The sequence below is a fragment of the Serratia marcescens genome (assembly GCF_029846115.1).
Classification (GTDB): Bacteria; Pseudomonadota; Gammaproteobacteria; order Enterobacterales; family Enterobacteriaceae; genus Serratia; species Serratia marcescens_L.
This window is the reverse complement of record NZ_JARVZZ010000001.1, coordinates 3,886,073-3,941,548: the sequence shown is the minus strand read 5'-3', so window position 1 is coordinate 3,941,548 and position 55,476 is coordinate 3,886,073. Positions and strand designations below refer to the sequence as shown.

Sequence of the window (55,476 nt, the reverse complement as noted above, 5' to 3'; positions counted from 1 at the left end):
ACGGCTGGCGCTGGTGAGCGCCGCGCTGCCGCTGGTGTGGTTCGCGGTACCCTACATCCTCAGCAGCGCCGTACCTTACCTGGCGCGCCTCTGGTTATTCCGTGGGGAAGCTGCGGCCTCGCCGCGGGTTACGCCGCGCCAGGCCGGGCGCTACGGCCGTTATTTGCTCAAGGTGGGCCTGCCGTTGGCCATCTCCAGCCTGTCGATAGTGATCTATACCCGCATCGATCAAATCATGCTGGGCAATCTGATCGGCGAGCAGGCGGTAGGCTGGTTCAGTGCCGCCACCACCCTCAGCCAAGGCTGGGTTTTCGTGCCGATGGCGCTGATCACTTCGTTGATGCCGGGCATTGCCAGCTGTCGCGATCCGTTGGAGCAGGAGTACCGTATCCGGGTGCTTTATCTGGTGGTTCTGGGCCTGTCGTTGCCGGTGTTGCTGGGCCTGTGGTGGTTTGCCCACCCGGCCATTGCGCTGCTGTACGGTGCCGCTTTCCAACCGGCCGCCAGCATCCTGGCTATTTGTACGTTGACCTCGCTGTTCTCGGTCATGGGGACGGTTTCGTACCGCAGCATCGTGCTGTTCGCCGGCTATCGCTTTATCGCCATCAAGATGCCGTTGGTGGCTGTGGCGAACGTGGTGATGAATCTGCTGCTGATCCCGCGCTACGGCCTGATCGGTGCGGCGGTATCTACGCTGCTGGCGGAATTCATTTCGTTCTTCGTGCTGAACAGTTTATTCCGTGGCGGAAAAATTACCCGACTGCAGCTGACCTGTTTTTACTGCTTGCCGCGTCTTGTCAGCAAATTAAGGAGAGAGCATGTTAAACATCCTGGTTAAAAACATTTCCAAGCGCCTGCCCGATGCCTGGCACCATCAGGTTAAATACGCGCTCTATTTCAAGAAGCTGCCGCACCTGTCAAAACCGACCGGCTTCAGCGAAAAGATCATGCGCCGCAAAATTTATCCGCGCAGCATCTACACCACCTTGTCGGACAAGTTCAAAGTCCGTGAATTTATCGCCGGTCTGTGGGGCGAGGAGTATCTGGTGGAGCTGTATGCGCATGGCACTGAACTCAGTTACGAGATGTTCAGGCAATTGCCCAATGCCTTTGTGCTGAAGGCCAACCACGGCAGCGGTTATAACCGGTTGGTGTTCGACAAGCGGCAGGTTAGCTACGCGGAGTTGTACGATCTCAGCAACGCGTGGATGCGCAGCAACTTTTACGAGCAGAGTCGCGAAAAGCATTATCTGGATATCGAACCCTGCATCATGGTGGAGCGCATGTTGCTGGATGGCGAACAGGTGCCGAATGATATCAAGTTTCATTGTTTCAACGACAATCATGAAATTCGTATGTTCATCCAGGTGGATTACCAGCGTTTCGGCACCCATCGGCGCGATATTTTTGATATCGACTGGAACCGCACTGAAATCCGTATCAGCTTGCCGAATGCCGACGAACCGATGCCGCGCCCTACGCGGCTGGATGAAATGATACGTTTGGCTCGCCAGACCGCGCAGCAGTTCTCTTATGTCCGTGTGGATTTCTACCAGGTCGGCGAGAAGGTGTATTTCGGTGAGCTGACGTTTACGCCTGGCGCGGGGTTAAGCAAGCTGAAGCCGAAAAACATTGAGCAGGAATGGGGCAGTTATTTTACTGAGTAAACGCTTATGCTAAGAGTCGCCTCCAATTTTCAAATGCATGCCAATGCGGGTTATCATCAGTCTCGAGATTTAGTCAATCAATCAATCGTATTGACCTTCTTGCTGATGTTTTTCGTGAAAACGTTCCTGACCTCGGGATCGTTCAACAGCGAGCTGATTAATAAAGCCGTGCTGGGGCTTAATGGCCTGATGTTGCTCTATGTCGGCTATGCATTTTTTATCGCTACGCTGGCGGAAAAAGCGGTTGCGGGTTTTTTGGTTCTGCTGTTTCTTCTTAATATTGCCACCGGGCATGGTGATTATCTGTTTGGTGCGGTATTCAGCACGGCGGTGATAATTTTATTTCGTCGCATCGAAATGGGGCGTGGTGCTGAAATGTTTGCCATCGCCTTTGTGGTGGCAGGGTTGCTGGTGGTTATTCCTTATACCTTTTACACCGAGGGATTTGTTTACCTTGATGAACGTTACGGCAACCGATTAACGCTGGGGTTCGATAATCCGAATACCCTGGCGTATTATTCTTTTGCCCTGTTCGCCACACTGCTGTGCCTGATCGACCATGCGAAATTAACGCGTGGAATGAAAAATATCGCTTCGTTGGCAGTATCGGCGATCATTCTCCCGGTGCTGATGTATTCCTATTCACGCACCTGTTTTATGCTGGCGTTGTTGATGTTGCTGCTGTTTTGGCTGGCGCCGCTGCTGCGTGTCGCGCCCAATAGAAAAGTCTGCATCGCGCTGACGTTGGTCATTGTCGGCTTTCAATTCGCCAGCGTTATACGCTGGGGGAGTAATCCGGCGCTGGACGTCCTCTTGAACCAGGCGTTGACCGGGCGGATCTGGTTCTCCTGGCAGATGTTTCAGGCGGTGGGGCTACCCAATCCGCTGTTCGGCATGAATATAGAGCCTTATAAGCCAGTCGATTTCTTCTTCATCGCCATGTTTTATTCGGCCGGTGGCATCGCTTCTGTCGTCATGCTTTTTTGTTATTTTCACTTGTTGGGCAATATGCGCAGGCTGAGTCGATTCATGCGCTGGGTGGTGGTTGTTTTCCTGCTGACAACCTTTACGGAAACCTATTTTTTGGTCCCGGTATTTAACGTGTCATTATTGTTGCTTTGCCGTGGAAAAGAAATGATAAATTCTAATTTGGAGGGTTAAGAAATGGATTTCTCGATCGTGATCCCTATTTATAATAGTGCGCGCTACCTGCCGAAAACGCTGAAGCGGATTTTCAACGCTTGCCAAGGGTTCGACTATCAGGTGATTTTGGTTGATGATTGCTCTGACGAGGATGACATCAAATATATTCGCCAGATAGCGGCAACTAATAGCAACGTGATGCTGCATGAGAAAAAACAGAAGAGCAATGCGGCGGTATCGCGCAACTTAGGTACCAAGTTAGCGCAATCGGAGATCGTGTTTTTTCTCGATTCGGATGATTATTTCACGACCAACTATATTATTCGCCGCATGAAGAAGCATGAAGATCGCCATATTGATATTATCTTCGGTAACTATGCAGAGGTGAGCGGCGATTCGGTACGCGACTTCAACTTCCACTACAAATCCGGTTCTTCCGGCGAGGATTTTCTTTTTCTGGAAATGGGCGATATTCGGTCATCCACCATCAGCATGCGTAAAAAAAGCGATCGGCGCTTTTTATTTCCCGAGTTTCTCAACAAGCATCAGGATTGGGGCTTTCTGGTCAACGCCACCAATTTGGGCGCGCAAGTGGCGCATGACGCCGGCGGCGGGGTGTTTCTCGACGTGGGGCGCTACGGACGCATGACGGCGAAGCTTAATCTGGAGGCCAGCGACCGCTTTATCAATACCTTCCTCAGCCCCAGCGATCGCCATATCAGCGGATTCGCCTGCAAGCACCTGCTGGCCTCGCTGTATTCGGAAAATGCCCAGGCGTTCAATTATTACTCGTCGCGCATCGTGCGGCACAGCCTGAGCGGCAAGTTCAAGGTGATCAAATGGTATGGCGATTGTCTGGCGCGACTGGGGTTGTTCTCGGTTGGCGGCCGGCTGCTGCGCAATGTGCGCCAGGGATTCAGGAGATGATATGCAACCACGCAAGGTAATCATCGTTATCGAAAATATGGCGGGCAAGGGCGGCACTGAACGGGTCGCCAGCGGTTTGGCCAATGCGCTGGCGCATCTGCCGGGTTACGAGGTGGCGGTATTTTCGCTGTTTGGCGAGCGGAGTTTCTTTCCGCTGGCGAGCGACGTCCGGCTGCGCTGCGGCGGCGGCGATTCGCTGTTCTGGCCATGGCGGTTGGCGTTGGCGCTGCGGCGTGAACGCGCGGACGTGATCATTACCGTTTCCATGGGGAAACTGTCGGTGGTGATGACGCCTTTTCTGCGTTTGTTCTGTGCCCGCAGCCGGCTGCTGTTGAGTGAGCACGTCAGCTTTCACCAGTATCCGCGCGTATTTAAGTGGTTGAAGTTGCTGGTTTACCGGCTGGGCGATCGCGTGATTTTCCTGACGCGGCAAGATAGCGACGCCATCGCTCGCTGGGTGGGGACCGGGAAGTGTCGGGTGATCGAGAACGTTTCGCCGTTCGGCGCGCAGGCGCCGACGCCGGCGCTGCAGAAAAAGGTGGCGCTGGCGGTGGGGCGATTGAGCAATCAGAAAGGCTTCGATCGTCTGATCGCGTTGTGGCGAGGCGTGGTGGCGCAGGTGCCGGATTGGCGACTGCTGATTATTGGCGACGGTCCGGAGCGCGACGCATTGCAGCGACAGATTGAAGACGCCGGGTTGGAGCGGCAGGTGAGCCTGCTGCCGGCCACCGCCGACGTGGCGGCCTATTATCGCCAGGCCAGCCTGTATCTGATGACTTCTCGCTATGAGGGACTACCGATGGTGCTGATCGAAGCCATGAGTTTTGGCCTGCCGCTGGTGGCCTACGACTGCAAGACCGGCCCGGCCGAGTTGATAGACGATGGCGTCAACGGCTATCTGGTGCCCGATGACGACGCCGCCGCCTTCAGCGAAGGGGTGATCAAACTGATGCTCGATCCGGGTTTGCGTGAGCACTTTTCTATCGCCGCGTTAGAAAAGTCTCGTCGTTTTTCTCCCGAACGTATTTATCCCCAGTGGCAACAGCTCACCGAGTGAGGACAAAATGGAAAAGATATCCGTAATCATGCCGGCCTACAATGCGGCGAACTCTATTAAAGAGTCGATTCTAGGCGTGCTGAACCAGCGATTTACCGATTATCACCTGTATGTGATCGATGATGCGTCCACCGACGATACTGCCGAGGTGGTGCGGCCGTTTATCCACGATCGTCTCACCTACATACGCAATGAGCACAACCAGGGCGTGGCGGAAACGCGCAACATCGGCATTGAGGCGGCGAGCGGCGACTATATCGCCTTCTGCGACAGCGATGACGTATGGCTGCCCAACAAGCTGTCGCGCCAGGCGAGCATTTTGCAAACCCGCCGCTACGACGTGGTGTGTTCCCATTATTACACCTTCGAAGACGATCTGAAATTGATCAAAAACACCCGTGGCGCGGATGAGCTTATCGGCTATCAGGACATGTTGAAAAGCAACTGGATCGGCAATCTCACCGGTATCTACAACCAAAAGCGCATCGGTAAGGTGTATCAGCAAAAAGTGGGCCATGAGGACTATTTGATGTGGCTGGCGGTGCTGCAGAAGGCGCGTAACGGCCTGGCCTACTGCATTCCCGAACCGCTGGCCTGTTACCGATTGTCTACCCATTCGCTGTCGGGCAACAAAATCCGCGCCGCGGACTGGCAATGGCGGATTTACCGTCAGCATTTGGGGCTGTCTTACCAGAAATCCTGCTATCTGTTCGCCACCTATCTGTTCAATGCCGTGGTGAAAAGGAAATGACCATGAGGGGAATGTATCAGAGGGTGGCTCTGGGCTGTTGCGCCTTGTGGGGCGTTTCGGCTCTGGCGCAGAGCTGCCAACCCAATCTGTTGACCAACCCCGGCTTTGAGCAGGGTCTCAGCGGCTGGCGAGCGCAGGGCGCGCAGGCCGACGGCGATGCGCACAGCGGCAGTGGCAGTCTGCGTTATGACAATGCAGATGCCGCGCAGTACCGTACCTTCAACCAGGCGCTGCAGGTTGTGCCTGGGCAGACGATCGATTTCGGCGTCTGGCTCAAGACCCAGGACGTACGCGGGCAAAGCCGCGACGGCGGCGCCGGGGTCTATTTGCAGAGCTTTGATGCGCAGGGGCGCTTTCTGGAAGGCAGCTATCCGGCTGGGGTGACCGGCGACAGCGGCTGGCGGCAGGTGAGCGCCAGCTATACCGTACCGCCGCAGGCGGCGCGAATCACTTTTGGCGTTTATCTGCGTAAGGGGAGCACCGGTACCGTCTGGTTTGACGACGCCTATGCGTGTGCTCGAGCGCCTACGCCGGCGTTGTATCAGCTCGGCGCGTCGGCGCAGGGGAGGGTCGACACGCTGGTCGTCACTTCGCAGCCGCAGCGTTTGCAGGTCGACAGCGAATTGCTCAATGCCGAGGGGCAGGTTGTTCACCGTAGCCGCGACCGTTATCAGGTTGAAGGGCAGCGCCGTATCGAATACCCACTGCCGACCGGCCTGGCCCAGGGGGAATACCGCCTGCGTCAGCAGGTCACCGGGCAGCAATCCCAGCCGGCACAGGGCAGCGAGCTGTCTTTTCGCGTCGGGCAGCCTGCGGCCAAAGTGGCGATCGACAGCGAAGGCTTTACCCTGCGCGACGGTCAACGGCTTTTCCCGTTGGGCATTTACGCCAACGTGGCGACCGATGAGCATTTGGCGCGCATCGCATCGGCGGGATTCAACACGGTGCTGAACTATGATTACGGGGAAAAGAAAGATCCTTACGCCTTTTTCCGCAACGCACGCAAGCGCGGGCTGCTGGTCATTTACTCCGTCAAAGATCAGTACCGCGGCAGCCGTTTCGCGCCGGCCGTCCGCGGTGGCGACTACGCGGCGATGACGGCCTGGTACGTGCAGCGCTTGCGCGCTCAGCCCAACCTGCTCGCCTGGTACATCAACGATGAGCTGGGGCCGGAATATCTCGATAAGATCGAGGAAAAAAACCTGCAAATAAAGCGGCTTGATGGCGATCATCCCACCTTCCAGGTGTTGAACAAAACCGGGGAGTTGGACGCCTACTTTAACAGCAGCGACATTTTGGCGACCGATCCTTACCCGGTGGGGAACGATAGCGATCTGACGCGCACCACGCGTTATACCGAACTCACGGTGCAGGCCGCCCGCCAGGCGCGCGGGGCCTGGGTGGTGATGCAAATCATGGATCACGCCGCTTATGACGCCCGCCGCAGGCCACATCCGCCGTCAGAGGCAGAAATCCGCAATCAGGCCTGGCAGGCGTTGATCGGCGGCGCCAAGGGGCTGCTGTTTTATTCTTATACCGATCTGTTTTACAAGCGCAAAACCGGCCGCTTCGACCAACGGGAGTTTGACGCCGCCTGGCGTGGTGTGGCTGCCGTGTCTCAGCAAATCGCCGCTTTCACCCCGTATCTGCTGACGGGAAAATCGATGCCGCTGGCGGGAAGCGATCCGCAAATGTCGGCGCGGATGTTTATTCTGGGCGATCGCGCCTTGCTGCTGGTAGCCAATCCTTACTATCGAAAGGGAAGCACCCGATTGCGCCTTCCGGCGGGCTGGCGGCAGCAGGAAGGGGGGGCGGAGATCACGCTGGCGTTGCCCGCCGTGGGCACCGCGACGCTGTGGCTCCAACGCTGAAAGCGCCGAGTTATCGTCACGCGGGAGGTTTCTCCCGCGTCCTACCCCCAAATACCCCGTCTTGTCTCCTACCTGCCCGCTCTCCTCTTGATTTCCTTTTTTATTCGATATAATTCAATAGATTAAATTAATTTTCCGCACCTATACTTTGGTGGTATTTCTCACCCGGCGCGCGCGTCGCCTCCCGCTTTCTCTTGATCGCAATCAATTTGCCGCCGGTTGGCCGTCAGTAGGCTGGCGGCAGATTGAGCATGTCTTCTTATAACGACAAGAGCCTTCAGGAGCATTCCGGATGAGCAAATTTTTAGACCGTTTCCGCTATTTCAAGCAGTTGGCGGAGCCTTTTTCTGGCGAGCACGGCCAGACCTTGAACACCAACCGCGACTGGGAAGACGGCTACCGCAGCCGTTGGCAGCACGACAAAGTGGTGCGTTCCACCCACGGCGTAAACTGTACCGGTTCCTGCAGTTGGAAGATTTACGTGAAGAATGGTCTGGTGACCTGGGAAACCCAGCAAACCGACTACCCGCGCACCCGGCCCGATCTGCCCAACCATGAACCGCGCGGCTGCCCGCGCGGCGCCAGCTACTCCTGGTACCTGTACAGCGCCAACCGGCTGAAATACCCGCTGATGCGCAAGCGTCTGCTCAAGCTGTGGCGCGAGGCGAAAGCGCAGCACAGCGATCCGGTCGCGGCCTGGGGTTCTATCGTCGGCGATGCGGAAAAAGCCAAAAGCTACAAGGTGGCGCGCGGCCGCGGCGGCTTCGTCCGATCCAGCTGGCAGGAGGTCAATGAACTGATCGCCGCCGCCAACGTCTATACCGCCAAAACCTTCGGCCCGGACCGTATCATCGGCTTCTCGCCGATCCCGGCAATGTCGATGGTGTCCTACGCCGCCGGCGCCCGCTATCTGTCGCTGATCGGCGGCGCCTGCCTGAGCTTCTACGACTGGTATTGCGATCTGCCGCCGGCCTCGCCGATGACCTGGGGCGAGCAGACCGACGTGCCGGAATCCGCCGACTGGTACAACTCCTCCTACATTATCGCCTGGGGCTCCAACGTGCCGCAGACGCGCACTCCGGACGCCCACTTCTTTACCGAAGTGCGTTACAAGGGCACCAAAACCGTGGCGGTGACGCCGGACTATGCCGAAGTCGCCAAGCTGTGTGACCACTGGCTGAATCCGAAGCAGGGCACCGACAGCGCGATGGCGCTGGCGATGGGCCACGTGATGCTGAAAGAGTTCCATCTCGATCGCGAAGTCGGCTACTTCCGCGACTATGTGCGCCGCTATACCGATATGCCGATGCTGGTGCTGCTGGAAGCGCGTGAAGGCGGCCATTACGCCGCCGGCCGCCTGCTGCGCGCCGCCGATCTGGTGGACGGACTGGGCCAGGAAAACAACCCCGAGTGGAAAACCGTCGCTATCGACAGCCGCAGCGGCGATCTGGTGGCGCCGCAGGGCTCCATCGGCTTCCGCTGGGGCGAGAAGGGCAAGTGGAACCTGGAACAGCGCGAGGGCAAGTCGCAACAGGAAGTCGAGCTGCAGCTCAGCCTGTTGGGCATGCATGACGACGTTGCCGAGGTGGGCTTCCCGTACTTCGGCGGCGCCGACAGTGAGCATTTCAACAGCGTGGCGCTGGACGAGATCCTGCTGCACAAACTGCCGGTGAAACGCCTGCAGCTGGCGGATGGCAGCGAAGCGCTGGTGACCAGCGTGTACGACCTGACGCTGGCTAATTACGGCCTCGAGCGCGGGCTGGGCGACGCCAACTGCGCCGCCGACTATGACGAGGTCAAGGCCTACAGCCCGGCCTGGGCCGAGCAGATCACCGGTGTGTCGCGCCACAACATCATCCGCATTGCCCGCGAGTTCGCGGAAAACGCCGAGAAGACTCACGGCCGTTCGATGATCATCGTCGGCGCCGGCGTCAACCACTGGTATCACATGGACATGACCTACCGCGGCTTGATCAACATGCTGATCTTCTGCGGTTGCGTCGGCCAGAGCGGCGGCGGCTGGGCGCACTACGTCGGCCAGGAAAAACTGCGGCCGCAAACCGGCTGGCTGCCGCTGGCGTTCGGCCTCGATTGGCAGCGCCCGCCGCGCCACATGAACAGCACCTCGTTCTTCTACAACCATTCCAGCCAATGGCGCTATGAAACCGTCGGCACCGACGAGCTGCTGTCGCCGCTGGCGGACAAGTCGCGCTTCGGCGGCAGCCTGATCGACTTCAACGTGCGCGCCGAGCGCATGGGCTGGCTGCCGTCGGCGCCGCAGCTGGGCACCAACCCGCTGCGCCTGGCGGAGCAGGCCCGCGCCGCCGGCCAGTCGCCGGTCGAGTTCACCGTCGACAGCCTGAAGAACGGCACGCTGGGCTTCGCCGCCGAGCAGCCGGACAATCCGCAGAACTTCCCGCGCAACCTGTTCGTCTGGCGCTCCAACCTGCTGGGCTCCTCCGGCAAGGGCCATGAGTACATGCTCAAATACCTGTTGGGCACCGAAAACGGCATCCAGGGGAAAGATCTCGGCCAGCAGGGCGGCGTGAAGCCGCAGGAAGTGGAATGGCGCGAGCAGGGCGGCGAAGGCAAGCTGGATCTGGTGGTGACGCTCGATTTCCGCATGTCGAGCACCTGCCTGTACTCCGACGTGGTGCTGCCGACCGCCACCTGGTACGAAAAAGACGACATGAACACCTCCGACATGCACCCGTTCATCCATCCGCTGTCGGCGGCGGTCGATCCGGCCTGGGATTCGAAGAGCGACTGGGAGATCTACAAGGGCATCGCCAAGGCCTTCTCCGAGGTGTGCGTTGGCCATCTGGGCCAGGAAACCGACGTGGTGACGCTGCCTATCCAGCACGATTCCGCCGCCGAACTGGCACAGCCTTACGGCGTGCAGGACTGGAAGAAAGGCGAGTGCGATCTGATCCCGGGCAAAACCGCGCCACACATCATCGCGGTGGAACGCGATTACCCGGCCACCTACGAGCGCTTTACCTCGCTGGGGCCGCTGCTGGACAAACTGGGCAACGGCGGCAAGGGCATCAGCTGGAACACCCAAACCGAGGTCGACTTCCTCAAGCAGCTTAACTACGTCAAGGCCGACGGCCCGGCGGCGGGGCGGCCGAAGATTGAGAGCGCAATAGACGCGGCGGAAGTGATCCTGTCGCTGGCGCCGGAAACCAACGGCCAGGTGGCGGTAAAAGCCTGGGAGGCCCTGAGCAACGTCACCGGCCGCGATCACCGGCATCTGGCGCTGAACAAGGAAGACGAGAAAATTCGCTTCCGCGATATTCAGGCGCAGCCGCGCAAAATCATCTCCAGCCCGACCTGGTCCGGTCTGGAAGACGAACACGTTTCCTACAACGCCTGTTACACCAACGTGCACGAGCTGATCCCGTGGCGCACCCTCAGCGGCCGTCAACAGCTGTATCAGGACCACGAGTGGATGCGCGCCTTCGGTGAAAGCCTGCTGGTATACCGGCCGCCGATCGACACCCGCGCCGCCCAGCCGTTGCTCAACAGCAAGCCGAACGGCAACAAGGAGAAGGCGCTGAACTTCCTGACGCCGCACCAGAAGTGGGGGATTCACTCCACCTACAGCGACAACCTGTTGATGCTGACGCTGTCGCGCGGCGGCCCGATCGTCTGGCTGAGCGAAGACGACGCCAAAGATCTGGGCATCGCGGACAACGACTGGATCGAGGCCTTCAACGCCAACGGCGCGCTGACGGCGCGCGCGGTGGTCAGCCAGCGTATCCCGGCCGGCATGACCATGATGTACCACGCGCAGGAGCGCATCGTGAACCTGCCGGGCTCGGAGATCACCAGCCAGCGTGGCGGCATCCACAACTCGGTGACCCGCGCCTGTCCGAAGCCGACCCACATGATCGGCGGCTATGCGCAGCTGGCCTACGGCTTCAACTACTACGGCACCGTCGGCTCCAACCGCGACGAGTTCGTGGTGGTGCGCAAGATGAACCGCATTGATTGGTTGGACGACGAAGGCAACGACTACGCGCAGGGCAGTCAGCAGGAGAACAGCAAATGAAAATTCGTTCGCAAGTCGGCATGGTGCTGAATCTGGACAAGTGCATCGGTTGCCACACCTGTTCGGTCACCTGCAAAAACGTCTGGACCAGCCGCGAGGGTATGGAATACGCCTGGTTCAATAACGTGGAAAGCAAGCCCGGCGTCGGGTATCCGCACGCCTGGGAAGATCAGGAAAAATGGAAGGGCGGCTGGATCCGTAAAATCAACGGCAAGCTGGAGCCGCGCATGGGCAACCGCGTCGGCGTGCTGTCGAAAATCTTCGCCAACCCGGACGTGCCGGCGCTGGACGACTACTACGAGCCGTTCGATTACGACTACCAGCATCTGCACACCGCCAAACAGGGCAAGCACCAGCCGGTGGCGCGCCCGCGCTCGCTGATCACCGGCCAGCGCATGAACAAGATCGAAAGCGGCCCGAACTGGGAGGAGATCCTCGGCGGGGAATTCGAAAAACGCTCGCAGGACAAGAATTTCGACAACCTGCAGAAGGCGATGTACGGCCAATTCGAAAACACCTTCATGATGTACCTGCCGCGCCTGTGCGAGCACTGCCTCAACCCGGCCTGTGTCGCCACCTGCCCGAGCGGGGCGATCTACAAGCGCGGCGAAGACGGCATCGTGCTGATCGACCAGGACAAGTGCCGCGGTTGGCGCATGTGCCTGACCGGCTGCCCGTACAAGAAAATCTACTTCAACTGGAAGAGCGGCAAGTCCGAGAAGTGCATCTTCTGCTACCCGCGCATCGAAGCCGGGCAGCCGACGGTGTGTTCGGAGACCTGCGTGGGCCGCATTCGCTACCTCGGCGTGCTGCTGTACGATGCCGACCGCATCGAGCAGGCGGCGGCGGTGGAGAACGACAAGGATCTGTACCAGAGCCAGCTCGATATCTTCCTCGATCCGCATGATCCCAAGGTGATTGCTCAGGCGCTGGCGGACGGCGTGCCGCAGGGCGTCATTGAAGCTGCCCAGCAGTCGCCGGTGTACAAAATGGCGATGGATTGGAAGCTGGCGCTGCCGCTGCACCCGGAATACCGCACGCTGCCGATGGTGTGGTACGTGCCGCCGTTGTCGCCGATTCAGTCCGCCGCCGACGCCGGCGAGTTGGCGCACAGCGGCGTACTGCCGGACGTCGAGAGCCTGCGCATTCCGGTGCAGTATCTGGCGAACCTGCTGACCGCCGGCGATACCGAACCGGTGTTGCTGGCGCTGAAACGCATGCTGGCGATGCGCCATTACAAACGGGCGGAAACCGTCGACGGCGTGGTGGACACCAGCGCGCTGGAGCAGGTTGGCCTGAGCGAAGCGCAGGCGCAGGAGATGTACCGCTACCTGGCGATCGCCAACTATGAAGATCGCTTTGTGGTGCCGTCGAGCCACCGCGAGCTGGCGCGCGAAGCCTTCCCGGAAAGCAAGGGTTGCGGCTTCAGCTTCGGCGACGGCTGCCACGGCAGCGACGGCAAGTTCAACCTGTTCAACAGCCGCCGCATCGACGCCATCGACGTGACCGCGAAAACCGCGCGGCCGGAGGACGCCTCATGATCAGCCTGAAAGTGATCGCCCGCCTGCTGGATTACCCGGAGCAGGTCCTGTTTGACCATCAGCAGGCGCTGATCGAGGCGCTGGAGCCGGCCAGCGAGCTGGATCTGCACCACAGCGCGCAGCTGATTCTGTTTATCCGCCGCCTGTGTGCACGCCCGCTGCTGGACGTGCAGGCCGACTATTGCGAGCTGTTCGATCGCGGCCGCGCCACCTCGCTGCTGCTGTTTGAGCACGTGCACGGCGAGTCGCGCGATCGCGGCCAGGCGATGGTCGATCTGATGGCACAGTACCGCGCCGCCGGGCTCGAGATCGACAGCCGCGAGCTGCCGGATTTCCTGCCGCTGTACCTGGAATATCTGGCCAGCCGCAGCGCGGCGCAGGCACGGGAAGGGCTGCAGGACATCGCGCCGATCCTGGCGCTGCTGGGCGCGCGCCTGCAACAGCGCGAAAGCCCGTACGCGGTGCTGTTCGATCTGCTGTTGGCGCTGTCCGGCAGCGAGGTGCAGGCCCAGACGCTGGAGACCCAGGTGGCGCAGGAGGCGCGCGACGATACGCCGCAGGCGCTGGATGCGGTGTGGGAAGAGGAGCAGGTCAAGTTTCTCGGCGAACAGGGCTGCGCCTCCGCCCAGCAGACGGCGCACCAGCGGCGCTTCGCCGGCGCGGTGGCGCCACAGTATCTGGACTTGACGGATGCGTTAACCGGAACCAAAGGACGCTAATCATGCAATTTTTGAATCAGTTCTTCTTCGATATCTACCCTTATCTGGCCGGCGCGGTGTTCCTGATCGGCAGTTGGCTGCGTTATGACTACGGGCAGTACAGCTGGCGCGCCGGCTCCAGCCAGATGCTGGATAAAAAGGGCATGCGGCTGGCGTCCAACCTGTTTCACATCGGCATTATCGGCATCTTCGCAGGCCACTTCCTCGGCATGCTGACGCCGCACTGGATGTATGAGGCCTTCCTGCCGATCGATGTGAAGCAGAAGCTGGCGATGATCGCCGGCGGCGCCTGCGGCCTGATGACGCTGATCGGCGGCGCGCTGTTGCTGAAGCGCCGGTTGACCAACCCGCGGGTGCGCGCCACCAGCAGCTTCGCCGACATCATGATCCTGACGTTGCTGGTGGTGCAGGTGTGCCTCGGCCTGCTGACCATTCCGTTCTCCGCCCAGCATATGGACGGCAGCGAAATGATGAAACTGGTGGCCTGGGCGCAGGCGGTGGTGACCTTCCACGCCGGCGCCTCTGCGCACCTGGAGGGCGTGGCGATTATCTTCAAACTGCACATGGTGCTGGGCATGACGCTGTTCGTGCTGTTCCCGTTCTGCCGCCTGGTGCATATCTGGAGTGCGCCGGTCGAGTACCTGACCCGCCGTTACCAGCTGGTGCGCAACCGCCGCTGAGCCTGACCCCGCCGCCGCCGATCGCCAGCGGCGGCGCTATTCCGATAATTCTCCCGCCACCTGCCCATTCTCGCCGCCTTGCCGTAAACTGAATATCTCAGTAATGTTACGCTTATGCTTCCGCCGACGGATGTCGGCCCGTGGTAGCCGATAACAAGAGATACCGCCTTGATGAAAGGCCTTTTGGGACATAAAAACCGGGGATGATCCGCATGGCCTTTACGCCGTGCGGGAGAATCGCTTTATGGATAGTCAGGTTAATCAATAACAATAATGACCACACAATGTCGCTCACCCGAGCTGTTGCCTCTGAAAATCATCGCCACCGGGGCCGCGTTGCCGCCCAACCGCGTGGCCTCCTCTACGCTCGATGCTCGCCTGGGGAAACCGGCCGGCTACGTTGAAAAACGCTCGGGCATCGTTTACCGCTATCACGCCGCCGACGACGCCAGCCAGGCCGAGCTCGCCGCTGCCGCGCTGCAAGACGCGCTGGCCCGCAGCGTCATGCCGGCAGCCTCCATTGACCTTTTGATCTCCGCCTCGGCGATATCTGTGCAGGCGCTGCCGTGCACCGCTGCGCATATTCTCAAGGTCGCCGGGCTGGCACCGGGTACGCCGGGCTTCGATATCAACAGCAGCTGCGTCAGCTTCATCTCTGCGCTGCAGGTGGCGGCGGGGCTGTTGAACGCCGGGACGTATCGGCGTATCGCCATCGTCTCGGCGGATCTCGCTTCGCGGGGCATCGATTGGCAGCACGAAGAGTCGTCGCTGATCTTCGGCGACGGCGCCGCCTGCGCCATCGTGGAGCGCGGTGACGGCACCGGCGGCATCCTCGCCAGCCTGGTGGAAACCTATCCCGCCGGCAGCGAGCTGTGCGAGATCCGCGCCGGTGGCACGCGCCGCAACCCGCGCGCCGGCATGTGCGAGCAAGACTTCCTGTTTCATATGCAGGGCAAGCCGCTGTTCCGTCAGGCGTCGGCGCTGATTGAGGGCTACCTCGACCGGCTGCTGAGCGCCAGCGGCTTGACCCTGGCGCAGATCGCCACCGTGGTGCCGCACCAGGCCAGCCATTTGTCGCTCGAACATATGCGCAAACGGCTGCACGTCTCCAGCGAGGCGCTGGTGGACATCTACCGCCATCACGGCAACCAGGTGGCGGCCTCTATCCCGACCGCGCTGCATGCCGCCGTGACTACCGGGCGCTTCAATCCCGGCCAGCCGGTGATGCTGATCGGCACCGCCGCCGGGCTGGCGCTGGCCGGCATGGTGTTGCTGCCATGAGGGTGTTGGTGACCGGCGCGACCAGCGGGCTGGGGCGCAACGCGGCGGAGTGGTTGCTGGAGGCCGGGCATCAGGTGCGCGCCACCGGCCGCGATGAGCGGGCCGGCGAAGCGTTGCGTCAGCTGGGCGCCGAGTTTTACTCGCTCGATCTGGCGCAGGCTACGTCGCAGCAGTGCCGGGAGCTGGTGACCGACTGCGAGTGGGTATGGCACTGTGCGGCCAAGTCTTCGCCCTGGGGCAGCAAAGCGGAATTTCACCGCATCAACGCCGCAGCGACGGACAAGCTGGCGGAGGCGGCCGGGCGCTGCGGCGTGCGGCGCTTCGTGCATATCTCCACGCCGGCAATCTACTTCGATTTTCAGCCGCATTACGATCTTGATGAGGGTTATCGCGCCCGGCGCTTCGCCAACCACTATGCCGCCAGCAAACACGCTGCCGAGCAGCGGCTGTTGGCGCAGGCGAAGATCTACCCGCAAACCACCTATATTATTCTGCGGCCGCGCGGCCTGTTTGGCCCGCACGATCGGGTGATCGTGCCGCGGTTGTTGCAACAGCTCGAACGCGATCGCGGCGTGCTGCGGCTGCCCGGCGGCGGGCAGGCGTTGCTGGATCTGACCTTTGCTCCCAACGTGGTGCACGCCATGGAACTGGCCAGCCGGCAGCGCGGATTGCCGTCCGGCGCCGTGTACAACATTACCAACCACCAACCGCAGCGGCTGGCGGAGATGCTGGATGCGCTGCTGCGCCAGGAACTGGGGCTGCGTTACCGGCTGCAGGCCGTGCCGTATCCGCTGCTGCAGGCGCTGGCCGGCGGCATGGAGCTGTGGGCAAGCCTGAGCGGCAAGGAACCGCTGCTGACGCGCTACAGCGTGGCGGCGGTGCATTTCGACATGACCCTGAGCCAGACCCGCGCGATCGAAGAGCTGGGCTATCGGCCGCGTTACTCGATGGAGGAGGGGATCCGCCTGACCGGCGAGTGGCTGCGGCGGCAAGGAGGCATACCGCATGGCTAAGGTTACCGTTTTTGAAGTGGGCTATTGCACGCATATCGGCTGCATGGCGCTGCGCGGCGCCGGGTTCCGGGTGTGCAAATTCCCGGCGCGCGCCTATCTGCTGGAGGTGGGGGAGCGCCGCTGGCTGTGGGATACCGGCTACGCGCATTATTTTCAGCAGCACACGCAATCGGGGCTGTTCAGCCTTTACCGCCGCATGACGCCGGTCTACTTCGACCCCGCTGAGTCGTTGGTGCATCAGCTGCGCGACGCCGGTTACGCCGAAGGCGACATTCAGGCGCTGATCGTCTCGCATTTTCACGCGGACCACATCGCCGGGCTGCAGGATTTCAGCCACCTCGATTTTATTTGCTCCGGCGAAGGCTGGCAGCAAACCCGTGGGCTGCGCGGTTTCGCGGCGCTGAAACGCGCCTTTATTCCCGGCCTGATCCCGGCGGATTTCGAGAGCCATCTGCAGTTTATGGAAGCTTTTCCCTCGGTGGCGTTGCCCGCGCTGCTGGCGCCGTTCGATCGCGGTTACGCGCTGCCGGGCAGTGAAGGGCAGATTGTGCTGGTGCCGCTACCGGGGCATGCGGCCGGCCATATCGGCGCCTTTATCCTCACCGACACCGGCTGGACGCTGTTGGCCAGCGACGCCGCCTGGTCGCCGCAGAGTTACCAGACGCTGCGCGGGCCTTCGCGCCTGGCCAATCTGGTAATGGACGACGCGGCGGCGTATACCCGCACGCTGGAACGGCTCAACCAGCTGTGGGCGGGCGGGCAGGTCAACATTTTGCTGTGCCACGAGGGGGACCTGTGATCCCCTTCATGACCCTTTGGCACTATTTCCGCGCCCGGCGCCTGCGCTTTGGCGATCGTGCGGCGCTGGAGGCGCATCAGGCCCGGCAGCTCGCGGGCTTTGCCCGTCGGGTGCTGAGCCAGAGCCCCTATTTTCAGCGGTTCAGCCGCCGGCCGTTCGCCGAATGGCCGCAGATGGACAAGGCGCTGATGATGGCGCAGTTCGACCGGATGAATACCGCCGGCCTGAGCCGGGAGGCGGTGCTGGCCTGCGCGCAGCGTAGCGAGGCGGATCGCGATTTCACGCCGAAGATCGGCCGCTACAGCGTCGGGTTGTCGTCCGGCACTTCCGGGCAGCGCGGCGTGTTTGTCGTCAGCCCGCGCGAACAGCAGGTGTGGGCCGGTGGCATGCTGGCGAAGATGCTGCCGGACGGGCTGCTGGCCGGTGAGCGTGTCGCACTGTTTCTGCGGGCGGACAATAACCTCTATCACAGCGTGAACAACCGTTGGCTGAGCCTGGCGTTTTACGATTTGCTGGCGCCGTTCAGCGAGCATCTGCCCGCGCTGGAACGGCAGGCGCCCAGCATCATCGTGGCGCCGGCGCAGGTGCTGCGCGCCTTGGCGCTGGCGGTGCTGGCCGGGCAGGTGACGCTGCCGGTCAAAAAAGTGATTTCGGTCGCCGAGGTGTTGGAAGAACAGGATCGCCGCCTGCTGATGCAGGTATTTCCGGCGGTTGGCGAAGTGTATCAGGCTACCGAGGGGTTCCTGGCCGCGACCTGCGCGCACGGTACGCTGCATCTGAACGAAGAGTTTTTGCATATCGAACCGCAGTGGATCGACGAGCAGCGTTTCACGCCGTTGATCACTGATTTCACCCGCAGCACGCAGCCGATCGTGCGTTATCGGCTGGACGATGTGCTGGTGCTGCGCAAGGAACCCTGTCCGTGCGGGCAGCCGACGCGGGCGATTGCGCGTATCGAAGGGCGGCGCGACGATCAGCTGATGCTGCCCGATGCGCAGCGGCAGCCGCAGGCGGTATTCGCCGATGCCTGCAGCCGGACGATCGCCAATGCGTTGCCGCTGGCCAGCGATTACCGCCTGATCCAGCGCGGCGAGCACCGGCTGGAGCTGATCGCCGATTGCAGCCCGGCGGCGTTGGCGCACTGCCAGGCGCAGCTGATCGCGCTGTTCGCTCGCCAGGGCATCGCCACCGATCGGCTCGAATGGCGGTTGACGGCGCAGGCGGTTTTGCCGCAGTTCGATCGCAAGCGGCGGCGCATCGTGCGCCAGGCGGAGGAAGCATGAAAAATACGCTGTTCAGGCTAGGGCACATGTTGCTCGGCTGGGGGACGGTCGGGGTGGTGTATAGCGTGACCGATCGCCTGCAGGGGGCGGGAACCCTGTTGCCGCCGTCGGCGCTTGACCGGGCGATCCCGTTCAACCCGGCGGCCATTTGGCTCTACCTGTCGTTCTTCCTCATCGTCCCGGCGGGCTATTTGCTGGCGCCGCTGCGGCGAATCAAATGGCTGACGCTGGCGATGCAGCTGACGGCGCTGGGCGCCGGGGCCGTTTACCTGCTGTGGCCGACCACCATGGCCTATCCGCAGAACGAGGGCGTTGGGATCAGCGCGCAGCTGCTGGCGGCGTTAACGCAGGTGGATTCGCCGCAGAACTGCCTGCCTTCGTTGCACATGGCGCTGACGGTGCTGGCGGTGTGGGCGCTGAGCGACGGCGAGCGCAAAATGCGGACGGCGCTGTGGATGCTGTGGGGTGTGGCGATCGCGTTCTCCATTCTGCAGCTGCGTCGCCATTTGTTTGTCGATTTGGCAGGTGGCGCCTTGCTGGCGCTTTGCGCCGGCGGGCTGGCCCTGCGCATCAAGACTCTGCGCAGGCGCGTAGTTAAAGGAGAAATGGGATGAGCGATCTGGCGTTGCCGATAGTGTTCATGCTGTTCATCGTGGTGGCCGAGGCGGTGGCGCTGCAGTGGGGGCGCCGTGAGCCGGTCAACTGGCACGATCTGGTGTTCAATCTGAACTCCGGCCATATCATGCTGTGGCTGTTCCGCGGGCTGGAGATCACCTGTTATGGCTATGTGGCCGCGCATTTCAGCCTGGGGCTGCTGGACGCCTGGCCGCCGCTGCTGATGTGGCTGTTCGCCCTGCTGGCGTGGGACTTCGGTTTCTACTGGCTGCACCGCCTGCACCACCGCTTTCGCGTGTTGTGGGCGGTACACGTGGTGCACCATCAGGGCGAGCACTTCAATCTGTCGCTGGGGGTGCGCAACTCCTGGTATTCGTCGCTGACGTCGATCCCGTTCTTTTTGCTGCTGGCGCTGGCGGGCGTGCCGCTGTCTGTGTTCGTCACGGTGTCGATTTTTCACTACAGCATTCAGCTGTTTAACCACAATGCGCTGACGCCGAAGCTCGGCGTGCTGGAAAAAATCCTGGTCACGCCGGCGCACCACCGGGTGCACCACGTCAAGGACATGGCGTATTCCAATAAGAACTTCGGCGGCAGCTTTATCTTCTGGGACAAACTGTTCGGCACGTTCTGCCCGGCGTTACCGACCACGCCGTTCAGCTACGGCGTCAGCGGCGATCGGCCGTCCGCCAACCCTTTCTGGGCGAGTAATCTGCCGTTCCTGCGCTATTTGCGCCTGACATGGCGCCCGGCGCAGGGCAGGCTGCGCGACCGCCGTTCGGCGCTCTGCGTCTTCAGCGGCGCCATGCTGTTGTTCTCGCTGGTGGTCGGCTACGTCTACCAATACGGTTACGGTTACGGCGACATCAGCTGGCCGCAAATGGCGCTGCTGGTGCTGTTGGCGTTGGGATCGGTGGCGCTGGGCGGCATGACGGAAGGGCGACCGTGGGCGAGCGCCGTCTGGCTGCTGATCGCGCTGGGCATGCCGCTGCTGTTTATCGGCTACCTTGGCTGGCCGCAGCGCTATTGGCATATCGCCATGGCCGCCGTGGCGCTGCATGCCCTGTGCGTCGCGCTGGGCTGGGGGCGAGTGGCCGCACCGGCCGCCGTGGAGGAACCGCATGGCTGACTCATTACCGCCGCTGCGTTTCCCCACCGATGGCGAGCAGGCGTTTCATCGCGATCTCAAGCGCGCGGCGCACGCCTGCCTGGCGGGCGATCATCGCTATGCCGATACCGCGCGGTTGGCCAAGGCCGCGCTGTTGCTGGCGCTGTGCATCGGGTTTTATGCACTGAGCCTGATGCAGCATCAACCCTGGGCGTTTTTCCTCTGCTATTTCCTGTTCGTGGCTATGGGCATGCTGCTCAACGTCAACGTCAATCACGATGCTTCGCATAACGCCTTCTTGCGCGCGCCCTGGGCCAATCGCCTGGTGGGGCGGTTGGTGACGCTGCCGCTGGGCGTCGATCCGGACTATTGGCGCACGCGGCACGTGGATTACCACCACGTTTACGCCAACGTCGAACACTACGATCTGGACACCGAAGAGAACGGCTTTTTCCGCCAGACGCCGTTCCAGCGCTGGCGGCCGCATATGCGCTATCAGCATCTGTACTGGCCGCTGATCGCCGCGCTCTCGCTACCCTACATCGCGTGGATTTTCGATTGGTCCGATCGGCTCAATAAAACGCCGCTGCGGGAAAAACGCGTGCTGGCGGGGCGCGGCGGTTGGGCGCTGTTCGTGCTGTGCAAATTGCTCCATGTGGCGCTGGTGCTGGTGGTGCCGCTGATCCTGTGCCATCTGCACGGCATCGGTTGGGGCTGGGTGCTGTTGGCTTACGCGCTCAGCCAGATGTTTGCCTCGCTGCTGGTGGTGTTCCTGCTGCTGGGCACCCACTGGGCGCAGGCCGAGTTTTACCCGGCGCCGGCGGGCGACAGCATGCCGCACGGTTGGTACCGGCACAATTTCGCCACCGCCTGCGATTGGCAGCCTGAGCCGCGCTGGCTGGAACACCTGACCGGCGGGCTGAACTATCACCTCACCCACCACCTGTTTCCCGGCTGGAATCACCGCCACTATCCGGCACTGGCCGCCGCGGTGGCGGAAGTGGCTCAGCGGCACGGCATGGCATATCGCTGCATCGGCTATCGCGAACTGCTGGCGCAGCAACAGCGCTTCTTGCGCCTTATGGGGCAGCCATGAAACCGCTGCGCCCGTTAGCCTATCGGCGCGATGACGGCGGGCTACATCGCGCGCTGATGCAGGCCGCCCAGCATTATTTGGCGGCCAACGGCGATCACCGCTTCGCCGACGGCGGCATGCTGGCGAAGGTGGCGCTGCTGTTGGCGCTGTGCGGCCTGTGTTACGGGTTGAGCCTGCAGCAGCAAAACGGCTGGGCGTTTTTCGCCTGTTATTTCGGCTTTATCTTTATTGGCATGTTCCTGACGGTGAACGTGGTGCACGACGCCTCGCATAACGCGTTTTTCCGTCGGCCCTGGGCCAACCGCTGGCTGAACGCCCTGGTGAGCGTCCCGCTGGGGCTGGATCCCGACTGCTGGCGCGTGCGCCACGTGTTGTTTCACCATGCCCATAACAATATCGAACATTACGACCCTGACATCGACGCCAATGGCGTGCTGCGGCAAACGCCGTTCCAGCGCTGGCGGCCCTTTATGCGCGCCCAGCGTTACTATTGGCCGCTGGTGGCGGCGCTGACGTTCCCGTACTACATCTGGCTGTTCGACTGGCTGGACCGGGCGGGCCGCACCCGCGTGGCGGCGCGCATGGCGCAGCAGGGCGTGCGCGGCTGGTGCGGATTTCTGGCGGGCAAGGCGGCGCACCTGCTGCTGGCGCTGGCGATCCCGTGCTGGCTGCTGCCGCCGGCCATCGGCATCGGGCAAATTCTGCTGGTCTATTTGCTGAGCCAGATGCTTTCTTCATTGCTGTTCGTAATGTTGATCATCGGCACCCACTGGGCCAAAGCCAATTTTTATCAGGCGCCGGCGCAGGGTGCGATGCCGCACGGCTGGTATCACCATGTGTTCGCCACGACCTTCGACTGGCTGACCCGGCCGCGCTGGCTGGGATACTGGCTCGGCGGGGCGAACCTGCATTTGACGCATCATCTGTTCCCGCACTGGAGCCACCGCCATTACCCGGCGCTGAGCCGCATCATCGGCGAGGTGGCGCCGCGTTTCGGCATCGATTACCGCCTGCTGGAGCTGGAGGAGCTGTTGCGCCTGCAGCAGCGCTTCCTCAGCGCGATGGGGCGCAAACCGCATTAGCGTTGCATGTGGATTGTGCGAGGCGTTACACAGTTCACTAATTGAACGATATTTGCCCTTCCAGTAGACTTTCCCCCTGTGAATCAACGGCCACAGGAGGTGGACTATGCGCAGCTTGCCGATTCGGTTATCGAACAAAATTGATGATGATCTGAACGATATTGCCCGGCGTCACGGGATGGAAAAAACCGAGGTAATCAAAATGGCGTTTGCACTGATTACCCTTGCCGATAAGTACTGGATGAAACAGGATGGTACTTCTCTTGGCATTGTACGGGAGAAGGGTGAACAGCTTGAAGCGGTGGGGCGGGTCGTGGAGATCTTCCCATGAACATCGAAAGCCGTAATTTGCACGATGAGGCCAGCCAGGTTTATCTGGAGCAGGTCTTGGTCTTCGACGAAATGGAGCGGCTGCGCCTGGCGCGCCAGGTGCTGTGCGGGATATTTGCGGTCAGCGTGGGCGTATTCGCCGCCCACGCGTATTGGGAGAAAAATGAAGCGCTGAGACAAGCGTTCGAGCTGGTGAAGATCGGCGCCTTGCCGCTGGTCACGCTGGTGGTTTCCTTCTACTTTCCCAACAGCGCGGCCAGATAAGGCGCCGCGTCAATGCGACTTCATGCCCGCCGCGGTCATCAGCAGGCGGAACAGCGAGGCGACCACGAACAGCCCCAGCACGCTGGCGCTCCAGATGATCACCAGCCAACCGATGCGTTTCCACCAGGGCGCCGGCGCAGCGGTTGCCGTTTTATCTTGCATAGCGTCCTCCCTCCTCAGTGATAGCCGTGTTCATGGCTGATCTTGCCGCGGAACACGTAGTAGCTCCAGAAGGTGTAGACCAGAATGATCGGGATGATGAACAGCGCGCCCACCAGCATAAAACCGAGGCTCTGCGGCGGGGCGGCGGCGTCCCACAGGCTGATGGCCGGCGGGATCAGGTGCGGCCAGATGCTGATGCCAAGCCCGCTAAGGCCAAGGAACACCAGCAGCAGCGTCAGCATGAACGGCGAGTAGTGCGCGCCGCGTTTTACCCCGCGTTGAATCCCCCAGGCGCTGAGCAGCACCAGCACCGGCACCGGCAGCAGCCAGAACAGGTTCGGCAGCGTAAACCAGCGGGCGGCGATTTCCGGATGCGCGATCGGCGTCCAGATACTGACCGCGGCCAGCACCAGCAACAGGATCGCCAGCAGCGGCGTCGCCAGGTGATACATGCGCGCCTGCAGATCACCGGCGGTTTTCATCACCAGCCAGGTACAGCCGAGCAGGGCGTAGGTCACTACCAGCCCCAGCCCGCAGAACAGCGCGAACGGCGTCAGCCAGTCCAGCGCGCCGCCTGCGTAGGTGCGGCCTTCGACCGGGAATCCATTGATCACGGCGCCTACCACCACACCCTGGCTGAAGGTGGCGAAGATTGAGCCCCAGATGAACGCCTTGTCCCAGATATGGCGTTTCTCCGGCTTCGCCTTGAAGCGAAACTCGAAGGCCACGCCGCGGAAAATCAGCCCGATCAGCATCAGCGTCAGCGGGATCGCCAGCGCGTCGAGGATCACCGAGTAGGCCAGCGGGAAGGCGCCGAACAGCGCGGCGCCGCCCAGCACCAGCCAGGTTTCATTGCCGTCCCACACCGGGGCGACGGTATTCATCATCAGATCGCGGTCGCCGCTCTCTTTCACCCACGGAAACAGGATGCCGATGCCCAGGTCGAAACCGTCCATCACCACGTACATCATGGTGCTGAACACGATGATGACAAACCAAATCAGCGGAAGATCGATACCCATGTTCAGCTCCTGTCGTCCAGAGTGTCGTTGACCGCGGACAGCGGACGCGCCGGCCGGCCCTCGGTATTGTCTTCTTGGTGTTCATGCGGCTGTGGCCCTTTGCGGATCAGGCGCATCATGTAGGAATACCCCACGCCGAACACCGAGCAGTAGACGATGATGAACGCCAGCAGGCTGATGCTCATGTGCAGGTCGCCGTGCGCGGAGACCGCGTCCTTGGTGCGCAGCAGGCCGTACACCACCCACGGCTGGCGGCCGATCTCAGTGGTGAACCAGCCCGCCAGCAGCGCCAGCAATCCGGAAGGACCCATCCACAAAATGAAGTACAGGAACGGACGCGACTGATACAGCCCGCCGCGCCAGCGCAGCCACAGGCTCCACACCCCGGCCAGAATCATCAGCATGCCCAGCCCGACCATGATGCGGAACGACCAGAACACCACGGTGGAGTTGGGGCGATCTTCCGGCGGGAAGGATTTGAGCGCCGGCACCTGCTCGGTCAGGCTGTGGGTTAGGATCAGGCTGCCGAGGTACGGCACCTCCAGCTTGAAGCGGGTCTCTTCGCGCTGCATGTCCGGCCAACCGACCAGGATCAGCGGCGTGGCTTCGCCCGGCGGGTTTTCCCAGTGACCTTCGATGGCGGCGATCTTCGCCGGCTGGTGTTTCAGCGTATTCAGGCCGTGCGCATCGCCGATCAGCGCCTGCACCGGCGCGACGATCAGCGCCATCCACATCGCCATCGACAGCATCTTGCGCATTGCCGGGGTGTCGCGGCCGCGCAGCAGATGCCAGGCGGCCGACGCGCCGACGAAGAACGCCGAGGAGAGGAAGGCGGCGGTGGACATGTGCAACAGGCGGTACGGGAAGGACGGGTTAAAGATGACCTTCAGCCAGTCGACCGGTACCACCTGGCCGTTGATGATTTCATGCCCCTGCGGCGTCTGCATCCAGCTGTTGGAGGCCAGGATCCAGAAGGTGGAGATCAGCGTGCCGAGCGCCACCATGCAGGTAGCGAAGAAGTGCAGGCCGGGGCCGACGCGGTTCCAGCCGAACAGCATCACGCCGAGGAAACCGGCTTCGAGGAAGAAGGCGGTCAGCACTTCATAGGTCAGCAGCGGCCCGGTAATGCTGCCGGCGAACTCGGAGAAGAAGCTCCAATTGGTGCCGAACTGATAGGCCATCACCAGCCCGGACACCACGCCCATACCGAAGTTAACGGCGAAAATCTTTGACCAGAAGTGGTAAAGCTCACGGTAGGCTTCATTGTGCGTTTTCAACCATAACCCTTCCAGCACCGCCAGATAGCTGGCTAAACCGATGGTGATGGCGGGGAAGATGATATGGAAAGACACGGTGAAGGCGAACTGTATTCTGGCGAGTTCCAGTGCATCAAGACCCAGCATGGCGCCTCCTAGGGTTGAACATAAATTAACCTCTTGAGTATAGCTGTCATTTTTATGTGAAATACTTGGCGTTAAGTTAAGCACGGAGTACAGTGACTATAATAGTGACAGTTATTTTACTTTTTCATATAACAGTTAATGGTTATGACCCGATACGAGCAGCTTGCGCAGCAGATTAGAGAACAGATCCAGAACCGGGTGTGGCGGGCGGGCGACAAACTGCCTTCGCTGCGCGAGAGCGGCAAACGCGCCGGACTGAGCCTGATGACGGTGGTGCAGTCCTATCAACTGCTGGAGAGCCAGGGGTGGATCGTCGCCCGCCCGCAGTCGGGCTACTACGTGGCGGCGCGTCCGCAGCCGCTGCCCCAGCCTTCGCGTGGCGAGAAGCTGTTGCTGAGCGAGCAGGTGGACATCAACGCCTTTATTTTCGACGTGCTGCAGGCCTGCAAGGATCCGGATATCGTGCCTTTCGGTTCGGCCTTTCCCGACGCCACGCTGTTCGCCCAGCCGAAGCTGGCGCGGGCGCTGAGCAGCGTAGCGCGCAAGTTCACGCCGCACAGTTCGCTGGCCAACCTGCCGCCGGGCAACGACGCGCTGCGGCGGCACATCGCCCAACGCTATGCGCTGAGCGGCATGCAGGTCGCGCCGGACGAAATCGTCATCACCGCCGGGGCGATGGAGTCGCTCAGCCTCAGCCTGCAGGCGGTGACCCAGCCGGGCGACTATGTGGCGATCGAGTCGCCGGCGTTTTACGGCGCGCTGCAGGCGCTGGAACGCCTGCGGTTAAAGGCGGTGGCGATCGCCACGCATCCGCAGGACGGTATCGATCTGGACGCGCTGCAGCAGGCGGTGGAACAGTATCCGATCAAAGCCTGCTGGCTGATGACTCACTTCCAAAACCCGCAGGGCGCCACCCTGCCGGAGGCCAACAAGCAGCGTCTGGTGACGCTGTTGCGCGACCGACAGATTTCGCTGATTGAAGATGACGTTTACGGTGAGCTGTACTTCAGCGCGGAACGGCCGCTGCCGGCCAAGGCGCTCGACAGCGGCGGCCAGATCCTGCACTGCTCGTCGTTTTCCAAATGCCTGGCGCCGGGTTTTCGCGTCGGCTGGGTGGCGGCGGGGCGTTATGCGCAGCAGATCCAGCGTTTGCAGCTGATGAGCACCGTTTCCACCAGCGTGCCGACCCAGATGGCGCTGGCGGATTATCTGCTGCACGGTGGCTACGATACCCATCTGCGGCGGCTGCGGCGCCTGCTGGCCCAGCGCCAAAGCGCGATGCGTCAGGCGATTGCCCATCATTTCCCGCCGACGGTGAAGGTCAGCCAGCCCGACGGCGGTTACTTCCTGTGGCTGGAGCTGGATCCGGCGCTGTCGTCGATGGAACTGTACCGGCGGGCCCTTTCCCGGGGCATCAGCATCGCGCCGGGGCGCATGTTCACCACCGGCGACCATTTCAACCACTGCTTCCGCCTCAACGCCTCTTTTGAATGGAACGACCGCTTTGAAGAGGCGATCAAAACCTTAGCCAAACTTATCCGGGGGCTGGCGGCGGCAGGCTGAACCGCGTTTTGCGCGGCGCTTCGCCCCAGAAAAATTCATAATGCTTTTTTCGGCAATGGAATGCCGGTTTCGTTGTTAGACAGCCCTCCAGCCGCCCATTACTCTGCGATAAATTTTGTCACATTTTTATCAACGGGAAGACGAGGGGCTGTGGGTGAGCAGAATAAAAAATAGGTTAAACAAACTGTTGCGATATCGGCTGACGCCGCTGGCGTTGGTCTGCGCGCTGGGGCTGAGCGCCGGCGCGCAGGCGGAAACGCTGGGCGAAGGCATCACGCCGGCCAGCGACGCCGCTCAGGTACCGGCCGCCGCCAAGCTGCGCAAAGACACCGTGGTGGCAGGCATCTCAGAGCCGCAGGGGATTTTCAACCCGTATCTGTTCACCAACGGCTGGGACGAGAACGTGACCGACGTGATCTTCAGCCGCCTGATCGGCCTGGACAGCCAGGGCAAGCCGGAAGGGCGATTGGCGGAGTCCTGGCAGGTCAGCCCCGATAATCTGACCTACACCATCAAGCTGCGGCCGAATCTGGTCTACAGCGACGGCTCGCCGCTGAAGGCCGACGATATCGCCTTTACCCTGACGCTGCTGCACGATCCGGCCTATGACGGCGACACCGACATTACGCCGGCGCACATCCAGGGTGGCGCCGAGTATAAAAACGGCACCGCCGCCGGCATCAGCGGCCTGAAGGTGATCGACGATCGCACCATTCAGATCGTCACCACCCAACCGGGCGCGACTACGCTGCAGCTGATCGGCGGCCCGGTGCTGTCGCGGGCTTACTACGGCAAAGACTATCAGCGCGGCAAGCTTGACGGCGTACGCGCCTTCAACGGCAAGCCGCTCGGCAACGGCCCCTATATTTACGACAAGTACGTGCCGGGGCAGGAGATCCGCTTCCACGCCAACCCGAACTTCTACCTCGGTGCGCCGCCGATGGCGCGCTTTATCTACCGCGTCACCAACCCGGCCACCAACTTCCAGCTGTTCCAGACCGGTGAGACCGACTACGACGCTTTTACCGCCAAGCCGGACGATATCGAACAGCTCAAACTGCTCGGCTTCGCCAATATCAACCTTTACAGCTCAAGCGATTACAGCCGCATCGACTTCAACCTCAGACGTCCGGCGCTGCAGGACAAACGGGTGCGTCAGGCGCTGATCTACGGCCTGGATCGGCAAAGGCTGATCGCCGTGGTGTACCAGGGTTACGGCAAGGTCGCCAACCAACCGATCTCGCCGATCTCTTGGGCTTATGACGCGAACGGCATCAATCCCTACGCTTACGATCTCGACAAGGCCGGGAAGCTGTTGGACGAGGCCGGTTGGCGAGTGGGCGCGGACGGCATTCGGCAAAAAGACGGTAAAAAGCTGGAGCTGACGCTACTGGTGACCAAAAAGCTGATCAACGATGCACTGGTGCCGATCGCCAAGGATAACTATCGCCGACTCGGCGTGGTGCTCAAGCCACAGGTACTGGATTTCAATGCGCTGCTGGCGCAACGCAAGGCGAGCAATTACGACCTGGCGTCCCTCAGCACCAGTACGCTGAACGATCCGCACGATGGCGTGCGCGATTTCATCAGCAGCGAGAGCGAAACCGGTTATCACAACCCGCAGGTAGACGCGCTGATCGCCAGGGCCAACGCCACGCTGGATATCGCGCAGCGCAAGCCGCTGTACCACCAGCTGTATCAAGCGCTGGCGGACGATCCGCCGGTGATCCTGCTCGGCAACCGCGAGATTTTGAGCGCCAGCAGCGCGCGCGTCACCGGCTTTAAACCGGATATCTACAACGGCTTGGTCGGCAGCCTGCCGAACGTCAAACCGGCGCCGTAACGCCCTGACGCCGCCGCGCCACTCCGGGCGGCGGCGATGGAAATCGCGATGAGAAATTTTATCCTGCGCCGTCTGTTGCAGACTATCCCGATGCTGCTGTTGGCTTCCTTGCTGATTTTTTGCATCTTCGCCTTGGCGCCCGGCGACTTTATCGACGGCAACATCAACCTGACCGCGCAACGCGCTGCCGAGCTGCGGGCGCTGTACGGGTTGGATCAGCCGTTGTTCAGCCGCTACCTGCACTGGCTCGGCCGGCTGCTGCAGGGCGATCTCGGTTTTTCGCTGCAGTATCAGATCCCGGTCAGCACGCTGCTTAACCAATACATCTGGAACTCGTTCCTGCTGGCGGCGGTGGCGATGGTGCTGTATTGGGGCATTGCGCTGGCGGTGGGGGTGATCTCGGCGATGAAACCCTATTCGCTGTTCGATCATCTGATCACCGTGGCGGTGTTCGCCGCCATGTCGTTTCCGACGTTCTTTCTGTGTCTGCTGCTGATCAAATGGTTCGCCGTCGATCTGCACTGGTTACCGGCGGGCGGCATGCTGCGCACCGGCAGCGAGGCGAGCGGGCTGGCCTGGGCGCTGGAAGTGGCGGCGCATCTGCTGCTGCCGGTGCTGGCGCTGGTGATGTTGCAGGCCGGCAGCCTGACGCGCTATTTCCGCGCCAGCATGCTGGACGTGATCCGCATGGACTATATCCGCACCGCGCGCGCCAAGGGGCTCAGGGAGAAAACGGTGATCCTCAAACACGCGCTGCGCAATGCGCTGCTGCCGATCGTCACCCTGCTGGGGTTCGAGCTGCCGGGATTGTTCTCCGGCGCGCTGATCACCGAAAAAATCTTCAATTGGCCGGGCGCCGGGCATATCCATATCGATTCGCTGGCGGCGCGTGATTACCCGGTACTGATGGGGTTCACGCTGTTTCTGGCGGCCCTGACCATCCTCGGCAATCTGCTGGCGGACATTCTGTACGCCTACGCCGATCCGCGCATTCGCTTGAGGTAACGCTATGTTGGCCACGTTGTTTTTCGGTCGCCGTCGCCGCTGGCGCCAGGCGCAGTTGCCGGCGCTGGCGCAACTGTCGCCGCCGCCCGCCGCGCAGGCCTGGCGACGGCTGCGCCGCCACCGGCCGGCGATGATGTCGCTGGCATTGCTGGCGCTGTTGGCGCTGCTGTGCCTGATTGGGCCGTCGCTGTCGCCGTGGCGCGACGACGCCGGCGATGTGCTGAATATCAATCAGGCACCGAGCGGCGCGCACTGGTTGGGCACCGACTTTCTCGGCCGCGATATCTGCACCCGGCTGCTGCTGGCGGGGCGGATATCGCTGACCATCGGCCTGGTGTCGATGCTGCTGTCGGTGACGCTGGGCTATGTGCTGGGTGCGCTTGCCGGTTATCTGGGCGGCGTGGCGGATCGGCTGATCATGCGCTTCGCCGATCTGCTGATGACCATTCCCGGCCTGCCGCTGCTGATCATCATGGGGGCGATGCTGACCGAGCTCGATGTCTCGCCGGACTACCGCATCTACATGGTGATGATCATGCTGAGCCTGCTGGGCTGGCCGTCGCTGGCGCGGCTGGTGCGCGGCCAGATCCTGTCGCTGCGCGAGCGGGATTTCATGCTGGCCACCGAGGTGCTGGGGCTCTCCACCCGTCGGCGTCTTTTCGGCCATCTGCTGCCCAACACCGTGCCGATTTTGGTGGTGGTGGCCACCATGGCGGTGGCTAACGCCATCCTCAGCGAATCGGCGTTGAGCTACCTCGGGCTGGGCGTGGTGCCGCCGACGCCATCGTGGGGCAACATGATGGATGCCGCCAACAGCCTGATCGACTTTCAGCGCCGCCCCTGGCTGTGGATGCCGCCGGGGCTGGCGATTTTCGTCACCGTGGTGGCGATCAATATCTTGGGCGACGGCCTGCGGGACGCGCTCGATCCGAAAATGAACGGGGTAACACGATGAGTCAACCGCTGGTGGCGTTCGATCGACTGTCGGTGTCGTTTCAGGGAGAGCAAGGGCCGGTGCGGGCGGTGCAGCAGGTCAGCCTGGAACTGCTGGCCGGGCAAACGCTGGGGATCGTCGGCGAGTCGGGCTGCGGCAAAAGCGTGACCGCCATGGCGCTGATGGGGCTGTTGCCGCAGCCGCTCGCGCAGGTAGACGGCGGTGAAATTCGCTTTGAAGGGCAGAACCTGCTGTCGCTGCGGGCATCAAAGATGGCCGATCTGCGCGGCAACCGGCTGGCGATGATCTTTCAGGAACCGATGAGCGCGCTCAATCCGGTGTTGACCCTCGGCGAACAGTTGGTGGAGCCGCTGATTCGCCACCTGGCCCTGTCGCCGAAAGCGGCCTGGGGTCAGGCGGTGCAACGGCTGGCGGAAGTGGGGTTGGCGCGTGCGGAGGCGCTGATGCGCTGCTACCCGCATCAACTGTCTGGTGGCATGCTGCAGCGTGTGATGATCGCCATGGCGATCGGATGCCGTCCGGCGCTGCTGATCGCCGATGAGCCGACCACGGCGCTCGACGTCACGGTACAGGCGCAGATCCTGGCGTTGCTGCGCGAGCAGAGCCGGCGACACAACATGGCGATGATTTTGATCACCCACGATCTTGGAGTGATCGCCCAGATGGCGGATCGGTTGGCGGTGATGTACGCCGGGCGCGTCGTCGAGCAGGGCACGACGCGGGAAGTGTTGGCCGAGCCGCGGCATCCTTATACTCAGGGGCTGATCGCCTCGCGGCCGGTGCCGGGCCAGCGGCTCCGCCGCCTGTATTCCATTCCCGGCCAGGTGCCGGATCTGGCGCGCTTGCCTGAACACTGTGCGTTTGCCGAGCGTTGTGCGCAGGCCTCCGCTCGCTGCCGCGATGGCATCCCGCCGCTGTACGGCACACCACAGCGCCAGTCCGCCTGTTTCCTCAACGCCGGAGGGCGCCCCCATGTCGACTGAACCTCTGGTGGAAGTGAAAGGATTAAAGAAATATTTCCCGCTGCGCGATGGGCTGTTCGGGCGAACCACCGGCCAGCTGAAGGCGGTGGACGACGTCAGCTTCAGCATTCGCAAGGGCCGCATTTTCGGGCTGGTGGGCGAGTCCGGCAGCGGCAAAACCACCGTCGGCCGCACGCTGCTTGGCCTGCACGACAAAACCGCCGGTGAGGTGATGTTCAAAGGGCAGGCGTTGGATAGCCTGAGCAAAGAGGCGTTGCGCGCCCTGCGGCCGAAAATGCAGCTGGTGTTTCAGGATCCGTACAGCTCGCTGAATCCGCGTCTGCGCGTGGGCGACGCCATCGGCGAAGCGCTGTTGCAGCACGGCCTGGCGAGCAAGGCGGAACTGCGCGAGCGGGTGCTCGATACCCTGTCGATCTGCGGGCTGTCTCCACAGCATTACGGGCGGTTTCCGCATGAGTTTTCCGGCGGCCAGCGCCAGCGTATCGGCATCGCGCGCGCGCTGATCCTGCAGCCGGAGTTTATCGTCGCCGACGAACCGATATCGGCGCTCGACGTGTCGATTCAGGCGCAGATCATCAATCTGTTTTCCGATTTGCAGGAACGGCAGGGGGTGACGCTGCTGTTTATTTCGCACGATCTCGGCGTGGTAGAGCATCTGTGTCAGGACGTGGCGGTGATGTACCTGGGGCAAATCGTCGAGAGCGCCGACCGCGATGCGTTATTTCGCCGGCCGCTGCATCCCTACACGCAGGCCTTGCTGGCGGCGGTGCCGACGCTGGATGCGTATCGCTTGCCGCCGCGGGCGGCAAGCGGCGAACCGCCGAATCCCGCCAACCCGCCGCACGGCTGCCGTTTCCATCCTCGCTGCCCGCTGGCCACGGTGCAGTGCCGCGAACAGGCGCCGCACCTGCGCAGCGTGGCGCCCGGTCATCAGGTGGCGTGCCACGTGGTCGGCTAGCGTCAGGACAGGTAATGCTTCAACGCGCGTCCGGCCTGATGGATCGCCGAATGCACCGCCGGGACGTGGGCGAGCGGATTCAACAGGCCGTAGTCGTGGATCAGCCCGTTATAGCGGGTGGCGGTGACCTCGACGCCGGCGGCATCGAGCAGACGCGCGTAGGCTTCGCCCTCATCGCGCAGCACGTCCAGCTCGGCGGTTTGCACCAGCGCCGGCGGCAAACCCCGCAGCTGTTCCGGCGTGGCGTTGAGCGGCGAAGCGTAGATGTCTTTGCGCTGCGCCTTATCGGGCGCGTAGCTGTCCCAAAACCACTTCATCATGTTGCGGGTCAGGAAATGGCCTTCGGCGAACTGATGATAGGAGTCGGTATCAAACTGGGCGCGGGTGACGGGCCACAGCAGGATCTGGCAACGCAGCACCGGTATGCCTTTCTCTTTGGCCATCAGGCTGACCACCGCCGCCATATTGCCGCCGGCGCTGTTGCCGACCACTGCCAGCCGTGAACCATCGACGTTGATCTTCTCGCCGTACTCGGCCACCCATTCGGTGGCGGCGTAAGCCAGATTGATCGCCTCAGGGTAGCGCACCTCCGGTGAGCGGGGATAGTTGACGAACACCGCCGCCGCGCCTGAACTGTGCACCAGATCGCGCACCAACCGTTCATGGGTGGGAAAATCGCCCAGCACCCAGCCACCGCCGTGGAAGAACATGAATACCGGCAGCGCCTCTTTGACCCTGGCCGGCCGCACCAGCTGCAGCAGAATATCCTGACCTTCTACGTGAATGCTCTTCTCGCTGATCTCGACCTCGCGCAGCGGCACCTCGACGCTGCGTTGCGCGTCCTCCAAAACCCGGCGCGCTTCTTTGGGCTTCATCTGCTCCATGGGTTTACCGCCGCCGGCATTCAGCGCGTCGAGAAACGCGCGGATGTCGTGCTGGGCGTGCGGCTGGCTGAGATCGACGGTTTTCTTGGACATGGTAACTCCTTGTGCGCAGAAGAGAAGGGGCGGTCAGGATCACAGTGTAGTCGCTGGCGCACAAAGCAGGAGCCGCGGTTAGCGCGGTCCTTTTTCGAGAGCATGGCGGGGGAGATCTCTGCGTCGCTGCCGCGTTGCACCTTTCTGGCGCACCGCTGCACCCGATAGGGGCAAAAAGTGTGATAGCGAGCAAATGGAGTGAAATTTTTTTTGCGAGCCCGATCAGAAATCCTGAAGTTTTTCGTAATTGAATAGGATTTCGCGCGCAATGATGATTTTAGGCCTTATTTTTTAATTTATGCATTACCAATGCATAGAAAATGAATAAATATTCATTATAAGCCGTTGTTTTAACGAAAAAAATGGCAAAATCCGGCAAAAATCCCGTTTTGGCACGATAGCTGCTCTACACTCTTTATCAAACGACATGTATTTTAACTGCTCGTTAACATTTACTTCCCGCTCAGGGACCGGATATACGCCATAAATAGTGAAAAACCGATTTTATGTAACAGATTTGTTTCTAAATCAGCGGTAAGGGACAGCATTTTCTCCGCCGCAAAAGTCGGTTTTGAACAACGGTTTTTTTGCATTGTGGCGGCCTAACCGGGCTTGAACGGCCCTTACAGTCAAAATTCAGCCTTTGCTGAGATTATGAGGTCACTATGGAACAGCCAATCGCAGTTACCCGCCAGTCTTTCGATGACTGGATGGTCCCGGTTTATGCCCCTGCCGATTTTATTCTGGTGCGGGGAGAAGGCTCGCAGGTGTGGGATCAGCAGGGTAAGTCTTACATCGATTTCGCCGGCGGCATCGCGGTTAACGCGTTGGGGCATGCGCACCCGGCGGTCAAGGCGGCGCTGGTGGAGCAGGCGGGCAAACTGTGGCATCTGGGCAATGGCTATACCAACGAACCGGTGCTGCGCCTGGCTAAAAAGCTGATCGACGCCACCTTCGCCGACAAGGTGTTCTTCTGTAACTCGGGCGCTGAAGCCAACGAAGCGGCGCTGAAACTGGCGCGCAAACATGCGCACGACCAGCACGGCGCCGGTAAAGATCAGATTGTGGCGTTCAACAACGCGTTCCACGGCCGCACGCTGTTTACCGTGTCCGCCGGCGGCCAGCCAAAATATTCGCAGGATTTTGCGCCGCTGCCGGGCGGGATCACCCATACGCCGTATAACGATCTGGCCGCGGCGGCCGAGCTTATCAACGATCGCACCTGTGCGGTGATCGTCGAGCCGATCCAGGGCGAAGGCGGCGTGCTGCCGGCGGAAGCCAGTTTCCTGCAGGGGCTGCGTGAGCTGTGCGATCGTCATAATGCGCTGCTGATCTTCGATGAAGTGCAAACCGGCGTCGGCCGCACCGGCCATCTGTATGCCTACATGCAGTACGGCGTGGTGCCGGACGTGCTGACCACCGCCAAAGCGCTGGGCGGCGGCTTCCCTATCGGTGCCATGCTGACCACCGATGCGCTGGCGAAAACGCTGGGCGTCGGCACCCATGGCACTACCTACGGCGGCAACCCACTGGCGACGGCGGTGGCGGGGGAAGTGTTCTCCATCATCAACACCCCGGAAGTGCTGGAAGGCGTCAAACAGCGTCACCAGTGGTTTATCGACGGATTGAACGACATCAACCGCCAGTACCCGATCTTCGCCGAGATCCGCGGCGGCGGTTTGCTGATCGGCTGCCAATTGACGAAAGACTATGCCGGCAAAGCGAAGCAGATCACCCAACTGGCGAACGAAGAAGGCGTTATCGCGCTGATCGCCGGTCCGGACGTGGTGCGTTTCACGCCGTCGCTGATCATCCCTGAGCAGGATGTGAAAGAGGGGCTGGCGCGATTCGCGCGCGCCGTGGCGCGCATTTGCAGCTAATCAGCGGGCTGCGCCTTCACCGGCGCAGCCTGATTCAGAAGAGGTTCGCATTATGATGATTATTCGCCCTATAGAGCGTCGCGATCTGGCGGATTTATTGACGCTGGCCGGTAAATCCGGCATCGGTCTCACTTCACTGCCGCAAAATGAAGATACCCTGTCGGCACGCATTGAGCGGGCGTTAAAAACCTGGCAAGGCGAACTTCCGCAAAGTGACCAGTGTTATTTGTTCGTGTTGGAAGACAGCGAGCGCCGTCAGGTGGTCGGGGTCTGCGCGATCGAAGTGGCCGTCGGCCTGGCGGAACCCTGGTACAGTTTCCGCGTCGGCACGCAGGTGCACGCTTCCAAACAGCTGAACGTCTATAAATCGGTGCCGACGCTGTTCCTCAGCAACGACCACACCGGCCATTCGGAGCTGTGCACGCTGTTCCTCGATCCGGATTATCGTCACGGCGAGAACGGCAAGCTGCTGTCGAAAGTGCGTTTCCTGTTTATTGCCGCGTTCCGTGAGCGTTTCTCCCGGCGCCTGATCGCCGAGATGCGCGGTTTCTCCGATGAAAACGGCCGATCGCCGTTCTGGGAGAGCGTCGGGCGTCATTTCTTCTCCATCGAGTTCGCCAAGGCGGACTACCTGAGCGGCACCGGGCAAAAGGCGTTTATCGCCGAGCTGATGCCGAAACACCCGCTATATGTCGATTTCCTGGCCGAAGACGCGCAGAAAGTGATCGGCGAGGTGCATCCGCAAACCCTGCCGGCGCGCCGGTTGCTTGAGGCGGAAGGCCTGAGCTATCAGGGCTACGTCGATATTTTCGACGGCGGCCCGACGCTGGAAGCCGAGATCGACCACATCCGCGCGGTGAAGCAGAGCCGCCTGGTGAAAGTGGTACTGGATGACACGCCGATGTGCGCCGATGCGCCGGTGCATCTGGTGGCCAACGACAACTATCAGCACTACCGCGCACTGTTGGTCAATGCCGAACTGTATGATGACCGCCTGCATCTCAATGCCGCCACCGCTGCGGCGCTGGGCGTCGAGCAGGGCAGCCCGGTGCGGGTGCTCCCCCTTATTGCACAGGAGAAAGCATGATGTCCCATCCTGCACTGTTGATTAACGGCGTCTGGCGGCAAGGCCGCGGCGCCGAGTTCGGCAAGGCCGATCCGGTTGGTAACCAGCCGCTGTGGCGCGCTAACGCCGCCGATACCGACGACGTCGCCGCCGCCTGCGAGGCCGCACGCGCCGCGTTCCCGGCCTGGGCACGTACGCCGTTCGAGCAGCGCGAACAGCTGGTAAAACGCTTCGCCGCTTTGCTGGAAGAACACAAGCAGTCGCTGGCGGAAAACATCAGCCGCGAAACCGGCAAACCGCGCTGGGAAACGCTGACCGAAATTCAGGCGATGATCGGCAAGGTGGGTATTTCGCTGCAGGCCTATCAGACGCGTACCGGCTTTAGCCAGACGGCGATGGCCGACGGCGCTTCGGTGCTGCGCCATCGCCCGCACGGCGTGCTGGCGGTGTTCGGGCCTTACAACTTCCCTGGCCACCTGCCGAACGGCCATATCGTGCCGGCGCTGTTGGCCGGTAACTGCGTGGTATTCAAACCGAGCGAGCTGACGCCGCTGACCGCCGAGGAGACCCTGAAGCTGTGGCTGCAGGCCGGCCTGCCGGACGGGGTGATCAATCTGGTGCAAGGCGGCCGCGAAACCGGCGAAGCGCTGGCGGCCAGTGCGGATATCGATGGCCTGCTGTTCACCGGCAGCGCCGGCACCGGCTATCACCTGCATCGCCAATTGGCCGGGCAGCCGGAAAAGATCCTGGCGCTGGAGATGGGCGGCAACAATGCGCTGATCGTCGACGGTTTCGACGATCGCGATGCGGCGGTCAACCTGGCTATCCAATCGGCGTTTATCTCCGCTGGCCAACGCTGCACCTGTTCGCGTCGCATTCTGGTGAAGCAGGGGGCGGAAGGCGATGCCTTTATCGCGCGTCTGGTCCAGGTGGCGGGTGAACTGCGGGTCGGCCGCTGGGATGCCGAACCGCAGCCGTTCATGGGCGGGGTGGTGTCGGCAGCCGCGGCGGAAAACATGCTGAAAGCGCAGCAGCACTTGCTGGCGCTGGGCGGCAAGTCACTGCTGACCCTGCGCCTGCTGGAGCCGGGCAGCTCGCTGCTCAGCCCGGGCATCGTCGATCTGACCGGCGTGGCCGGCGTACCGGACGAAGAGTACTTCGGGCCGTTGACCACCATCGTGCGTTACCGCGATTTCGACGAGGCGCTGCAGCTGGCCAACCGGACGCGCTACGGCCTGTCGGTGGGGCTGGTATCGCCGCAGCGCGAGCTGTTCGAGCGACTGCTGCTGGAAGCGCGCGCCGGCATCGTCAACTGGAATAAGCCGCTGACCGGGGCGTCCAGCGCGGCGCCGTTTGGTGGCGTGGGCGCCTCCGGCAACCATCGCCCAAGCGCCTTCTATGCGGCGGACTATTGCGCCTGGCCGATGGCGTCGCTGGAAAGCGAAAGCCTGTCGCTGCCGGCGACGCTCTCGCCGGGCTTGTCGTTCCGTTAATCGTCTGCGGCGGCGCGATGGCGCCGCCGCACGCTATCCCCAGGGGATGAACATGTCAGGATATGAAGTCAATTTCGACGGTTTGGTGGGGCTGACGCACCACTATGCCGGGCTGTCGTTCGGCAACGAGGCGTCGACGCAGCATCAAAACAGCGTATCGAACCCGAAGCTGGCGGCGAAACAAGGCTTGCTGAAAATGAAGGCGCTGGCCGATCTCGGTTTCCAGCAAGGGGTATTGCCGCCGCAGGAACGGCCGCATTTGCCGATGCTGCGTCGCCTGGGCTTCAGCGGCAGCGATGAGGCGGTGCTGGCACAGGCGATGCGTCAGTCGCCGCGCCTGCTGTCGGCGCTCAGCTCGGCGTCGTGCATGTGGACCGCCAATGCGGCCACCGTGTCGCCCTCGGCGGACAGCGCCGACGGCAAGGTGCATTTCACCGCCGCCAACCTGAATAACAAATTCCACCGCGCCATTGAAGCGGAAACCACCACCGCCGTATTGCGGGCGATGTTCAGCGACGATCGGCATTTCGCCCACCACGAGGCGCTGCCGCAGGTGGCGTTGTTCGGTGACGAAGGGGCGGCCAACCACAACCGTTTGGGCGGCGACTACGCCAGGCGCAGCGTGCAGGTGTTTGTCTACGGTCGGCAGGAGTTCGGCGGCGAAACGGCACCGGCGCGTTATCCGGCGCGCCAGACGCGCGAAGCCGGCGAGGCGATCGCTCGCCTGCACCAGTTGGACGAGCAGCATACGGTCTTTGTGCAGCAAAACCCGGCGGTGATCGATCAGGGCGTGTTCCATAACGACGTGATTGCGGTCAGCAACCAGAACGTGCTGTTCCACCATCAGCAGGCGTTTTACCGCCAGCAACAGGCGCTGGATGAAGTGCGCCGCAAGATGGCGACGCTGGACAGCGAGCTGGTGGCGATAGAAGTGCCGACGGAGCGCGTCTCGGTGGCGGACGCGGTGGCGACCTACCTGTTCAACAGCCAAATTCTTACCAAGCCGAACGGCAAGATGATGATCGTGGTGCCGGAAGAGTCGCGCCAGCACGCCGGCGTGTGGCGTTATCTGAACGACATGGTCGGCAGCGGTGGCCCGATCGATGAAATCCGCGTGTTTGACCTGCGCGAAAGCATGCGCAACGGCGGCGGCCCGGCCTGCCTGCGGCTGCGGGTGGCGCTTAACGAGCAGGAGCTGCGGGCGGTGAATCCGCGCGTGATGATGAACGATCGGCTGTTCACAACGTTGAACGAGTGGGTCGATCGCCATTACCGCGATCGCCTGACGCAGGATGACCTGGCCGATCCGCTGCTGCTGCGCGAAGGGCGCGAGGCGCTGGATTCGCTGACGTCGATCCTCGGACTTGGTTCCATCTATCCATTCCAACGCTAAGGGAGGCGGCATGATCGATCTACTGCCCCTGACGCTGGAAGGGAACGAACCTGTCGAATGGCAGGGTGAAACGCCATTGCTGCGCTGGCGCTGGCAGGGGGAAGGGGTGCTGGAGCTCACGCCGCGGCAGCCTTACCGCCAGGCGATGGTGATGTCGGCGGGCGTGCACGGCAACGAAACCGCGCCGATCGAACTGCTCAATCAGTTGGTCGGTGATCTGCTGGCCGGCCGGTTGCCGCTGAGGGTGCGGCTGTTGGTGGTGCTGGGCAACCCGGCGGCGATGCGGGCCGGCAAGCGTTATCTGCACAGCGATATGAACCGCATGTTCGGCGGCCGCTACCGCAACTTCGCCGCCAGCGGCGAAACCGTGCGCGCGCAGCAGCTGGAGCGTGCGCTTGCCGCCTTTTTCGATGGGGAACAGGCGGCGCGCTTCCATTACGATTTGCACACCGCCATCCGTGAATCGCGGTTGCCACGCTTCGGCATTTTGCCCTTCCAGAAACGCCCGTACAGTGAGCCGATGTTAAAGCTGTTGGATGCCGCCGATTTGGATGCGCTGGTGGTGCACAGCGCACCGGGCGGGACTTTTAGCCATTACTCCAGTGAACATCTCAATGCGGCGAGCTGTACGCTCGAGCTGGGCAAAGCGCGGCCGTTCGGCAGCAACGATCTGCAGCAGTTCGCCGCCATCGATCGCGCTCTGCGGGCGGCGGTCAGCGAGGGGGCATTGCCGGCGCGTGCGGGCGACGAGATTCGAGTTTTCCGCGTGATGCACTCGTTGATCAAGCACAGCGAAGATTTCAAGCTGTACCTGGATGATGACACGGCCAATTTTACCGAACTGAAGCCGGGCATGTTGCTGTGCGAGCAGCCTCAGGAGGACTATCGCGTTGGCCCAGAGGGGGCGTGGATACTGTTCCCTAACCCCAATGTGGCGCTGGGCCTGCGCGCCGGTATGTTGTTGAACGAGGTTTCCCGCTCTACGCTGTATTGATTTATCCACGGCGGCGCCGTCAGCGCGCCGCCGTTATTCCCTTCATTATTTTACTCTGCTATTTCCCGCTATTTTAATTGCAGTAAGGCGAATTTTATTCGTTCCGAAGATATTCATTTATGCGAATGAATAAAAGGCAGCGTCAGATGATTAGCTGAAGGCCTTAATTGCCTGGTGAGTTTGTTAAGATAAAAATGTGAAATAAGTAACGTTTTTAATAACCATGCTAATTTTGTTGTTACTTTTGAATCGCGCAGAAAGCACGCAAAACGAAACCCAAATGCACTATTTTGGTGCGATGCACCATTTTGGTTATAACTTATGTGATAAAATATTCTTATATTCAATGGGTTGGGTGATTTCTTTTTTGTAATATTTGGTTACAAATAAACATGCTTTCTCCTCGTTGTTTCATGAACTTTTTGATTTTAAGTTTTGATTCATGATGCTAATGTCACATCACCCCCGCATTAGGGGAGCTCATAAAATACCAAAAGATAAAATCACAGCCCAAATTATAAATTGGGCGTGACGGGCAGGGTTCTAATTATAATATCTAGGAAAATAAATGATGAAACGCAGTGTATTAGCCTTAGCTGTCGCCCTCGGGGCGATCACCTCCTTCGCCAACGCGGCTGAAATCTACAATAAGGATGGCAATAAACTCGACCTGTACGGCCGTGTTAACGCCAAGCATTATTTCAGCGACAGTAAATCCAACGACGGCGATATGACCTATGTTCGTCTGGGCTTCAAAGGCGAAACGCAAATCAATGACCAGTTGACCGGTTACGGCCAGTGGGAATATAACGTCCAGGCCAATCACGACGAAGCGCAGGGCACCGCCGGCACCAAAACGCGTCTGGGCTTCGCGGGGCTGAAGTTCGGCAACTACGGTTCTTTCGACTACGGCCGTAACTACGGTGTGGTCTATGATGCCGAGGCTTACACCGACATGCTGCCGGAGTTCGGCGGCGACTCCTACAGCTATACCGATAACTTTATGACCGCCCGTTCCAACGGTTTGGCCACCTACCGTAACCGTGATTTCTTCGGCTTGGTGGAAGGCCTGAACCTGGCGGTGCAGTACCAGGGTAAAAACGACGGCGACGGCCGCAGCGTGACCAAGCAAAACGGCGACGGTTACGGCCTGTCTCTGGACTACCAGGACATCGGCGGTTCCGGCATCGGCGTAGCGGCGGCGTTCTCTGACTCCAACCGCACCAGCAAGCAGAAAGAGCTGCAGTATGGTAAGGGCGACAGCGCCACTGCCTGGACCACCGCGGTGAAATACGACGCCAACCAGGTTTACCTGGCTGCGATGTATGCCGAAACCCGTAACATGACGCCGATCAGCGTCAATGGCACTTCCGGCTTCGCCAATAAAACGCAAAACTTCGAAGTTGTGGCCCAGTATCAATTCGAGAACGGCCTGCGTCCTTCCGTGGCCTACGTGCAGTCCAAAGGCAAGGATATCGAAGGGATCGGTGATGCCGACCTGGTGAAATACGTGGAAGTGGGGGCGACTTACTACTTCAACAAAAATATGTACACCTACGTCGATTATCAAATCAACCAGCTGAGCGACGATAACAAACTGAAACTGGCCAACGATGATATCGTTGCCGTCAGCTTGACGTATCGCTTCTAAGCGGCAATTTCATTACCTTCATCCTGTGTCGGGATTGGTAATCAGGCAGGGCGTAAGCCCTGCCTTAGCTTGCTGACAAAGGAGGGAAAGCGTGTTTTTTCCTTCTTTGTGGTGAGCCGCCGAAAATCAATGAATTGATTTTTCTTTTTTAAATGTTCTCTTCGCTAAACCTGGCAATGCCATCAGGTTTGTCATTAACCTCAGGCAGGACGCAGGTCCCGCCTTTGTTTTATCGGGATCTCAGCTTTTGGGCGCCAACCCGACCAGCTCAATGGCGGAACGCAGCGCGGCGAAACGTTGCTGATCCTGCTCACGCTCTATTTCGTTCACCAGCTGTGAAAGAATATTGCCACCGGATACTTTTTTATGGTTTTGGATTAACTGCAACACTGCGTCGCCTAACGCCAGGCTGACGTCGCGCAGCAGAGTTTCATATTGCTCGTTGGAATGAGCCGATGCTGGCATGACCTTTCTCTGCCTCTCTCTTCTTCGGGAGACGCAATTTAGCAAAACAGCGGCCTTATGCCTCGGAGGAAGACGAAGTTTCCGAGGAAATCAGAAATTCCTCAGCATCGCGCGGGGAGGGAATTAAAAATCCGAATATTCGCTGGCTGGCAACCAGAAACCGTCGATAAACTCTTCCATGGGATAACAGCCGGCGTGTCGCAAGTTCTGTTCCTTCATCGCGACCAGGCATTGCGGCTCGTCACGCAATATGTCGACCACCATTTCACTGCAGCCACCATCCAGATAACAGACAAACATCACCAATGCGTACATCGTTGCACGCCTCCTTCGTCGAGTTGCCTTGTCTGCAACAGTGTAGGTAAAAAAGCGCGATTTTTCAGCATCATTGCACGATTAATCACCGTTGAAACGCCGCGGACGACACTTTCGGAATACTCTAACCGTTTCTGACGCCGTGAGCGGATGGCATATCCTTTTGTCGATGCTAAGCTTAACAAGCCTTACTTAAACGCATTAGTGCAACCATCAAAAGGAGTGAATATGGGCTTGTTTAACTTCGTCAAAGAAGCGGGAGAAAAACTGTGGGACACAGTCACCGGCAATGCCTCCGCCGAAGATCAAGGCGCCAAACTCAAGGAGCATCTCGATAAGAGCGGCTTGCCGGGCACCGACAAAGTCGAGGTGCAGGTGATCGATGGTAAAGCCGTAGTGACCGGCGACGCCGTCAGCCAGGAGTTAAAAGAGAAGATTCTGGTGGCGATTGGCAACGTGGCGGGTATCAGCGGCGTGGAAGACAAGGTGGCGGTGGCGCAATCCGATGCCGAGAGCCGCTTCTATACCGTGAAGAAGGGCGATACGCTGAGCGCGATCTCTAAAGAGATGTACGGCAACGCCAATCTGTACAACAAGATTTTCGAAGCCAACAAGCCGATGCTGTCGAGCCCGGACAAGATTTATCCGGGGCAGGTGTTGCGTATCCCGCAATAACGCGTTGGCCTGCCATAGCCCGGTTACGTACCGGGCTTTTTTTTTGTCCTCTGTAATAGGCGTCTCTTATTTCCCTGCGCTCCCTATGCCAGTTACATCTCCCCTGTGTCCCTGCTCGCTCGCCGGCAGGGGCGGTGTTGACCCTGATAGGGAAAATTGATAGCGTCATCCCCCGGTTGAGGCCGGAACGACCCAGGCGGCAACGTTGGCGCCTTATTCTGAGGGGATGTTTTGCCCCGTCAAACAGCAATGCAGCAGTTGAACGAGTGAAAACCGATTTAGTGAAACAACAGCGTAACGCCTCAACGGATAAAAATTATCGAGAAACCTTGGGTGATGCGCAATTTGCGATCGTCGTGTTGGCGGTGGCGTCCTGCTCACTGATTATCTTTACGCTGGCGGTCACGCTGTGGGTGACCTGACGCGATTAACTAGGGGAGATAAAATGGAGCCTAATCTCCATGATGAAACCAAACTGCTGGCGATCATCGGCCTGTTGGTGTCCGTGCTGCTGGTGGTATCAATTCTCTTTGGCGTGACCTATTTCTCCGATCTCAGGCACGCGCACGACGATATAGACATCAAGAGCTGCTATATCAAAGCGTCCTGATCCGCGCGAACGCGCCTGAGCGTCGCCGCTCTGTCGGGGAACTGTCCTGTGTTAAGCTTGGGCGGTTACCCTTGGCCAATCGGCGCCATTCAGGAGGTCTTTGCGATGAGTCAGTCACGCCCTACGCTCTCTTCACCTTCACGCGAGTGCCCTGTCGTTGACGGCGTGCGCCAGATACAACGTATTGCCGTGCGTAACGCCGAAGTGGGAGGCATTCCGATCAACCGTGCGTTGCCAACTCGGGAGCGGCGCACCGTTGGCGCCTGGTGTTTTCTCGATCACGCCGGGCCGACGGTATTCAACGGCGCCTCGCCCGGCATGGATGTGGGGCCGCATCCGCACATCGGGCTGCAAACGTTCACCTGGATGATAGAGGGGGAGGTGCTGCACCGAGACAGCCTCGGCAGTGAGCAGGTGATTCGCCCGGGTCAGGTTAACCTGATGACCGCAGGGCACGGCATTGCGCATACGGAACAGTCGGTGGGTGAGCAACGGCGATTGCATGCTGCGCAATTATGGATCGCGCTGCCGGCCGAACATGCCAATATGGCGCCACGCTTCGATCATTATCCTGACTTACCGCAATGGCAGAATAACGGCGTGAATCACCGTTTGTTGGTTGGGGAATTTGGCGCTTACCGTTCACCGGTGTTTACTCTTTCGCCATTAATCGCCATTGATCTGGAATGGGAGGAAGCGGCGAGAATCGAATTGCCGTTGCGCGATGATGATGAAGTCGGCTTTTTGCCCCTTATTGGTGCATTTGAACTTAATGGTGAAACCTTTTCACCTGATGAGTTCGCCTATTTGGGCATGAAGAATAACTCTATTGAGTTAAATGCACAGAAGGGCAGCCGGGGATTATTAATCGGTGGGGCGCCATTAAACGAAGAGATCCTTATCTGGTGGAATTTCGTTGGCCATACCAAGGCTGAAATTACTCGGGCTCAGCATGATTGGGAACAAGGGGCGCCGCGTTTCCCGGCGGTTAGCGGTTATTCTGGTGAGCGCATGACCGCACCGCGCCTGCCCTGGAGCGATGTTTGATAGCGTTCGGCTATAATCGCCGCGATTATTCGGCTTATTTCGCTCTAATAAGGCGTAATTAATGTGATCGCGGCTCCAGCTTTACGACAATATAAGGTTTCTCGGCGGAAAAGTGATCTGGCGCAAATAATGACAACGAGAAGAAGTTTAGGATAATCCTCAGGAAGTCAAGTTGTCTCCCGTTAGTCAGATGTCAGTGAGGTCATTATGAGCCAGGTACTTTATCGTGCAAGACTGTCCCATGTCGTGGTTGCCACGGCGCTGTTTTGGGTCTCTGTCGCGGCATTGTTGGTCGCCGTATTAAACTAACCTCAGAAAATGACTCCTGCATAAACCCGCTTCGGCGGGTTTTTTTTTATCTCCGCCGATGGGGAGATGAGAGGTAGCGTTTATAATTAATGACATCTTCAATAAATGACAGGGACCTTCATGAAGCTGTTTGCCGATATCTTGCTGCTGCTCATCGCAGCGCTCCATCTTTATATCCTGGTGCTGGAGATGTTCCTGTGGCGTACGCCACTCGGCAGGCGCGCATTCGGCACGACGGCGGAGTTCGCCGCAGCCACGCGGGTGTTGGCCGCTAATCAAGGGTTGTACAACGGCTTTCTGGCGTTGGGGTTGGTATGGAGCTATTGGCGTGGGGATATGGCACTGCAGCTGTTCTTTCTCGGGTGTGTGTTGGCGGCCGGGGTGTTCGGCGGGTTGACCGCCAGCCGCAAAATTCTGTGGGTGCAGGCGCTGCCGGCCGCGATCGCGATACTGGCGGTTTGGGGGGCGCGTTAACCCGTCGGTTTGCGGCGGGCGTCAGGCGGATTTTTGGTGAATGACGTGCAAAGGTGGAGCGATGTGCAGATCGACGCTCAAGTCCTGGCGGAAATCATAGGGCGTGATATTAAAACGCTTTCTGAACATGTAGGTGAAGTGGGACTGTGAACCGAAGCCAAAGTCCAGGGCGATATCGAAGATCGACGCTTCACTGCTGCGCAGTTGATAGACCGCGCCGGCCAGACGGCGTTCGCGAATGTATTTGCCGAGCGAAATCCCTGTCGCTTCTTTGAACAACTTCTGCATGTGCCACAGCGAGTAGCCGGAGTATTCGGCCAGCTCTTCGAGATGGATCACTCGTCCGAGGTGAGTTTCGACCCATTTGCTGAGGGCGCAGACCAACGAGAGGTGGTGTTCTTGTATCATCAGTGCGTCAGTGTGAGACCTACATAGCGGTGAAGTATACACAACTTGCCGCCGTGGACAAAAACGCCGCCGGTGACGGGGGGGAAATTATTCGGAAAAACCGTTTAACCGCCGCTTGTCAGCCGAAAGGAAAAACGGCTAATCTGAGACTGTCGCCGCCGCGGTGGGGGACGCAAAGAAGGCCGCAGCAAGTAACCGCCAAAACAGAGTCAGCCGTAACAACTCAACGTTGATGGGGTGATCGCATGTTAATGACAGTGATTATTACTCTGGTTGTAATCGTGGGCGTCGGCGCTTTTATGGCGATGCCGGTGATGAACATGAAAAATGCGGAAGGTGTAGGAGGTGAAGAACCGTGAGAGCAAAAGACATTGCACGCCGCTGAGCGGGGCGATCGCGAACCGGGAAAGCCTGGGTCAGAAACCCGGGCTTTTTGTTGTGTAACCGCTCAAACGTTTTTCCGCTCGACGGTTTCCTCTCCCCAATAAAGCTGGTCGGCGGTGGTTTTGGCAAAGGCCTTCTCCAGCGCTTCGTCGCTGCCTTCTTCCCAGATTTTCTGCGCCAACACTTCGTCGTTTCCTGCCAGCTCAAAAATGGCTTCGGCGATTTCCACCGAAGTTTCACGCACTGTCGCCCAGGATTTCACATTGTGATTCGCCATAACTTTCTCCTGTTGGTTGTGGCTGCGGGGGGTTTTATCACCGTCTTGCTGCAAGTATAGGCTAATCCGCCGCAGGCTTTTGCCCGGCGGTGCGCAGAAGGGGGAAAAAAATGGGGAGAGCGGGTAATGGCGCGGACGTCATGCTATTCTGTGCGGCGTTTGAATCAAGAGGGAAAGTTATTATGTCTGACATGCTGAGCAACGAGCAGGAACTGGCTTCCGATCTGGTCGCTTGCCAACTGGTCATCAAACAGATTCTGGACGTTATCGACGTGATTGCGCCGACCGAAGTGCGCGACAAGATGGCGGGTCAGCTCAAAAGCATCGATTTCTCCACGCACCCTGCAGGCGCCGATCCGGTGACCCGCCGAGCGATTGACAAGGCGATTGCGCTGATCGAAATGAAGTTTACCCGTAACTGAGGCGGGGCCGCCGCAGAGCGGCGGCGTCGGGCGGTGGCGGTTAATCCACCACCGTTTCGATTTTCTTGAACAGCGGGCAGTCGGCTACGCCGATGAAACCGTTGTCGCCATTCACATACTGGGCGATCGCCACGTTGCGCGCCGTCAGGTATTTGCATTGCAATCCCAACCCGCCAACGTTTTTGTTGCTACCGATCAGCACGCCGTAGCCCGAGATCAAAAAGCCGCCGTAAATGACCGCCAACACCAGTACCCACTTAATCAATCTGCTCATTGTGCTTCCTCGTTATCCCTGAGAGGGCATCTAGCCACGGCCCCCCCTGCGAGAACAAGGGTAACAGTCTGAAAACCGGGCGATAGCCAGAAATCTAAACGACAAGTTAAACTTCGTTTAACTTCGTTGTGATAACATGCGCGATAGATTACCCAGATAACAATGAGGCTGCTAAATTTGTTGCGAAAAAAAATCCTCGTGATAATGACGGCCGTCGCTGCCTGCCTGTTTTTCTACCTGCTGGCGCTGGACAGCTATTGCGACGATGGTGGAAATTTTGCGTTGGGCATCTGTTCGGTGACCCGCTTCGTGCCCTGGTAAGCAATTTTGGGCGGGGATGTTCGCACGGTCGCCGCGAGTGTTAAGATGGCGGCCTGAATGTCGCAGTAGATAGGGTTGTCCATGTACGATTTAGGTTTTGGCCAGAACGGCCTGTTGTCGCTGGCTCTCGCCGCCGTGGCGTTGCTGGTTGGGCTGTGGGTTTGGTTCCTGGTGAACCGCGCCAGCGTGCGCGCCAACGAGCAGATTCGCCTGCTGCAGGAGATTGCCGAGCAACAACGCCAACAAACGGCGCTGTTGAAACGCCTGGCGCATCGCGCTGGCGCTGATGGCGGCGATGCTGCTGACGATGACGATCTCAGCCCCGCGCTGGATTTCAAAGGTTTTATCCCCGAACGTTGAGCATGATGCTCCGGCCGGCGGCAGCGCCGCCGGGGCGCCTCAGTAAAACACCATGCCCTGATACGGTTTTTCCCGGCATGCCGCCAGGCGGCTGGCCAGATCGCCGGCATGGATCTCCAATTGATGCCCGTCAGGATCGAGAAAATAGAGCGATTCGCCTTCGCTGCGATTGCTTTTCCACTCTTTGACGCCGTTCTGGCGCAGCCGCTCGCTGACCCGCTCAATGTGTTCCGGCGCTACGCTGAAAGCGTAATGAGTGTAATCACGCTCGCGTTGTTGCGTACGCGATTCATCCAGCGACAGGCACAGCCACAACGCCCCCAACGAGAGATAGGCGCCGCCTTGCCAGCGGGCGTGCGGGGTAAACCCCAACAGATGGCGATAAAATTCGACGCTGCGATCGAGATCGCTGACGGCAAGCGTCAAGTGATTGAGGCCGGTCAACATGCATGCATTTCCTGGGCGCTGAACAGAGAGAAAAGTGTACGCAGGCGTTAAGGAAAGATAAAGGGGACAAAGCATTAGTAGAGATAATGTGAAAACCGGCGGCGCTGTCATAAAACTGTCGTACAGACATCGTAATGTAGCGCGAACCTTACGAAAGATGGATAAAGCCGATGATTAAATGGTACGAAGAAAGCGATGCCGAAGTGAACCGCAGCATCGCGCTGCTAACCGGGGAGAACCCGGACAAGTGGTATCCCTACGGTGGTGTGAAAGGTAAAGATTACTGCAAGAATCCCTCCGATGCCTGGCCGATCATTTGCGCCAACAAAATCAGTCTGAACCCCGACAACCAAAGCGACAGCCCGCAGTGGCAGGCACGCATGAGCACCCAGGGCGGTGAATGGCAGGCGGACAGCGCCAGCCCGCTGCGCGCGGCGATGATCTGCTTCCTGATGAGCCGACAGGCTAACTGAGTCGAACAATACCGGTGATTGGTAAGAGTTTCTCCTTTTTCTAATAACAGAACTGTCGTTGGCGGAGGCTGTTTATGAAGCGCATTATCAAAGGTGATAAAAACTTGTCTCATCTGGTGATTGCCCATGCGGCGATCGATCGTCATGCCGAAAGCTTCGGCCAGCGCCGTCAGGGCTGGCCCTCGACCTACCTGATAAAATATCAAAACGATCGCGTGGCGGTGGAAGTGGTCACGCGTAGCCAATCTTATGTCGCCACGCTGATGATCGGCGCGCGCAACCTGACCAAACTGTGCGGAATGCCTGGCTAAACGCTGCCCTTATCCGCTTTCTCTCGGTAAAAAAATCGCGCTCCGGCCTGCCGTCTCGGGGCGCTTCTCCTTGATGCTCACGGGGTTAAGTGTTAAAAAGCCGCCCGCAGATACATTTATTGATTGGTGAAATCTTGGCCGATAGCGGCAGGGGTGTACGCCATATGAGGATAAGATGGGCGGTCAGCATCAGGATACTCCGCTAAAACGCGGTTTAAAAAACAGACACATACAGCTTATTGCCCTCGGGGGCGCCATCGGAACCGGTTTATTTCTCGGCATTGCGCAAACCATTAAAATGGCCGGCCCCGCCGTGCTGTTGGGCTACGCTATCGGCGGTTTTATCGCGTTTTTAATCATGCGCCAGCTGGGCGAAATGGTGGTGGAAGAACCGGTCGCCGGCTCTTTCAGCCACTTTGCCTATAAATATTGGGGCGACTTCGCCGGCTTCCTTTCCGGCTGGAACTACTGGGCGATGTTCATTCTGGTCGGCATGGCGGAATTGACCGCCGTCGGCATCTACATTCAGTACTGGTGGCCGGAGATCCCCACCTGGGCCTCCGCCGCGCTGTTCTTCGTGCTGATCAACCTGATTAACCTGGTGAATGTGCGTCTGTACGGCGAAACCGAATTCTGGTTCGCCATCATCAAAGTGGTGGCGATTGTCGGCATGATCGTGTTCGGCGCCTGGCTGTTGGCCAGCGGCAACGGCGGCCCGCAGGCCAGCATCACCAACCTGTGGCAGCAGGGCGGCTTTATGCCGCACGGCTTCTCCGGACTGGTGATGGCGATGGCGGTCATCATGTTCTCGTTCGGCGGGCTGGAAATGGTCGGCATCACCGCGGCGGAAGCCGCCGATCCGCGTCGCAGCATTCCCAAAGCCACCAATCAGGTGGTGTACCGCATTCTGATCTTCTATATCGGCTCACTGACCGTGCTGCTGTCGCTCTATCCTTGGGGGCAAGTGGTGGAGGGCGGCAGTCCGTTCGTGCTGATCTTCCATGCGCTGAACAGCAATCTGGTGGCGACCGTGCTCAACGTGGTGGTGTTGACCGCCGCGCTGTCGGTCTACAACAGCGGCGTTTACGCCAACAGCCGCATGCTGTTCGGGCTGGCCAGCCAGGGCAATGCGCCGCAGGCGCTGACGCGCGTGAATAAACGCGGCGTGCCGGTGCTGTCCATCGCGCTGTCGGCGTTGATTACCTCGATTGGCGTGCTGATTAACTACCTGATGCCCGGTAAGGCGTTTGAGCTGCTGATGGCGCTGGTGGTGTCAACGCTGGTGATCAACTGGGTGATGATATGCCTGGCGCACCTGAAATTCCGTGCGGCCAAGAACCGCCAGGGCGTCATCCCCAGCTTTAAGGCGCTGTGGTATCCGTTCGGCAACTACCTGTGTCTGGCGTTCCTCGGCCTGATTCTGGTGATTATGTATTTCAGCGAAGGGATCCGCATTTCGGTGTTGCTGATGCCGGTGTGGATTGCGGTGCTGTGGTGCGGGTTTATGCTGACGCGCCGCAAAGGCGCCAAGCGTTAATCTGTGTGCTGCGGAGGCGTATGGCGCGCCTCCGCTTCTCTTCTCGTCAGCCGCGCGGCATAAAAGCGCGCCCCTCACCGTGACCCCGCCCCAGCAGTTTCCGGCACAGCAGCAGCAGGGTGCTGATCACATCGATGACCACCACGCTGAGCATCAGCAGGGTCAACATGAAGAATCCGAGCAGCGAACCGCCCAGCACCACCAGCGGTGCAGGTACGCGCAGACGGCGCAACTTCATGGCGAAATACATTTTCCAGTATTGCTTCTGCGCCAGCAGCGCGCTGCGAATACGGCGCCCCAGGCTTGAGCCTGATTTGCGGGATGTAGAACGACTCATAACTTCTCCTTTTCTGTATGCCCTACAAGTCAATCACAAAGATCTTAAGAGAGTCTTAACGGGCTCTTGGCGGCCCTGGCTGTCTCACCGGAGTGAGACAACAGCATAAGGCAAAAGGTCCCGAGATGCAGCGCACGGCTGACAAAGTGCGAGCTTCATCGGGTTTGTTACACTGAAAGTCATGCCCGTGCAGGGCGCAGTGGTCGGGAGAAAAGGCTGGATGAAAAGAATCAACCGTTATTACGACGCGGCCAAGGCGCATCACACGCCGGAGGGATTTCGCAACCCGGAGCCCTCGCTGCGCCAGGAGGGCGACCTGCAGCGTTGGCAGGATGAGCGCAAGCGGCAGGGGCTGCCCAGGCCGCCGCAGCACGGCTATGCGCAATTTACCGAACGCTGGTGGCAACCCGCCGATCTCAGCGGCAGCGATGACAGCATCTGGTGGCTGGGGCATGCGTCAATGCTGTTGCGGCTGGGCGGCCGCTATATTCTGATCGACCCAGTGTTGTCCGAACGCGCCTCGCCGCTGAGTTTCTACGGTCCGAAGCGCAGAACGCCGACGCCGCTGACGGTGGGGCAACTGCCGGCGGTGGATGTGGTGCTGATCTCCCATAATCACTATGACCATCTCGACAGGCGCACGGTACGGCAGCTGGCGCGGCGCTTCCCACAGGCCGAGTTTATCGTGCCGCTCGGCTTGAAGCGCTGGTTCCGCCGCTATCGGCTGAAGGTGCATGAACTGGACTGGTGGCAGAGCCTGCCGCTGGGCGAACTGACGGTCTACGCCACGCCGGCGCGGCACTGGAGCATGCGCACGCTGTGGGATCGCAATCGCTCGCTGTGGTGCGGTTGGGTGATCCATCATCCGGCGCTGCGGTTCTATTTTTCCGGCGACAGCGGCTATTCGGCGCAGCTGGCGGAAATCGGTCAACGGTTGGGACCGTTCGACGTGGCGGCGTTGCCCATTGGCGCCTATGCGCCGCGCTGGTTCATGCAGGAACAGCATATGGATCCGCAGCAGTCGGTGACGCTGTATCGCGAGCTGAATCAGCCGCGAGCCATTCCCATCCATTGGGGGGTATTCGAACTGGCAGACGAATCGCTCGACGAACCGCCGCAGCAGCTGAACCTGGCGCTGAACGAGGCGGGGTTGGAGCAGCATCAATTCCACCCGCTGAAGATTGGCGAGCGCATCGCGTTGCAGGACTCACCGCAAGCGTTCTCTCTTCGCCCTGTGGGGCAGGGGAAAGAATAAGAGCAACGGTTTGAAAGCGTGGCAGTAATTAGCAAAATTGATAAGTACGGGTGGCGATTCAAATAACCACCCGATTTTCAGGATTTAATTCAGCGCTGCTCTTTTGCTATTCACAAGGTTATTCCGGCTATTCAGAGTCATGGCTTTCGGATTATTTAGGATGAAACAACCGGCCAGCGGGAGCGGCGCCAGGACGTTGCATGCTTATGCAACCGTTGCCTGTTGTACCCGCGTCACCTCCGGCTTCCGACGCGATGGGGTTCGCGCCCCGAGGGGGCAGGGCTGAAAGCCGACGATGAATGCGCTTTCCGGCGGTAAAGGGGCGGAGAAGCATTGAATAAATTGGCCCCCGTTCATCGATATTCAAATGTTGCATATGACATTCCATAAAGATTCAAATTTTTTAACGCTATAAGCGACGAAAAAGCGAAAATGCCGAGAAGGAGATGCGTCAAAACGATGAAAGTTTTGTTAAAACGCTATCAGAATGCGGGGTCTGGCGCAGTGAGTTTGGCAAGCAGAAAATAGCCGATGCTTCAACATCTTTTGGCCTATTTAAGCAAATGTGGCGCTCGACCGTTTCAAATATGTGCGACATGTCGTTCAGTGATTAAAAATGGCTTGCCATCGCATACAGAGTATGTGATAACGCATCTGGGTAAAACGAGGTACAGTTCTGTATATGTGTGGCATTTTCAGTAAAGAAGTTCTGAGTAAAGACGTTAGCGTTGAATACCGCTTCTCTGCCGATCCTTATCTTAGTGCCTCAAGCAGTAACGACTCTAGTTTGTCTATGTAACGCCCTCGGGCGGTTTAAACAATCCAAAGGAAATACTCAAGATGGCAAAGATCAAAGGTCAAGTTAAGTGGTTCAACGAGTCTAAAGGTTTCGGTTTCATCACCCCGGCTGACGGCAGCAAAGACGTGTTCGTACACTTCTCTGCAATCCAGGGTAACGGCTTCAAAACCCTGGCTGAAGGCCAGAACGTTGAGTTCGAAATCCAAGATGGCCAGAAAGGTCCATCTGCAGTAAACGTTACTGCTATCTAATCAGCGTCAGCTGTACAAAAAGCCCGCCTTCGAGCGGGCTTTTTCGTTTCCGTCATCCGGCGGCGATGATGATACCGGCGTACTGGTTGCGGCCTTTGATCCCCGGATGCGTCGGATCCTGCGCGCGTCGGTGGCTGTTGCGGCGATAGCTGGTGTATTTGAAGCGCTGTGGCCGCTGTGGGTCGACGTCCGGCGTGCAGATGGTGCAACTGCCGGCGCGGTCAACGGCGGCGAAGCCGAGCGCCGTCAGCTTGTATTCGGCAATTGCGGCCAAATCGAGATGACGGTAATGCGGGCTGATCAGCGTGGCGGGCAGCGGCAGGCGTTGTTTAAAATTTTCCACCAGCGCTTCATCGACTTCGTAGCAGCACGGGCCGGCGGCAGGGCCGATAGAGGCCACCCAGTCGGCGGCATCGCCGTCCTGGCGAATGCGCGCTGCCATCTGTTCCAGAATGCCGTCCAGCAACCCGCGCCAGCCGGCGTGTACCGCCGCGATAGCGCCGCCGTCACGGCGGCTGAACAGCACCGGCAGACAGTCCGCCGTCAGTACGCTGAGCAGAATGCCGGGCTGGCGAGTATAGAAACCATCGGCCTCGCCGCACGCCTGCGCCGGTTGCAGCACGTCGACAATGCGGGTGCCGTGCACCTGTTTTTTTTCCGGCAGCGTGGCGCTGTAGGGCAGCAGATGCCCGGGCAGCAGCGCGAGTTTGCTGCCGAAGCCGTGCTGAATGTGGGGCACCGCATCGAGCAGCGCGGAACGATCGCTCATAAGTTATGTTCACCTGCGTGAGAAAACAGACTCTCAGTGTAGCCAGCTTTTTCCCCGCTTGGCCAGGCGTTGTTGGCGGAGAAAGCGAGCGGGGATGCGCCTTGCATCGAGCCGACGCCTTCTTTAGACTAGCCGCGCCCTGTCTCTTTGGAAGCCCATTCATGTCTTATCAATGCCCTCTGTGTCATCAACCGCTGCATTTTTCATCGCAACACTGGCGTTGCGACGGCAATCATCAGTTCGATCAAGCCAAAGAAGGCTACGTCAATCTGCTGCCGGTGCAGCACAAACGATCGAAGCAGCCGGGAGACAGCGCGGAAATGATGC

At 60.0% G+C, this 55,476-nt stretch carries 60 protein-coding genes (2 of these 60 only partly in view); 48 read left to right on the top strand and 12 right to left on the bottom strand.

What is annotated here, in order from left to right; genetic code table 11:
• From QDT79_RS18785 to QDT79_RS18685, 21 genes are all read left to right on the top strand, one after another.
• A protein-coding gene (locus QDT79_RS18785) for a flippase (RefSeq protein WP_107226359.1) crosses the window boundary here: on the top strand, positions 1–838 show its 3' portion. The gene continues 461 nt to the left of window position 1, outside the view; 838 of the gene's 1,299 nt are visible here — the last part of the coding sequence; its start codon lies off the left edge, out of view; its stop codon occupies positions 836–838.
• Complete coding sequence (locus QDT79_RS18780) at positions 819–1,667, top strand: ATP-grasp fold amidoligase family protein (protein ID WP_063990219.1); 849 nt, start codon at positions 819–821, stop codon at positions 1,665–1,667. The genes QDT79_RS18785 and QDT79_RS18780 overlap by 20 nt, the downstream gene beginning before the upstream one ends.
• Before the next feature lie 6 nt (positions 1,668–1,673).
• Complete coding sequence (locus tag QDT79_RS18775) at positions 1,674–2,828, top strand: hypothetical protein (RefSeq protein WP_063990218.1); 1,155 nt, start codon at positions 1,674–1,676, stop codon at positions 2,826–2,828.
• Between the two features lie 3 nt (positions 2,829–2,831).
• A complete protein-coding gene (locus QDT79_RS18770) occupies positions 2,832–3,737 on the top strand; it encodes a glycosyltransferase family 2 protein (RefSeq protein WP_063990217.1) in 906 nt (301 codons plus the stop codon).
• Between the two features lies 1 nt (position 3,738).
• Positions 3,739–4,794 carry a glycosyltransferase family 4 protein gene (locus QDT79_RS18765; protein WP_308316904.1) on the top strand — a complete coding sequence of 352 codons (1,056 nt, stop codon included), beginning with the start codon at positions 3,739–3,741 and terminating at the stop codon, positions 4,792–4,794.
• Between the two features lie 7 nt (positions 4,795–4,801).
• Positions 4,802–5,545 (top strand): glycosyltransferase family 2 protein, encoded by a 744-nt coding sequence (locus QDT79_RS18760; protein WP_063990215.1) that lies wholly within the window; start codon positions 4,802–4,804, stop codon positions 5,543–5,545.
• Positions 5,546–5,556: 11 nt separating this feature from the next.
• Positions 5,557–7,416 carry a carbohydrate binding domain-containing protein gene (locus tag QDT79_RS18755; protein ID WP_373275491.1) on the top strand — a complete coding sequence of 620 codons (1,860 nt, stop codon included), beginning with the start codon at positions 5,557–5,559 and terminating at the stop codon, positions 7,414–7,416.
• Positions 7,417–7,708: 292 nt separating this feature from the next.
• Positions 7,709–11,470, top strand: a complete 3,762-nt coding sequence (locus QDT79_RS18750) for a nitrate reductase subunit alpha (RefSeq protein ID WP_107226356.1) — start codon at positions 7,709–7,711, stop codon at positions 11,468–11,470.
• Positions 11,467–13,011, top strand: a complete 1,545-nt coding sequence (gene narH / locus QDT79_RS18745) for a nitrate reductase subunit beta (RefSeq protein WP_049202064.1) — start codon at positions 11,467–11,469, stop codon at positions 13,009–13,011. Before QDT79_RS18750 ends, narH begins: the two co-directional genes overlap by 4 nt.
• Positions 13,008–13,730, top strand: coding sequence for a nitrate reductase molybdenum cofactor assembly chaperone (narJ, locus tag QDT79_RS18740; RefSeq protein ID WP_063990212.1), 723 nt, complete (start codon positions 13,008–13,010; stop codon positions 13,728–13,730). The genes narH and narJ overlap by 4 nt, the downstream gene beginning before the upstream one ends.
• 2 nt (positions 13,731–13,732) lie before the next feature.
• A complete protein-coding gene (gene narI / locus QDT79_RS18735; RefSeq protein ID WP_025303199.1) occupies positions 13,733–14,410 on the top strand; it encodes a respiratory nitrate reductase subunit gamma in 678 nt (225 codons plus the stop codon).
• A gap of 273 nt (positions 14,411–14,683) precedes the next feature.
• Positions 14,684–15,691 (top strand): 3-oxoacyl-[acyl-carrier-protein] synthase III C-terminal domain-containing protein, encoded by a 1,008-nt coding sequence (locus tag QDT79_RS18730; protein WP_107226355.1) that lies wholly within the window; start codon positions 14,684–14,686, stop codon positions 15,689–15,691.
• Entirely contained in the window at positions 15,688–16,704 is a 1,017-nt protein-coding gene (locus QDT79_RS18725; protein WP_149559804.1) for an NAD-dependent epimerase/dehydratase family protein, read from the top strand. The genes QDT79_RS18730 and QDT79_RS18725 overlap by 4 nt, the downstream gene beginning before the upstream one ends.
• Positions 16,697–17,503: an MBL fold metallo-hydrolase gene (locus QDT79_RS18720; protein ID WP_149559803.1), complete on the top strand. Its 807-nt coding sequence runs from the start codon at positions 16,697–16,699 to the stop codon at positions 17,501–17,503. The genes QDT79_RS18725 and QDT79_RS18720 overlap by 8 nt, the downstream gene beginning before the upstream one ends.
• A complete protein-coding gene (locus QDT79_RS18715; RefSeq protein WP_063990208.1) occupies positions 17,500–18,786 on the top strand; it encodes a F390 synthetase-related protein in 1,287 nt (428 codons plus the stop codon). Before QDT79_RS18720 ends, QDT79_RS18715 begins: the two co-directional genes overlap by 4 nt.
• The gene (locus QDT79_RS18710) at positions 18,783–19,400 is read left to right on the top strand and encodes a phosphatase PAP2 family protein (protein WP_063990207.1); all 618 of its coding nucleotides are present in this window, start codon (positions 18,783–18,785) and stop codon (positions 19,398–19,400) included. The genes QDT79_RS18715 and QDT79_RS18710 overlap by 4 nt, the downstream gene beginning before the upstream one ends.
• On the top strand, positions 19,397–20,530 hold the full coding sequence (locus QDT79_RS18705) for a sterol desaturase family protein (protein WP_308316902.1): 1,134 nt from the start codon (positions 19,397–19,399) through the stop codon (positions 20,528–20,530). The genes QDT79_RS18710 and QDT79_RS18705 overlap by 4 nt, the downstream gene beginning before the upstream one ends.
• Positions 20,523–21,605, top strand: coding sequence for a fatty acid desaturase family protein (locus tag QDT79_RS18700; protein ID WP_308316901.1), 1,083 nt, complete (start codon positions 20,523–20,525; stop codon positions 21,603–21,605). The genes QDT79_RS18705 and QDT79_RS18700 overlap by 8 nt, the downstream gene beginning before the upstream one ends.
• Positions 21,602–22,687 carry an acyl-CoA desaturase gene (locus QDT79_RS18695; protein WP_060424024.1) on the top strand — a complete coding sequence of 362 codons (1,086 nt, stop codon included), beginning with the start codon at positions 21,602–21,604 and terminating at the stop codon, positions 22,685–22,687. The genes QDT79_RS18700 and QDT79_RS18695 overlap by 4 nt, the downstream gene beginning before the upstream one ends.
• Before the next feature lie 106 nt (positions 22,688–22,793).
• On the top strand, positions 22,794–23,018 hold the full coding sequence (locus QDT79_RS18690; protein ID WP_025303190.1) for a hypothetical protein: 225 nt from the start codon (positions 22,794–22,796) through the stop codon (positions 23,016–23,018).
• Entirely contained in the window at positions 23,015–23,281 is a 267-nt protein-coding gene (locus QDT79_RS18685; protein WP_055313318.1) for a hypothetical protein, read from the top strand. The genes QDT79_RS18690 and QDT79_RS18685 overlap by 4 nt, the downstream gene beginning before the upstream one ends.
• A 9-nt stretch (positions 23,282–23,290) precedes the next feature.
• Here the strand turns inward: QDT79_RS18685 and QDT79_RS18680 are convergent, their stop codons facing one another.
• From QDT79_RS18680 to QDT79_RS18670, 3 genes are read right to left on the bottom strand one after another with little or no spacing between them, the layout of a single operon-like run.
• Positions 23,291–23,443, bottom strand: coding sequence for a DUF2474 domain-containing protein (locus tag QDT79_RS18680; RefSeq protein WP_071605360.1), 153 nt, complete (start codon positions 23,441–23,443; stop codon positions 23,291–23,293).
• Positions 23,444–23,457: 14 nt separating this feature from the next.
• Positions 23,458–24,465, bottom strand: coding sequence for a cytochrome d ubiquinol oxidase subunit II (gene cydB, locus QDT79_RS18675; RefSeq protein ID WP_049202081.1), 1,008 nt, complete (start codon positions 24,463–24,465; stop codon positions 23,458–23,460).
• A 2-nt stretch (positions 24,466–24,467) separates the two neighbouring features.
• A complete protein-coding gene (locus QDT79_RS18670) occupies positions 24,468–25,868 on the bottom strand; it encodes a cytochrome ubiquinol oxidase subunit I (protein WP_004934615.1) in 1,401 nt (466 codons plus the stop codon).
• Positions 25,869–26,012: 144 nt separating this feature from the next.
• On the opposite strand from QDT79_RS18670, the gene QDT79_RS18665 reads away from it, so the two are divergent.
• The 6 genes from QDT79_RS18665 to QDT79_RS18640 all read left to right on the top strand — a co-directional run bounded on the left by QDT79_RS18665 (position 26,013) and on the right by QDT79_RS18640 (position 33,175).
• Entirely contained in the window at positions 26,013–27,431 is a 1,419-nt protein-coding gene (locus tag QDT79_RS18665) for an aminotransferase-like domain-containing protein (protein ID WP_107226590.1), read from the top strand.
• A gap of 187 nt (positions 27,432–27,618) precedes the next feature.
• Positions 27,619–29,274 (top strand): ABC transporter substrate-binding protein, encoded by a 1,656-nt coding sequence (locus QDT79_RS18660; protein WP_063990203.1) that lies wholly within the window; start codon positions 27,619–27,621, stop codon positions 29,272–29,274.
• Between the two features lie 48 nt (positions 29,275–29,322).
• Complete coding sequence (locus QDT79_RS18655; RefSeq protein WP_048234726.1) at positions 29,323–30,279, top strand: ABC transporter permease; 957 nt, start codon at positions 29,323–29,325, stop codon at positions 30,277–30,279.
• A 4-nt stretch (positions 30,280–30,283) separates the two neighbouring features.
• Positions 30,284–31,234 (top strand): oligopeptide ABC transporter permease, encoded by a 951-nt coding sequence (gene opp4C / locus QDT79_RS18650; protein WP_308316900.1) that lies wholly within the window; start codon positions 30,284–30,286, stop codon positions 31,232–31,234.
• On the top strand, positions 31,231–32,217 hold the full coding sequence (locus QDT79_RS18645) for an ABC transporter ATP-binding protein (RefSeq protein WP_063990201.1): 987 nt from the start codon (positions 31,231–31,233) through the stop codon (positions 32,215–32,217). The genes opp4C and QDT79_RS18645 overlap by 4 nt, the downstream gene beginning before the upstream one ends.
• On the top strand, positions 32,207–33,175 hold the full coding sequence (locus QDT79_RS18640; RefSeq protein ID WP_107226349.1) for an ABC transporter ATP-binding protein: 969 nt from the start codon (positions 32,207–32,209) through the stop codon (positions 33,173–33,175). The genes QDT79_RS18645 and QDT79_RS18640 overlap by 11 nt, the downstream gene beginning before the upstream one ends.
• 2 nt (positions 33,176–33,177) lie before the next feature.
• Here QDT79_RS18640 and QDT79_RS18635 read toward each other — a convergent pair whose 3' ends face one another.
• A complete protein-coding gene (locus tag QDT79_RS18635) occupies positions 33,178–34,152 on the bottom strand; it encodes an alpha/beta hydrolase (protein ID WP_308316899.1) in 975 nt (324 codons plus the stop codon).
• A 665-nt stretch (positions 34,153–34,817) separates the two neighbouring features.
• On the opposite strand from QDT79_RS18635, the gene QDT79_RS18630 reads away from it, so the two are divergent.
• The 6 genes from QDT79_RS18630 (at position 34,818) to ompC (ending at position 42,629) form a co-directional block, all read left to right on the top strand.
• On the top strand, positions 34,818–36,032 hold the full coding sequence (locus QDT79_RS18630; RefSeq protein WP_063990198.1) for an aspartate aminotransferase family protein: 1,215 nt from the start codon (positions 34,818–34,820) through the stop codon (positions 36,030–36,032).
• A 52-nt stretch (positions 36,033–36,084) separates the two neighbouring features.
• Positions 36,085–37,119, top strand: a complete 1,035-nt coding sequence (gene astA / locus QDT79_RS18625) for an arginine N-succinyltransferase (protein WP_130018752.1) — start codon at positions 36,085–36,087, stop codon at positions 37,117–37,119.
• Positions 37,119–38,591 carry a succinylglutamate-semialdehyde dehydrogenase gene (astD, locus tag QDT79_RS18620; RefSeq protein WP_308317190.1) on the top strand — a complete coding sequence of 491 codons (1,473 nt, stop codon included), beginning with the start codon at positions 37,119–37,121 and terminating at the stop codon, positions 38,589–38,591. The genes astA and astD overlap by 1 nt, the downstream gene beginning before the upstream one ends.
• A gap of 52 nt (positions 38,592–38,643) precedes the next feature.
• Entirely contained in the window at positions 38,644–39,984 is a 1,341-nt protein-coding gene (astB, locus tag QDT79_RS18615; RefSeq protein ID WP_308316898.1) for an N-succinylarginine dihydrolase, read from the top strand.
• A gap of 10 nt (positions 39,985–39,994) precedes the next feature.
• Complete coding sequence (astE, locus tag QDT79_RS18610; protein ID WP_063990196.1) at positions 39,995–40,978, top strand: succinylglutamate desuccinylase; 984 nt, start codon at positions 39,995–39,997, stop codon at positions 40,976–40,978.
• A 568-nt stretch (positions 40,979–41,546) separates the two neighbouring features.
• The gene (gene ompC, locus QDT79_RS18605; protein WP_046687263.1) at positions 41,547–42,629 is read left to right on the top strand and encodes a porin OmpC; all 1,083 of its coding nucleotides are present in this window, start codon (positions 41,547–41,549) and stop codon (positions 42,627–42,629) included.
• A 240-nt stretch (positions 42,630–42,869) separates the two neighbouring features.
• Here ompC and QDT79_RS18600 read toward each other — a convergent pair whose 3' ends face one another.
• The gene (locus QDT79_RS18600) at positions 42,870–43,094 is read right to left on the bottom strand and encodes a biofilm development regulator YmgB/AriR family protein (RefSeq protein WP_063990195.1); all 225 of its coding nucleotides are present in this window, start codon (positions 43,092–43,094) and stop codon (positions 42,870–42,872) included.
• A gap of 123 nt (positions 43,095–43,217) precedes the next feature.
• Complete coding sequence (locus QDT79_RS18595) at positions 43,218–43,409, bottom strand: YdfD/YebW family protein (RefSeq protein ID WP_004934567.1); 192 nt, start codon at positions 43,407–43,409, stop codon at positions 43,218–43,220.
• Between the two features lie 228 nt (positions 43,410–43,637).
• Here QDT79_RS18595 and lysM point away from each other — a divergent pair, with 228 nt between their 5' ends.
• The 5 genes from lysM to QDT79_RS18570 all read left to right on the top strand — a co-directional run bounded on the left by lysM (position 43,638) and on the right by QDT79_RS18570 (position 46,524).
• Positions 43,638–44,084, top strand: coding sequence for a peptidoglycan-binding protein LysM (gene lysM / locus QDT79_RS18590; protein WP_107226346.1), 447 nt, complete (start codon positions 43,638–43,640; stop codon positions 44,082–44,084).
• A gap of 266 nt (positions 44,085–44,350) precedes the next feature.
• The gene (locus QDT79_RS18585; RefSeq protein WP_016927390.1) at positions 44,351–44,506 is read left to right on the top strand and encodes a hypothetical protein; all 156 of its coding nucleotides are present in this window, start codon (positions 44,351–44,353) and stop codon (positions 44,504–44,506) included.
• Positions 44,507–44,529: 23 nt separating this feature from the next.
• Positions 44,530–44,694, top strand: a complete 165-nt coding sequence (locus QDT79_RS18580) for a hypothetical protein (protein ID WP_162837923.1) — start codon at positions 44,530–44,532, stop codon at positions 44,692–44,694.
• A 105-nt stretch (positions 44,695–44,799) separates the two neighbouring features.
• The gene (locus QDT79_RS18575; RefSeq protein WP_063990193.1) at positions 44,800–45,741 is read left to right on the top strand and encodes a pirin family protein; all 942 of its coding nucleotides are present in this window, start codon (positions 44,800–44,802) and stop codon (positions 45,739–45,741) included.
• A 435-nt stretch (positions 45,742–46,176) separates the two neighbouring features.
• Positions 46,177–46,524, top strand: coding sequence for a DUF1304 domain-containing protein (locus QDT79_RS18570; RefSeq protein ID WP_233221877.1), 348 nt, complete (start codon positions 46,177–46,179; stop codon positions 46,522–46,524).
• 21 nt (positions 46,525–46,545) lie between these two features.
• Here QDT79_RS18570 and QDT79_RS18565 read toward each other — a convergent pair whose 3' ends face one another.
• Positions 46,546–46,932, bottom strand: a complete 387-nt coding sequence (locus QDT79_RS18565) for a helix-turn-helix domain-containing protein (protein WP_063990191.1) — start codon at positions 46,930–46,932, stop codon at positions 46,546–46,548.
• A gap of 448 nt (positions 46,933–47,380) precedes the next feature.
• Positions 47,381–47,593 carry a YccJ family protein gene (locus tag QDT79_RS18560; RefSeq protein ID WP_004927694.1) on the bottom strand — a complete coding sequence of 71 codons (213 nt, stop codon included), beginning with the start codon at positions 47,591–47,593 and terminating at the stop codon, positions 47,381–47,383.
• 182 nt (positions 47,594–47,775) lie between these two features.
• Here QDT79_RS18560 and QDT79_RS18555 point away from each other — a divergent pair, with 182 nt between their 5' ends.
• Positions 47,776–48,015, top strand: coding sequence for a DUF2766 family protein (locus QDT79_RS18555; RefSeq protein WP_004927692.1), 240 nt, complete (start codon positions 47,776–47,778; stop codon positions 48,013–48,015).
• 40 nt (positions 48,016–48,055) lie between these two features.
• On the opposite strand, the gene QDT79_RS18550 is transcribed toward QDT79_RS18555, so the two are convergent.
• The gene (locus QDT79_RS18550) at positions 48,056–48,289 is read right to left on the bottom strand and encodes a YobH family protein (RefSeq protein WP_038877047.1); all 234 of its coding nucleotides are present in this window, start codon (positions 48,287–48,289) and stop codon (positions 48,056–48,058) included.
• A gap of 177 nt (positions 48,290–48,466) precedes the next feature.
• On the opposite strand from QDT79_RS18550, the gene mgrB reads away from it, so the two are divergent.
• Positions 48,467–48,610: a PhoP/PhoQ regulatory lipoprotein MgrB gene (gene mgrB / locus QDT79_RS18545; RefSeq protein WP_016927395.1), complete on the top strand. Its 144-nt coding sequence runs from the start codon at positions 48,467–48,469 to the stop codon at positions 48,608–48,610.
• Positions 48,611–48,691: 81 nt separating this feature from the next.
• Positions 48,692–48,970, top strand: coding sequence for a YebO family protein (locus tag QDT79_RS18540; protein ID WP_107226345.1), 279 nt, complete (start codon positions 48,692–48,694; stop codon positions 48,968–48,970).
• Between the two features lie 39 nt (positions 48,971–49,009).
• Here the strand turns inward: QDT79_RS18540 and fos are convergent, their stop codons facing one another.
• Positions 49,010–49,417: a fosfomycin resistance glutathione transferase gene (gene fos, locus QDT79_RS18535; protein WP_063990189.1), complete on the bottom strand. Its 408-nt coding sequence runs from the start codon at positions 49,415–49,417 to the stop codon at positions 49,010–49,012.
• A gap of 170 nt (positions 49,418–49,587) precedes the next feature.
• On the opposite strand from fos, the gene QDT79_RS18530 reads away from it, so the two are divergent.
• The 3 genes from QDT79_RS18530 to QDT79_RS18520 all read left to right on the top strand — a co-directional run bounded on the left by QDT79_RS18530 (position 49,588) and on the right by QDT79_RS18520 (position 51,738).
• Positions 49,588–49,890 carry a phage protein NinX family protein gene (locus QDT79_RS18530; RefSeq protein ID WP_004927682.1) on the top strand — a complete coding sequence of 101 codons (303 nt, stop codon included), beginning with the start codon at positions 49,588–49,590 and terminating at the stop codon, positions 49,888–49,890.
• 74 nt (positions 49,891–49,964) lie between these two features.
• Positions 49,965–50,201, top strand: coding sequence for a DUF4060 family protein (locus QDT79_RS18525; RefSeq protein WP_004927680.1), 237 nt, complete (start codon positions 49,965–49,967; stop codon positions 50,199–50,201).
• Between the two features lie 175 nt (positions 50,202–50,376).
• Positions 50,377–51,738 (top strand): amino acid permease, encoded by a 1,362-nt coding sequence (locus QDT79_RS18520; protein ID WP_063990188.1) that lies wholly within the window; start codon positions 50,377–50,379, stop codon positions 51,736–51,738.
• A gap of 46 nt (positions 51,739–51,784) precedes the next feature.
• On the opposite strand, the gene QDT79_RS18515 is transcribed toward QDT79_RS18520, so the two are convergent.
• Positions 51,785–52,075, bottom strand: coding sequence for a hypothetical protein (locus tag QDT79_RS18515; RefSeq protein ID WP_063990187.1), 291 nt, complete (start codon positions 52,073–52,075; stop codon positions 51,785–51,787).
• Between the two features lie 220 nt (positions 52,076–52,295).
• On the opposite strand from QDT79_RS18515, the gene QDT79_RS18510 reads away from it, so the two are divergent.
• From QDT79_RS18510 to cspE, 3 genes are all read left to right on the top strand, one after another.
• Positions 52,296–53,330 carry an MBL fold metallo-hydrolase gene (locus QDT79_RS18510; RefSeq protein ID WP_063990186.1) on the top strand — a complete coding sequence of 345 codons (1,035 nt, stop codon included), beginning with the start codon at positions 52,296–52,298 and terminating at the stop codon, positions 53,328–53,330.
• A 682-nt stretch (positions 53,331–54,012) separates the two neighbouring features.
• Positions 54,013–54,129 carry a DUF2627 domain-containing protein gene (locus QDT79_RS18505; protein WP_002211058.1) on the top strand — a complete coding sequence of 39 codons (117 nt, stop codon included), beginning with the start codon at positions 54,013–54,015 and terminating at the stop codon, positions 54,127–54,129.
• Positions 54,130–54,170: 41 nt separating this feature from the next.
• Complete coding sequence (cspE, locus tag QDT79_RS18500; protein ID WP_002221949.1) at positions 54,171–54,380, top strand: transcription antiterminator/RNA stability regulator CspE; 210 nt, start codon at positions 54,171–54,173, stop codon at positions 54,378–54,380.
• A gap of 52 nt (positions 54,381–54,432) precedes the next feature.
• Here cspE and pgeF read toward each other — a convergent pair whose 3' ends face one another.
• The gene (pgeF, locus tag QDT79_RS18495) at positions 54,433–55,149 is read right to left on the bottom strand and encodes a peptidoglycan editing factor PgeF (protein ID WP_063990185.1); all 717 of its coding nucleotides are present in this window, start codon (positions 55,147–55,149) and stop codon (positions 54,433–54,435) included.
• Positions 55,150–55,310: 161 nt separating this feature from the next.
• Here pgeF and rlmA point away from each other — a divergent pair, with 161 nt between their 5' ends.
• Positions 55,311–55,476: the beginning of a 23S rRNA (guanine(745)-N(1))-methyltransferase gene (gene rlmA / locus QDT79_RS18490; RefSeq protein WP_130017580.1), read on the top strand. It continues 653 nt past the right edge of the window; only the first 166 of its 819 coding nucleotides appear in the window; it begins with the start codon at positions 55,311–55,313; its stop codon lies beyond the right edge, outside the window.

Bases quoted from the DNA above. Each gene is read 5' to 3' on its own strand.
- QDT79_RS18780 (WP_063990219.1), top strand. From the start codon at position 819: ATGTTAAACATCCTGGTTAAAAACATTTCCAAGCGCCTGCCCGATGCC.
- QDT79_RS18775 (WP_063990218.1), top strand. From the start codon at position 1,674: ATGCTAAGAGTCGCCTCCAATTTTCAAATGCATGCCAATGCGGGTTAT.
- QDT79_RS18770 (WP_063990217.1), top strand. From the start codon at position 2,832: ATGGATTTCTCGATCGTGATCCCTATTTATAATAGTGCGCGCTACCTG.
- QDT79_RS18765 (WP_308316904.1), top strand. From the start codon at position 3,739: ATGCAACCACGCAAGGTAATCATCGTTATCGAAAATATGGCGGGCAAG.
- QDT79_RS18760 (WP_063990215.1), top strand. From the start codon at position 4,802: ATGGAAAAGATATCCGTAATCATGCCGGCCTACAATGCGGCGAACTCT.
- QDT79_RS18755 (WP_373275491.1), top strand. From the start codon at position 5,557: ATGTATCAGAGGGTGGCTCTGGGCTGTTGCGCCTTGTGGGGCGTTTCG.
- QDT79_RS18750 (WP_107226356.1), top strand. From the start codon at position 7,709: ATGAGCAAATTTTTAGACCGTTTCCGCTATTTCAAGCAGTTGGCGGAG.
- narH (WP_049202064.1), top strand. From the start codon at position 11,467: ATGAAAATTCGTTCGCAAGTCGGCATGGTGCTGAATCTGGACAAGTGC.
- narJ (WP_063990212.1), top strand. From the start codon at position 13,008: ATGATCAGCCTGAAAGTGATCGCCCGCCTGCTGGATTACCCGGAGCAG.
- narI (WP_025303199.1), top strand. From the start codon at position 13,733: ATGCAATTTTTGAATCAGTTCTTCTTCGATATCTACCCTTATCTGGCC.
- QDT79_RS18730 (WP_107226355.1), top strand. From the start codon at position 14,684: ATGACCACACAATGTCGCTCACCCGAGCTGTTGCCTCTGAAAATCATC.
- QDT79_RS18725 (WP_149559804.1), top strand. From the start codon at position 15,688: ATGAGGGTGTTGGTGACCGGCGCGACCAGCGGGCTGGGGCGCAACGCG.
- QDT79_RS18720 (WP_149559803.1), top strand. From the start codon at position 16,697: ATGGCTAAGGTTACCGTTTTTGAAGTGGGCTATTGCACGCATATCGGC.
- QDT79_RS18710 (WP_063990207.1), top strand. From the start codon at position 18,783: ATGAAAAATACGCTGTTCAGGCTAGGGCACATGTTGCTCGGCTGGGGG.
- QDT79_RS18705 (WP_308316902.1), top strand. From the start codon at position 19,397: ATGAGCGATCTGGCGTTGCCGATAGTGTTCATGCTGTTCATCGTGGTG.
- QDT79_RS18700 (WP_308316901.1), top strand. From the start codon at position 20,523: ATGGCTGACTCATTACCGCCGCTGCGTTTCCCCACCGATGGCGAGCAG.
- QDT79_RS18695 (WP_060424024.1), top strand. From the start codon at position 21,602: ATGAAACCGCTGCGCCCGTTAGCCTATCGGCGCGATGACGGCGGGCTA.
- QDT79_RS18690 (WP_025303190.1), top strand. From the start codon at position 22,794: ATGCGCAGCTTGCCGATTCGGTTATCGAACAAAATTGATGATGATCTG.
- QDT79_RS18685 (WP_055313318.1), top strand. From the start codon at position 23,015: ATGAACATCGAAAGCCGTAATTTGCACGATGAGGCCAGCCAGGTTTAT.
- QDT79_RS18680 (WP_071605360.1), bottom strand. From the start codon at position 23,443: ATGCAAGATAAAACGGCAACCGCTGCGCCGGCGCCCTGGTGGAAACGC.
- cydB (WP_049202081.1), bottom strand. From the start codon at position 24,465: ATGGGTATCGATCTTCCGCTGATTTGGTTTGTCATCATCGTGTTCAGC.
- QDT79_RS18670 (WP_004934615.1), bottom strand. From the start codon at position 25,868: ATGCTGGGTCTTGATGCACTGGAACTCGCCAGAATACAGTTCGCCTTC.
- QDT79_RS18665 (WP_107226590.1), top strand. From the start codon at position 26,013: ATGACCCGATACGAGCAGCTTGCGCAGCAGATTAGAGAACAGATCCAG.
- QDT79_RS18655 (WP_048234726.1), top strand. From the start codon at position 29,323: ATGAGAAATTTTATCCTGCGCCGTCTGTTGCAGACTATCCCGATGCTG.
- opp4C (WP_308316900.1), top strand. From the start codon at position 30,284: ATGTTGGCCACGTTGTTTTTCGGTCGCCGTCGCCGCTGGCGCCAGGCG.
- QDT79_RS18645 (WP_063990201.1), top strand. From the start codon at position 31,231: ATGAGTCAACCGCTGGTGGCGTTCGATCGACTGTCGGTGTCGTTTCAG.
- QDT79_RS18640 (WP_107226349.1), top strand. From the start codon at position 32,207: ATGTCGACTGAACCTCTGGTGGAAGTGAAAGGATTAAAGAAATATTTC.
- QDT79_RS18635 (WP_308316899.1), bottom strand. From the start codon at position 34,152: ATGTCCAAGAAAACCGTCGATCTCAGCCAGCCGCACGCCCAGCACGAC.
- QDT79_RS18630 (WP_063990198.1), top strand. From the start codon at position 34,818: ATGGAACAGCCAATCGCAGTTACCCGCCAGTCTTTCGATGACTGGATG.
- astA (WP_130018752.1), top strand. From the start codon at position 36,085: ATGATGATTATTCGCCCTATAGAGCGTCGCGATCTGGCGGATTTATTG.
- astD (WP_308317190.1), top strand. From the start codon at position 37,119: ATGTCCCATCCTGCACTGTTGATTAACGGCGTCTGGCGGCAAGGCCGC.
- astB (WP_308316898.1), top strand. From the start codon at position 38,644: ATGTCAGGATATGAAGTCAATTTCGACGGTTTGGTGGGGCTGACGCAC.
- astE (WP_063990196.1), top strand. From the start codon at position 39,995: ATGATCGATCTACTGCCCCTGACGCTGGAAGGGAACGAACCTGTCGAA.
- ompC (WP_046687263.1), top strand. From the start codon at position 41,547: ATGATGAAACGCAGTGTATTAGCCTTAGCTGTCGCCCTCGGGGCGATC.
- QDT79_RS18600 (WP_063990195.1), bottom strand. From the start codon at position 43,094: ATGCCAGCATCGGCTCATTCCAACGAGCAATATGAAACTCTGCTGCGC.
- QDT79_RS18595 (WP_004934567.1), bottom strand. From the start codon at position 43,409: ATGTACGCATTGGTGATGTTTGTCTGTTATCTGGATGGTGGCTGCAGT.
- lysM (WP_107226346.1), top strand. From the start codon at position 43,638: ATGGGCTTGTTTAACTTCGTCAAAGAAGCGGGAGAAAAACTGTGGGAC.
- QDT79_RS18580 (WP_162837923.1), top strand. From the start codon at position 44,530: ATGGAGCCTAATCTCCATGATGAAACCAAACTGCTGGCGATCATCGGC.
- QDT79_RS18575 (WP_063990193.1), top strand. From the start codon at position 44,800: ATGAGTCAGTCACGCCCTACGCTCTCTTCACCTTCACGCGAGTGCCCT.
- QDT79_RS18565 (WP_063990191.1), bottom strand. From the start codon at position 46,932: ATGATACAAGAACACCACCTCTCGTTGGTCTGCGCCCTCAGCAAATGG.
- QDT79_RS18560 (WP_004927694.1), bottom strand. From the start codon at position 47,593: ATGGCGAATCACAATGTGAAATCCTGGGCGACAGTGCGTGAAACTTCG.
- QDT79_RS18555 (WP_004927692.1), top strand. From the start codon at position 47,776: ATGTCTGACATGCTGAGCAACGAGCAGGAACTGGCTTCCGATCTGGTC.
- QDT79_RS18550 (WP_038877047.1), bottom strand. From the start codon at position 48,289: ATGAGCAGATTGATTAAGTGGGTACTGGTGTTGGCGGTCATTTACGGC.
- QDT79_RS18540 (WP_107226345.1), top strand. From the start codon at position 48,692: ATGTACGATTTAGGTTTTGGCCAGAACGGCCTGTTGTCGCTGGCTCTC.
- fos (WP_063990189.1), bottom strand. From the start codon at position 49,417: ATGTTGACCGGCCTCAATCACTTGACGCTTGCCGTCAGCGATCTCGAT.
- QDT79_RS18530 (WP_004927682.1), top strand. From the start codon at position 49,588: ATGATTAAATGGTACGAAGAAAGCGATGCCGAAGTGAACCGCAGCATC.
- QDT79_RS18525 (WP_004927680.1), top strand. From the start codon at position 49,965: ATGAAGCGCATTATCAAAGGTGATAAAAACTTGTCTCATCTGGTGATT.
- QDT79_RS18520 (WP_063990188.1), top strand. From the start codon at position 50,377: ATGGGCGGTCAGCATCAGGATACTCCGCTAAAACGCGGTTTAAAAAAC.
- QDT79_RS18515 (WP_063990187.1), bottom strand. From the start codon at position 52,075: ATGAGTCGTTCTACATCCCGCAAATCAGGCTCAAGCCTGGGGCGCCGT.
- QDT79_RS18510 (WP_063990186.1), top strand. From the start codon at position 52,296: ATGAAAAGAATCAACCGTTATTACGACGCGGCCAAGGCGCATCACACG.
- QDT79_RS18505 (WP_002211058.1), top strand. From the start codon at position 54,013: ATGTGTGGCATTTTCAGTAAAGAAGTTCTGAGTAAAGACGTTAGCGTT.
- cspE (WP_002221949.1), top strand. From the start codon at position 54,171: ATGGCAAAGATCAAAGGTCAAGTTAAGTGGTTCAACGAGTCTAAAGGT.
- pgeF (WP_063990185.1), bottom strand. From the start codon at position 55,149: ATGAGCGATCGTTCCGCGCTGCTCGATGCGGTGCCCCACATTCAGCAC.